This window comes from Brumimicrobium glaciale (assembly GCF_004152935.1).
GTDB classification, from domain to species: Bacteria; Bacteroidota; Bacteroidia; order Flavobacteriales_D; family Crocinitomicaceae; genus Brumimicrobium; species Brumimicrobium glaciale.
Map to the genome: position 1 here is coordinate 288,358 of NZ_SETE01000006.1, position 57,671 is coordinate 346,028.

Annotated in this window: 49 protein-coding genes (2 of these 49 only partly in view); 26 read left to right on the top strand and 23 right to left on the bottom strand. The window is 34.0% G+C overall.

Annotated features, from left to right (window positions below; translation table 11 throughout):
- From ERX46_RS14725 to ERX46_RS14755, 7 genes are all read left to right on the top strand, one after another.
- On the top strand, positions 1 to 1,283 hold the 3' portion of the coding sequence (locus ERX46_RS14725; RefSeq protein WP_130094626.1) for a T9SS type A sorting domain-containing protein. The gene continues 574 nt to the left of window position 1, outside the view; 1,283 of the gene's 1,857 nt are visible here — the last part of the coding sequence; the start codon falls outside the window, past its left edge; it ends in the stop codon at positions 1,281 to 1,283.
- A 93-nt stretch (positions 1,284 to 1,376) separates the two neighbouring features.
- Positions 1,377 to 1,568, top strand: a complete 192-nt coding sequence (locus ERX46_RS14730) for an FUSC family protein (RefSeq protein WP_130094627.1) — start codon at positions 1,377 to 1,379, stop codon at positions 1,566 to 1,568.
- A 5-nt stretch (positions 1,569 to 1,573) separates the two neighbouring features.
- The gene (locus ERX46_RS14735; protein WP_130094628.1) at positions 1,574 to 2,665 is read left to right on the top strand and encodes a hypothetical protein; all 1,092 of its coding nucleotides are present in this window, start codon (positions 1,574 to 1,576) and stop codon (positions 2,663 to 2,665) included.
- 109 nt (positions 2,666 to 2,774) lie between these two features.
- On the top strand, positions 2,775 to 3,002 hold the full coding sequence (locus ERX46_RS14740) for a hypothetical protein (RefSeq protein ID WP_130094629.1): 228 nt from the start codon (positions 2,775 to 2,777) through the stop codon (positions 3,000 to 3,002).
- A 176-nt stretch (positions 3,003 to 3,178) separates the two neighbouring features.
- Positions 3,179 to 3,556 carry a hypothetical protein gene (locus ERX46_RS14745; RefSeq protein ID WP_130094630.1) on the top strand — a complete coding sequence of 126 codons (378 nt, stop codon included), beginning with the start codon at positions 3,179 to 3,181 and terminating at the stop codon, positions 3,554 to 3,556.
- 216 nt (positions 3,557 to 3,772) lie between these two features.
- Positions 3,773 to 4,576, top strand: a complete 804-nt coding sequence (locus ERX46_RS14750) for a FixH family protein (protein WP_130094631.1) — start codon at positions 3,773 to 3,775, stop codon at positions 4,574 to 4,576.
- A gap of 67 nt (positions 4,577 to 4,643) precedes the next feature.
- Positions 4,644 to 6,650, top strand: coding sequence for a TonB-dependent receptor plug domain-containing protein (locus ERX46_RS14755; protein ID WP_165366246.1), 2,007 nt, complete (start codon positions 4,644 to 4,646; stop codon positions 6,648 to 6,650).
- A 185-nt stretch (positions 6,651 to 6,835) separates the two neighbouring features.
- Here the strand turns inward: ERX46_RS14755 and ERX46_RS14760 are convergent, their stop codons facing one another.
- From ERX46_RS14760 to ERX46_RS14785, 6 genes are all read right to left on the bottom strand, one after another.
- Positions 6,836 to 7,483: a superoxide dismutase family protein gene (locus ERX46_RS14760; RefSeq protein WP_130094633.1), complete on the bottom strand. Its 648-nt coding sequence runs from the start codon at positions 7,481 to 7,483 to the stop codon at positions 6,836 to 6,838.
- Positions 7,484 to 7,593: 110 nt separating this feature from the next.
- Positions 7,594 to 8,703 (bottom strand): serine hydrolase domain-containing protein, encoded by a 1,110-nt coding sequence (locus ERX46_RS14765; protein WP_130094634.1) that lies wholly within the window; start codon positions 8,701 to 8,703, stop codon positions 7,594 to 7,596.
- Positions 8,704 to 9,439: 736 nt separating this feature from the next.
- Complete coding sequence (locus ERX46_RS14770) at positions 9,440 to 10,516, bottom strand: hypothetical protein (RefSeq protein ID WP_130094635.1); 1,077 nt, start codon at positions 10,514 to 10,516, stop codon at positions 9,440 to 9,442.
- 293 nt (positions 10,517 to 10,809) lie between these two features.
- Entirely contained in the window at positions 10,810 to 11,766 is a 957-nt protein-coding gene (locus ERX46_RS14775; protein ID WP_130094636.1) for a PorP/SprF family type IX secretion system membrane protein, read from the bottom strand.
- A gap of 15 nt (positions 11,767 to 11,781) precedes the next feature.
- A complete protein-coding gene (locus ERX46_RS14780; protein ID WP_130094637.1) occupies positions 11,782 to 13,563 on the bottom strand; it encodes a type IX secretion system membrane protein PorP/SprF in 1,782 nt (593 codons plus the stop codon).
- Entirely contained in the window at positions 13,560 to 14,042 is a 483-nt protein-coding gene (locus tag ERX46_RS14785) for an RNA polymerase sigma factor (protein ID WP_165366247.1), read from the bottom strand. Before ERX46_RS14785 ends, ERX46_RS14780 begins: the two co-directional genes overlap by 4 nt.
- 207 nt (positions 14,043 to 14,249) lie before the next feature.
- Here ERX46_RS14785 and ERX46_RS14790 point away from each other — a divergent pair, with 207 nt between their 5' ends.
- The gene (locus tag ERX46_RS14790; RefSeq protein ID WP_130094639.1) at positions 14,250 to 16,013 is read left to right on the top strand and encodes an AMP-dependent synthetase/ligase; all 1,764 of its coding nucleotides are present in this window, start codon (positions 14,250 to 14,252) and stop codon (positions 16,011 to 16,013) included.
- A 397-nt stretch (positions 16,014 to 16,410) separates the two neighbouring features.
- On the opposite strand, the gene ERX46_RS14795 is transcribed toward ERX46_RS14790, so the two are convergent.
- Genes ERX46_RS14795 through ERX46_RS14805 form a run of 3 tightly spaced genes read right to left on the bottom strand, consistent with a single transcriptional unit; the run spans position 16,411 to position 20,186 of the window.
- Positions 16,411 to 16,752 (bottom strand): hypothetical protein, encoded by a 342-nt coding sequence (locus ERX46_RS14795; protein WP_130094640.1) that lies wholly within the window; start codon positions 16,750 to 16,752, stop codon positions 16,411 to 16,413.
- Between the two features lie 9 nt (positions 16,753 to 16,761).
- Positions 16,762 to 18,861, bottom strand: coding sequence for an ATP-dependent DNA helicase RecG (gene recG, locus ERX46_RS14800; protein WP_130094641.1), 2,100 nt, complete (start codon positions 18,859 to 18,861; stop codon positions 16,762 to 16,764).
- Between the two features lie 20 nt (positions 18,862 to 18,881).
- Positions 18,882 to 20,186, bottom strand: coding sequence for a Kelch repeat-containing protein (locus tag ERX46_RS14805; protein ID WP_130094642.1), 1,305 nt, complete (start codon positions 20,184 to 20,186; stop codon positions 18,882 to 18,884).
- A 161-nt stretch (positions 20,187 to 20,347) separates the two neighbouring features.
- On the opposite strand from ERX46_RS14805, the gene gap reads away from it, so the two are divergent.
- The 3 genes from gap to ERX46_RS14820 all read left to right on the top strand — a co-directional run bounded on the left by gap (position 20,348) and on the right by ERX46_RS14820 (position 23,560).
- Positions 20,348 to 21,340, top strand: coding sequence for a type I glyceraldehyde-3-phosphate dehydrogenase (gene gap / locus ERX46_RS14810; protein WP_130094643.1), 993 nt, complete (start codon positions 20,348 to 20,350; stop codon positions 21,338 to 21,340).
- Position 21,341: 1 nt separating this feature from the next.
- The gene (locus ERX46_RS14815; RefSeq protein ID WP_130094644.1) at positions 21,342 to 21,788 is read left to right on the top strand and encodes a CYTH domain-containing protein; all 447 of its coding nucleotides are present in this window, start codon (positions 21,342 to 21,344) and stop codon (positions 21,786 to 21,788) included.
- A 212-nt stretch (positions 21,789 to 22,000) separates the two neighbouring features.
- Positions 22,001 to 23,560 carry an FMN-binding glutamate synthase family protein gene (locus ERX46_RS14820; RefSeq protein ID WP_130094645.1) on the top strand — a complete coding sequence of 520 codons (1,560 nt, stop codon included), beginning with the start codon at positions 22,001 to 22,003 and terminating at the stop codon, positions 23,558 to 23,560.
- A gap of 341 nt (positions 23,561 to 23,901) precedes the next feature.
- Here the strand turns inward: ERX46_RS14820 and ERX46_RS14825 are convergent, their stop codons facing one another.
- The 7 genes from ERX46_RS14825 to ERX46_RS14855 all read right to left on the bottom strand — a co-directional run bounded on the left by ERX46_RS14825 (position 23,902) and on the right by ERX46_RS14855 (position 29,809).
- Entirely contained in the window at positions 23,902 to 24,291 is a 390-nt protein-coding gene (locus tag ERX46_RS14825) for an acyl-CoA thioesterase (RefSeq protein ID WP_130094646.1), read from the bottom strand.
- A gap of 18 nt (positions 24,292 to 24,309) precedes the next feature.
- Positions 24,310 to 24,675 (bottom strand): DUF4296 domain-containing protein, encoded by a 366-nt coding sequence (locus ERX46_RS14830; protein WP_130094647.1) that lies wholly within the window; start codon positions 24,673 to 24,675, stop codon positions 24,310 to 24,312.
- Positions 24,675 to 26,012, bottom strand: a complete 1,338-nt coding sequence (locus tag ERX46_RS14835; protein WP_130094648.1) for a dihydroorotase — start codon at positions 26,010 to 26,012, stop codon at positions 24,675 to 24,677. The genes ERX46_RS14830 and ERX46_RS14835 overlap by 1 nt, the downstream gene beginning before the upstream one ends.
- Positions 26,009 to 26,722: a polyprenol monophosphomannose synthase gene (locus tag ERX46_RS14840; protein WP_165366248.1), complete on the bottom strand. Its 714-nt coding sequence runs from the start codon at positions 26,720 to 26,722 to the stop codon at positions 26,009 to 26,011. Before ERX46_RS14840 ends, ERX46_RS14835 begins: the two co-directional genes overlap by 4 nt.
- Before the next feature lie 394 nt (positions 26,723 to 27,116).
- Positions 27,117 to 27,599 (bottom strand): regulatory protein RecX, encoded by a 483-nt coding sequence (locus ERX46_RS14845; RefSeq protein ID WP_130094649.1) that lies wholly within the window; start codon positions 27,597 to 27,599, stop codon positions 27,117 to 27,119.
- Between the two features lie 2 nt (positions 27,600 to 27,601).
- Positions 27,602 to 29,149, bottom strand: a complete 1,548-nt coding sequence (locus ERX46_RS14850) for an Rne/Rng family ribonuclease (protein ID WP_130094650.1) — start codon at positions 29,147 to 29,149, stop codon at positions 27,602 to 27,604.
- A 369-nt stretch (positions 29,150 to 29,518) separates the two neighbouring features.
- Positions 29,519 to 29,809 carry an HU family DNA-binding protein gene (locus ERX46_RS14855; RefSeq protein ID WP_109359030.1) on the bottom strand — a complete coding sequence of 97 codons (291 nt, stop codon included), beginning with the start codon at positions 29,807 to 29,809 and terminating at the stop codon, positions 29,519 to 29,521.
- A 110-nt stretch (positions 29,810 to 29,919) separates the two neighbouring features.
- On the opposite strand from ERX46_RS14855, the gene mutY reads away from it, so the two are divergent.
- From mutY to gldD, 6 genes are all read left to right on the top strand, one after another.
- Complete coding sequence (gene mutY / locus ERX46_RS14860; RefSeq protein WP_130094651.1) at positions 29,920 to 30,957, top strand: A/G-specific adenine glycosylase; 1,038 nt, start codon at positions 29,920 to 29,922, stop codon at positions 30,955 to 30,957.
- Between the two features lie 439 nt (positions 30,958 to 31,396).
- Positions 31,397 to 32,608 (top strand): tetratricopeptide repeat protein, encoded by a 1,212-nt coding sequence (locus tag ERX46_RS14865; protein ID WP_130094652.1) that lies wholly within the window; start codon positions 31,397 to 31,399, stop codon positions 32,606 to 32,608.
- 246 nt (positions 32,609 to 32,854) lie between these two features.
- Entirely contained in the window at positions 32,855 to 33,436 is a 582-nt protein-coding gene (locus ERX46_RS14870; RefSeq protein WP_130094653.1) for a hypothetical protein, read from the top strand.
- Between the two features lie 844 nt (positions 33,437 to 34,280).
- Complete coding sequence (locus ERX46_RS14875; RefSeq protein ID WP_130094654.1) at positions 34,281 to 34,733, top strand: single-stranded DNA-binding protein; 453 nt, start codon at positions 34,281 to 34,283, stop codon at positions 34,731 to 34,733.
- A 12-nt stretch (positions 34,734 to 34,745) separates the two neighbouring features.
- Positions 34,746 to 36,077 carry a gliding motility-associated protein GldE gene (gene gldE, locus ERX46_RS14880; RefSeq protein ID WP_130094655.1) on the top strand — a complete coding sequence of 444 codons (1,332 nt, stop codon included), beginning with the start codon at positions 34,746 to 34,748 and terminating at the stop codon, positions 36,075 to 36,077.
- 7 nt (positions 36,078 to 36,084) lie between these two features.
- Complete coding sequence (gene gldD / locus ERX46_RS14885) at positions 36,085 to 36,651, top strand: gliding motility lipoprotein GldD (protein WP_130094656.1); 567 nt, start codon at positions 36,085 to 36,087, stop codon at positions 36,649 to 36,651.
- A 694-nt stretch (positions 36,652 to 37,345) separates the two neighbouring features.
- On the opposite strand, the gene ERX46_RS14890 is transcribed toward gldD, so the two are convergent.
- Positions 37,346 to 39,673, bottom strand: coding sequence for an LTA synthase family protein (locus ERX46_RS14890; RefSeq protein ID WP_130094657.1), 2,328 nt, complete (start codon positions 39,671 to 39,673; stop codon positions 37,346 to 37,348).
- Between the two features lie 192 nt (positions 39,674 to 39,865).
- A complete protein-coding gene (gene sppA / locus ERX46_RS14895) occupies positions 39,866 to 41,641 on the bottom strand; it encodes a signal peptide peptidase SppA (protein WP_130094658.1) in 1,776 nt (591 codons plus the stop codon).
- 160 nt (positions 41,642 to 41,801) lie between these two features.
- On the opposite strand from sppA, the gene folK reads away from it, so the two are divergent.
- The 3 genes from folK to ERX46_RS14910 all read left to right on the top strand — a co-directional run bounded on the left by folK (position 41,802) and on the right by ERX46_RS14910 (position 45,481).
- A complete protein-coding gene (gene folK, locus ERX46_RS14900; protein WP_130094659.1) occupies positions 41,802 to 42,305 on the top strand; it encodes a 2-amino-4-hydroxy-6-hydroxymethyldihydropteridine diphosphokinase in 504 nt (167 codons plus the stop codon).
- 97 nt (positions 42,306 to 42,402) lie between these two features.
- Complete coding sequence (locus ERX46_RS14905) at positions 42,403 to 44,106, top strand: tetratricopeptide repeat protein (RefSeq protein ID WP_130094660.1); 1,704 nt, start codon at positions 42,403 to 42,405, stop codon at positions 44,104 to 44,106.
- 139 nt (positions 44,107 to 44,245) lie between these two features.
- Positions 44,246 to 45,481 (top strand): sensor histidine kinase, encoded by a 1,236-nt coding sequence (locus ERX46_RS14910; RefSeq protein WP_130094661.1) that lies wholly within the window; start codon positions 44,246 to 44,248, stop codon positions 45,479 to 45,481.
- Here the strand turns inward: ERX46_RS14910 and crtD are convergent.
- The 5 genes from crtD to ERX46_RS14935 form a co-directional block, all read right to left on the bottom strand.
- A complete protein-coding gene (gene crtD / locus ERX46_RS14915) occupies positions 45,476 to 46,960 on the bottom strand; it encodes a 1-hydroxycarotenoid 3,4-desaturase CrtD (protein WP_130094662.1) in 1,485 nt (494 codons plus the stop codon). The two genes, ERX46_RS14910 and crtD, sit on opposite strands and share 6 nt — an antisense overlap.
- An 11-nt stretch (positions 46,961 to 46,971) precedes the next feature.
- Positions 46,972 to 50,337 (bottom strand): preprotein translocase subunit SecA, encoded by a 3,366-nt coding sequence (secA, locus tag ERX46_RS14920; RefSeq protein ID WP_130094663.1) that lies wholly within the window; start codon positions 50,335 to 50,337, stop codon positions 46,972 to 46,974.
- A 177-nt stretch (positions 50,338 to 50,514) separates the two neighbouring features.
- Positions 50,515 to 50,736: a DUF2795 domain-containing protein gene (locus ERX46_RS14925; RefSeq protein ID WP_101335370.1), complete on the bottom strand. Its 222-nt coding sequence runs from the start codon at positions 50,734 to 50,736 to the stop codon at positions 50,515 to 50,517.
- A 132-nt stretch (positions 50,737 to 50,868) separates the two neighbouring features.
- Positions 50,869 to 51,420 (bottom strand): cob(I)yrinic acid a,c-diamide adenosyltransferase, encoded by a 552-nt coding sequence (locus ERX46_RS14930; RefSeq protein WP_130094664.1) that lies wholly within the window; start codon positions 51,418 to 51,420, stop codon positions 50,869 to 50,871.
- Positions 51,421 to 51,722: 302 nt separating this feature from the next.
- Positions 51,723 to 52,865, bottom strand: coding sequence for an acyl-CoA dehydrogenase (locus ERX46_RS14935; protein WP_130094665.1), 1,143 nt, complete (start codon positions 52,863 to 52,865; stop codon positions 51,723 to 51,725).
- A 152-nt stretch (positions 52,866 to 53,017) separates the two neighbouring features.
- Here ERX46_RS14935 and ERX46_RS14940 point away from each other — a divergent pair, with 152 nt between their 5' ends.
- The 6 genes from ERX46_RS14940 to ERX46_RS14965 form a co-directional block, all read left to right on the top strand.
- Positions 53,018 to 54,088 (top strand): anhydro-N-acetylmuramic acid kinase, encoded by a 1,071-nt coding sequence (locus ERX46_RS14940; protein ID WP_130094666.1) that lies wholly within the window; start codon positions 53,018 to 53,020, stop codon positions 54,086 to 54,088.
- Between the two features lie 281 nt (positions 54,089 to 54,369).
- Positions 54,370 to 55,749, top strand: a complete 1,380-nt coding sequence (gene nhaD / locus ERX46_RS14945) for a sodium:proton antiporter NhaD (protein ID WP_130094667.1) — start codon at positions 54,370 to 54,372, stop codon at positions 55,747 to 55,749.
- A 30-nt stretch (positions 55,750 to 55,779) separates the two neighbouring features.
- A complete protein-coding gene (locus ERX46_RS14950; protein WP_130094668.1) occupies positions 55,780 to 56,484 on the top strand; it encodes a MotA/TolQ/ExbB proton channel family protein in 705 nt (234 codons plus the stop codon).
- A gap of 11 nt (positions 56,485 to 56,495) precedes the next feature.
- The gene (locus ERX46_RS14955; RefSeq protein WP_130094669.1) at positions 56,496 to 56,930 is read left to right on the top strand and encodes an ExbD/TolR family protein; all 435 of its coding nucleotides are present in this window, start codon (positions 56,496 to 56,498) and stop codon (positions 56,928 to 56,930) included.
- A gap of 16 nt (positions 56,931 to 56,946) precedes the next feature.
- A complete protein-coding gene (locus tag ERX46_RS14960) occupies positions 56,947 to 57,666 on the top strand; it encodes a hypothetical protein (protein WP_130094670.1) in 720 nt (239 codons plus the stop codon).
- 2 nt (positions 57,667 to 57,668) lie between these two features.
- Positions 57,669 to 57,671: the 5' portion of a bifunctional folylpolyglutamate synthase/dihydrofolate synthase gene (locus tag ERX46_RS14965; RefSeq protein WP_130094671.1), read on the top strand. Its footprint extends 1,200 nt past the window's final position; the window shows 3 of its 1,203 coding nt (coding positions 1-3); its start codon is at positions 57,669 to 57,671; its stop codon lies off the right edge, out of view.

Consider the following 57,671-nt stretch of genomic DNA (forward strand, 5'->3'; position numbering starts at 1 on the left):
AAACTATGGATCAAGTTTTAGATGGAACTAATGGGAAGGTAAATAAAATTCTACGTCATTACTCTGGTGAAAAGTTAACTATTGCTGGTGAGTTCACGGAATTGGATGGTTCACCATGTTTAAATATTGGTTTTTATGAGAACAATCAGCTTTCATGTTATGGAAATGGACTTGATGGGAAAATTAATGACATTCTACATTTAATTGATGGTATATATGCTTTTGGTGAATTTACTCACAGTGGTGAGGTTTTTCCGATTGCTAAGTTTGATGGTACAAATTGGAATTATATTGGAATCCCGAATAGAATCGGCGCAACAGCATCTGTGGCAAATTTTGGAGGATCGGGTTATAACTATGAAGTTGCTATTGCACATAGTTCAATTCCTAATCATCAAGAAATATGGCATTTTATGAATAATAATACGTGGGAAAGGCAAGCCAAAGTGAATGGAATCATTAATGATATTCTTGCGAGTGGATATGGTCGTGTACATGTAGGGAATTTTGATTCAGTTATTGTTTATAATTCTAATGCAACAATCGACACATCTTTGTCTGTAAATAATGTAGTTATCAGTAAATATTATGAAGATGTTTGGCATGGAATATCGGGAGAAATAAGTGAGACTATTAATATAGTTAAGGAGATAGGTGGAGCTTTAATTTTTGGTGGAACATGTGTTGGTTCAGCGTGGGGTAATGATGTTTGTATTAGCAGATATTTTAATTCAGTTTTACAACCTTTGTATCTTAATGATCATCAATTTCTTCAATATTCAGTAAATACTATTGCTTATAATTATGGTGACAAATTCACATTTGGAGGAGATTTCGAGATAGATCCAGGCATAGGTACTTATGGAATAAACCTCGCAAACTTTAACTTAATTAGTAATAGTATAGAGCCTCTTGCTGATCTTGATCAACCTGTAAATAGTTTAATATATTTTGGAGAAGATTTATACATTGGAGGAGATTTTCAGAACAACTTGGGAAGTCCAATCAATTATTTAGGAAAAATGTCTTCAACTGTCGGACTGAATGAAAATACAGCTGAAATAAACCTCAACGTTTATCCAAATCCTTTTAATTCAATAATTAATTTAGAAGGAATTGAAGAAGGAGCAAAATACTCAATTCTTTATATCGATGGACGAGTTGCTAAGAGTGGAACTGTAATGAATGAAAAAATAAATGATTTAGATTTCTTACCAAAAGGCAGTTATTTATTGCAATTAGAATCGATGAAAGGGAATATCGTTAGGAAGATTTTCAAGTAGCCTTTGCATGAAAACCTTAAATACTGCGTTATACTTGTTTGAAAGCATTACATTTAGTAGATTGAAGAAATTTATAATGAACTAAAATTAACAATGAAACAAGAAGAAATAATAGATTTAAAAGTAGAGAAAAAACGAAAGTCAACTTCCATTATTAACGCTGTCTTTATTGGAGCAATGATTGGAATTGTAATCTTCAGTATTTTTAAAAGCAGTATCAGTATTGTCTCACTAATCCCTTTGTACTTTATTTATAGAGCGTTTAATAAATCTAATAATAAGTAAAAACTATGCGCTGCTACTTTCTGATAATATTTCTCTTACTATTAAGTGGAATAAAGGCCCAAATTGTCGTTGTCGACATTAAAAACAAGCCAATTCCTTATGTTGAAGTCTTATCAAACAATAAATATTTCTACACGCAGACCAATTTGAAAGGGGAGTTGAATTGGAATGAGGTTTTGAAACTAAATCCTACGGATACATTGTTTTTTCAGCTTATCACTTATGAGAGCGTTTATTTTATCAAAAGTGAATTAACTTCAAACGATACTATCAGGTTAGCGGATCAAATCCAGGATCGAATACAAGAATTCCAAGAGTTTTCAGTCGTTTCAAATAACAAAAAGAACAAGTATCAAATCATAGATGTCTGCTTTAGAAGTTACCAAGTAAATGATGATTCTGTTGCCTACTATTTGGATGGAAAAGGACAATGGATTTCGAAAATCAATAAAAGTAGATTTGATTTATTATTAAAAGAGAATAGATCTTTAGCAAATAAAGTCATTGAAAAAGAGGACGATAATCCAGATCGAACAGTTAATTTTGGATTCTCACCTTCTGTTCCTCGGCCGCCATTTTATTACCTACCTTTTCAGTATCACAAAGATTTAACCTATCGTTTCAAGGACAGTTCTAATATTGAACTGTTTATTAAAGACAGCATTTATGTTGGGAATATAGAAACGACCAAAGACCATGTATTCTATACCATTTCTGATTATGATTTTGTGGGAACGAATAAACTGTTAAAAAATGAGATCAATAGAATTCAAAAGCAAATAACATTGATTTTCAGAAACTACGAAGGATTTAATGTCAAAACGATACAAAACTACGATGACTTGTTGTATTATAAATCATATACCGAATTGTCAGCAAAACACAATGAAGAGAAAGACTACAAAAGATTTACACAAGTTACAGAGTTGTTCTTTGAGAACGTTGCTTATGCTCAGTCAATTAATAAAAAGGAGATCAAAGATTCTACTAAAAATTGGAGGGAAAGTAATTACACTTCTGAATTTTGGAAAACTTGCGATTGCGAACTTTATGAACCACCAATTAGACAATTGTTAAGTAATTTATATGAACGATGAGGTTGAAAGCACATTTTTTCTCTAAAGTGAAAAGCAAAATTGATAGATATATGAGTAATAGATTATTTAAAAATATTAGCTTATCTTTGAATTATTAAAAGCTGGAATTATGAATATTGAAGCTACAAGGTTAGAATTAATGCATCTTTTGCTACAAACCCAAAAAGAGAGTCTTTTAAAGAAAATCAAAGATGTTTTTGAAGAAGAGCAAATTGATTGGTATGTGGATATGTCCAAAGAGGAGCAGGAAGAAATCAAAATTGGTTTGGCTCAAGCAGACAAAGGAGAGCTAATTGATCATGATATTGTAATGAAACGTTTTGATAAATGGCATTAATAATAGTTTGGACTCCTCAAGCTGAACAAGCTTTAACATGAGTTTTTAAATTCTTGAATCTTTGAATCTTTGAATGATTCATTTCAAATCTCCACAAATTCCTTCCCAAAAAGTGACGAAAGTCATACAATACATTAGCGGATAAAATTGACTTTAATGCTATCTTTGTATTATAAATGAAAAAACTAATATCCATATCGCTTCTTTCTATCATGTTGAGCTACTCGTTCAATCAGATTGGCATTTTTGCGGAATATGTAATGGATATTGAGCAGTTCACGGAATTGTATTGTGAAAACAAAGACAAGCCTGAATTAAAATGTAACGGAAAATGTCACTTGGCAGATCAGCTTGCAGATAATCAAGAAGAGAAAGAAAGTAAAGACATTCAAGTTTCCCCTGAGATTCTTATGTTTATAGCAGAAGCTAATTTTGAAATCGAAGAACACCTTGATTTTTATGTTGAAGAAAATATTTCTTATTACTTCAACACCGATTTAACAGAAGGAATTGGGAATGTTATATTCCAGCCACCTCAACAAAAAACTGTCTAACTATTTATGCTGTTAATTCTATTTGCGAAGTTTTAAAAGTTTCGTTCTAATGGAGAACAAATATTAAAAGTTCAGACTTCCCCCAATTTTAAAAGCGTTCTAAAGAAATAGTTTCTATTTCTCAATTGCTTTGCCCCAAGAATTATTTATTAAAAATTCATCGACTCAAAAAAAAAGAGATTGATTGAATCTACACATTATTTTAAAATTAAAAAGATGAAAAAGATATTTTTATTATCGTTAATGAGTGCGTTCCTATTTGTTTCATGTAAAAAAGATAAAGACGAAACAGTTGATCCAATGACGGGTGGAACAACGGCAGCTGCTCAGTATAAATTAATTGACAAAGACACAACTGACAATGATTTGATTGTTGAATTATATGCTAATACTGAAACCATAGAAATGGGATATACTCCTTTATATGTTAAAATTAAAGACCTAGGTGGAAACGCTGTTGAAAACGCTATGGTTTCATTTATGCCAATGATGGACATGGGAACAATGCAACACAGTAGTCCTTTAGAGCAACCTGTATTTAATTCTACTTCAAAATATTATGAAGGTATGGTTGTGTTTACAATGGCTTCTAGTGCAGGAAGTTGGGAGTTAGATGTAATGGCTAACGGAGAAAGCGCAACTTTTGACATCAATGTTATGATGAATCCTACAAATACTAAATACGTTGGCTCATACAATGGAACAGACGGAGAAAAATACATCGTTACCTTGGTTAGACCTTTTAAATGGTCGGTTGGAATGAATGATGTTTCATTTATGGTGCATAAAAAAGAATCAATGATGTCTTTCCCAACTGTGAGTGATTTCACAATTGCAATGGATCCACAGATGACTTCAATGGGACATGGTTCGCCAAACAATGTTTCTCCAGTAAGTAAAGGAAACGGTTATTACAAAGGAAAAGTGAATTACACAATGACAGGAGACTGGAGATTGAATCTTGATTTAATTAAAGCAGGAGATACAATTGTTAATGCATACATAGATGTATTGTTTTAGACAAAAAAATCATTCAAAACTTTCCTTCTATTCTTTATTAGAAGGAAAGTTTAAAAAAAAAGATGAGATGAAAAAGTTTATAGTATTGAGTTTTACCTTACTTCTGGGTGGATTTGTTTTTTCGCAAAACGACGACACTTTAAGACCGTCACAGAACTATAAAGAAATTATAATTCAAGGTCAGAAGAAAGACAGCAAAGAAAAAGCATCGGCTCAATTACAAGAGTCAACGGATAAATTATTAAGCACAACTCCAGGAATTACATTAATTAAACGAGGGAATTTCGCTTTAGAACCTACAATTAGAGGTTTAAATGCTGGACAAATCAACACGACAATTGATGGAATGCAAATGTTTGGAGCTTGTACAGACAGAATGGATCCTATCAGTTCTTACATTGAACCAACAAACCTGGAGAAAATTCAGTTGAGTACAACTCCAAATGGAGAACAAACTGGAAGTGCAATCGGAGGTGGAATTAATTTCGCTTTAATGAAAGCAGAATTAGGGGCAGCTAAGAAGTTTAGCGGAAAAGTAGGAGCAGGATATCAAACCAATGCCAACAACATTCAAACTTTGGGTACTTTTCAATACAGTACAAAACGTTGGGCGTTATTGGTGAATGGGATTTACAGAAAAGCCGATAACTACCAAGCTGCAAATCGCCAAGAGATTTTGTTTTCGCAATTTGAGAAATGGAATGCTGGAGCGAATTTAGTGGTTGCATTAAACGATAAAAATAGAATTTCACTAGATTACATTCAAGACGAAGGTTACGATATTGGTTATCCAGCATTAACAATGGATGTTGCGTTTGCAAAAGCTTATATTTCTGCTGTAACGCATACTTATGAAAATCGATCACGAAAATTGAGAAGTATAGAATCTAAATTCTATTTCAACTTTATCGATCATGCAATGGATGATACAAAACGTCCAGCCGAAATGGTGCCGATGCACATGGATATGCCGGGAACTTCGCGCACTTTTGGAATGTTTAGTAAAGCGAAATATGTTTTGAATCCAAAGCACATTCTGACTTTCCAATTGAATGCATTTCAAAATGATTTGCATGCTGAAATGACGATGTATCCAGATATTGGTTCTGAAATGTTTATGTTGACAGTTCCAGATGGACAGCGCAGAACAGCTGGATTAAATGTCGCTGACACTTGGTTGGTCAACGAAAAACTAAAGATTTCTTACGGAGGTAGAGGGGAAGTAAACCTTTCTGATATTACGACTAAAATTGGTCGACAAACATTAACAAGTTTCTATGATGGAGAAGCTGCGCAAACAAGAGTTTCAGGAAATGTATTTGCACAAGCCAATTATAAATTCACCAAGAAAATCGGATTTTATGGAGGCTTAAGTTATGGACAAAGACCACCTTCTCTTCAGGAAATTTATGGATTCTATTTATTCAATAGAGTAGATAACCATGATTATTTAGGAAATCCTGATATCTTAAATGAAGAATCAATCAGTGGAAACATTGGAGTGAATTTGAAATATGAAAAACTAGCTATTTCTCTAGAAGGATTCGCTAATTCATTTACAAATTACATCACAGGTTTAGTTCTTCCAGAATTCAGTAACATGACAATTGGAGCGGATGGTGTTAAGCAATTTGATAATATTTCAGATGCTTTACTAACAGGTGGTGAATTAACTGTGAAATGGAATCCAATTAAAGTTTTAACTGTTCAATCGGTGAATAGTTATACTTATGGAATAGATGAAACGGGAGGTTTTTTACCTTACATTCCTCCGTTTAAATCTATTAACTCGTTGAAATATCACCACAAAGGATGGAATGTAAAATTGGAACATGTTGGTGCTTTTGCTCAAAATAATGTAAGTACAGCAAGATATGGAGAAGGAACAACACCTGCTTTTAATCTACTCAATTTTGCAGTTCAAAAACACATCGACTTAAAAAAGGATAGAGCATTGCATACAGAGTTTGGGGTTGAAAATATTTTCGACACTCCATATTACGAACACCTTGATGTCTTGAAAATTCAACGTCAAGGAGTGAATTTTGTGATTCGTACTACGTTTGTTTTTTAAATTACACAAGTTGAAATAAAAACAGTCCAGAATTAAGTTTCTGGACTGTTTTTACTTTTTAAAGTATTTTTCGTCTTTATTCTGAAGACCTTTTTCATCAATTTAAGCTTAAGATATAAGAGTTTTGTCATCTCTGACACCTCTTGTCTAATCTCTAAAATCTAGTGTCTAAAGCCTAAAAAAAACTATTTCTCTTGATACTCTGAAATCTCCGCACAACCAACTCTTTTTCCAGCATCTCCAGAAGGTTGAGAAATGAAATCATCTCCACCTTGGTGAATAATTACTGAACGACCGACGATGTTTTTATTCTCATCATCACATCCAATACACCATTCTGCTGTTTCGAATCTTACCGTTGCAATTCCATCATCACCAACTTCAAAGTTTCCGATATCTCCTTTATGGTATCCTTCAGCGTCTCCCCATTTTCCATGACGTTCTCCAGTCGGATTCCAATGTCCACCAGCCGATTTACCATCACTAGAAGAACAGTTTGCTGTTTCATGCAAGTGAATCGCATGTGTTCCTTTGTTTAATCCTTTGAATTTTGCTTCCATTACAACTTGTCCAGCTCTTTCTTCAAATGTAATGTCACCTGTTGCTTTACTTTCGCTTTTTGCATTCAAGGTGGTTCGTATCATTTTTGTTTTAATATTTTCGGGATCGGCTATTTTTAATGCTTCACTTTTTTCTGAATCGTGATCATTTTCAAAAGAAGTTGTATCTGTTTGATTTCCTCCATCTTCATCTGCTTGAATAGCATTTTCACAGCTAAATGCTAACATTCCTACTGCAATCATTGAAAATATGTATATGTTTAAATTTTTCATGGTATTATAAATTTAGTTTCTATTTATTTACAGTAAATTACTTAATTAGAAAGGGGTATTTAAAATTCCTGTGATAATAATTGTTAAACACCATGAAATAAAAACAGAGCTTAATTTATAACTTTATTAATCTTCTCCCACATTTGATTATGAAATACGGTTGGCACTGGAGAAGCATCTGGCGAGTCTCCCATTCTAATAACCACCATTTCTCTACTTGGAATGATATTTAGATATTGACCGTTTTTTCTTATTCCAGCAAATAAATCTGCTGGTGCATGATCAGAAAGTGGTTGATTAAATGAATTCGGAAATCCAGGTAAAATAATTGACGACTTTCCATTCAACCAAAATAAATATCCATAGGAAGGATTAAGCGTTTGTGATGAATTGGTCATTTCATCAAAATAATTCAAATCACTCATTATAGAATTGGCTGACCATTTTCCCCGATTAAGTAAAAGCGAACCAAATCGTGCAGCATCTCTAGCAGAGCTTAAATAAACGTTTGTACTACCAATTGACATCCATTTTCCCTTCATTCCGATGGTAGATTCTAATTTTTGATCCGTAAAATCATTAAATGTTTTGTTTGTGGCATTTTCTACCACTGACTTAATTAGTGTGTAAGGAGCATTGTGATAATACCATTGATTTCCTGCGTCAGTTTTATATTGGAGACAATTTGGAGCTGTGCAATCTTGGTCGTTCACATCATAATCCAATCCAGTAGTCATTGATAATTGATGTTTTATTGTAATTAAATCTTCTTTCTGAATGGGTAAACTGGTCCAATTCTGTCCTAAATAATCAGAAGTTTTATCATTGATATTTAATAATCCGTCTTCTTGTGCTAATCCAACAAGAAATGCCGAAATAGTTTTTCCAGCAGAAGCCCAATACCATTGAGAATTTTCGTCAAATGGAGCGTTGTCTAAAATGTTATTTCCCCAGTATTTTTCTACTGCAATCTTTCCTTTGTGTAAAATTATAAAAGCACGTGTTCCATTTTGCGATAAAAAGTCGAATAATTCTGTCGTGTCCGAAAGATTCCAGTTAAGAGCCTGTAAATTTTCTTTACTCCAATTATTAGAACTTGTCGGAGGGAAGTAATATTCTACACTAGGATTTGGATTTGATGGATTTTCTGGGATTGTGGGTTGTTCTTTCTTACAAGCGAAAAGTATTATTAACGCTAAGAATAAGAGTAGACGTTTCATAATTTATCGTTTTATAACCATGAATAAATTCCATACCACACTCAAAAATAAACAAATTATAAATAATGATGAATTATGAATTTTCTCAACTACCAAAAAAATGAGGCTCAATATGAAATACTGTAAGTAATCAATTTTAATCCTTTGAAAAATTAATAGTTCTACTACGAATTTAACTGTAACCTACATGAGTTGTATTTTAAAGTAATTATCCATTTACCCAAATCATCATTTCATTCTTACAGCCAAGCATATATCGGTCTGTATTTCAGTTGGTTATTCCCGTAGGGACGGCATATTAATAGCCAAGGACGTAAGTCCTTGGTTTAAAACAAATAGATATAATACAAAACCCCACAAAATCGACCTAATTGCATGCAATTAGGTCGATTTTGTGGGGTTTTGTTTCGGTTTGTATCGTTTGGCGGATGGACTTACGTCCATCCCTATTAACATGCCGTCCCTCGGGGACTTCGAATAATAAATACTTAAATAACAGGAACTTATCAAATTAAGCGAATTAGGTTTTTAATAGAAAGTTTCCATTTAAAAAAAAAGTAGAACCAAATTAACAATCGTTTAGCTTCAATTAAAACCATAGATTTTAAAACTACCCACACAAAATCATATAGAACCAAAATTGACAATCTACTAACCATTAAGAATTAAATATGAATATTCATAACTCACAATTAGCCAAAGCGTTAGCCATTAATAATTAACCATTAATTAATAATTAAAGAACCTCTTCTTTCCCTTTAAAATTAGCCTTTCCTGGAAACTTTTTCGGTTTAGGTTTCCCTAGCATCAAAGCCAAGTGAGATTTAAGAATTCTTCCCATGTGCTTATATTTTGAAAAGCGTTTGGTATCGTGATAAATATTTAAATCTGCTGCCAAAGAAGCAATTTTTTCTGGTGTCGAAAGCTCTTGATAAAGCATAGAATCCAATAAACGGTTCAATCTTGCCAAGGCCAATTTATAACGTCTTTTCATTAACGTTCTTTCCTCATAGCGATATTGCTCAACTGTTTCTGGAGTCAATAACTGAATGCAAAAATCAATTATCTTGTTGTTTTCCTTGTAATATTGAGGTTTATAATGATTTTTTCTTCCTTCATAAGCCGTTTGATCAAAATCTATTGGACGCACTCGGTATTGTTCCTTATCGAAATCTGGAGTAATCGCCACAACGTAATTGTAAGAACGCATGTCTCCAAGTAGCATTACAAAACAACGCTCATTAAATTTCACAAACTCCTTCGCCATTCCTGTTGGATAAAAGTTTGGCGAATCCATATAGTTGTCCATAAATTGATCACCTGGAATTCCTGCAATATGCGCTTCAACTAAAGTATTTCCATCTACCATATAGTCCATTCTATTTGGCGAAAGAATATGCTCTAATTCTAAACCATAAACCCTAGAAGCATCCGCTCTTTTAATATAGAAATAATCGTGGTGGTCATTTAGTTTATTGACAATCTTAATCCTGAATGGATTAGAGTTGGCAAATAAACAATAATCAATTGCTCCAATCGTTAAGTGACTTATTATTTCTGTATCACCGTCCGTTTTCAGTTCTGCATAAATTTCTTTTAATCCATTCAAGATTTCCTCTTGCGTTCCCATGTCATAAATAACACTTTCCCAAAATGTATTTTCACCATTCGCATCATAAACAGGAGAACTGTCATTCCAACGCAGCATGTCTTCATAAGCAAGTGCGATGGAATCTTCACGTCCATATTTACGTAAATACTTTCTTAATCCTTGATTAATTGGGAAGGGTGGCTTCTTTTTTGAAATATCCATAAGGGGAAAATATTTTGATTATACGTTTTCTGTTCTCTTCAAATATACGAAGAATTTTAAAGATTAACAGGAAAACCAGTGACGCATAGCTGCGCAGGATTATTAATAGTATGATAAGAGTAGAATAGGGATATCAGTTTAAGAATTTATTGATGCCTGCATGAAACCTTCATGTCGTTATGCGTTTGCTATTCTCTTACAAATACATGAAATAGCAAAGGGACTTCAATTGAATGAAATCCCTTTACATTTAAACAAACAAAGTAGTTGTTAAACCTTAAGAAACTACTACTTTAAAAAGATGGACAAGAAATCGTTCTAAAACTCGGTTTCTTTGTTTTACAGTTTAGGTCAAATCCTAAAGAAATTTCATGAGATCCTCCAGTAACGCCGTTGTTTAGTTTTGATACCGTAACATCATAACTATAACCAACTTTTATTGTTCCTGTGTTTACTCCAGCTGATAAGATAAATGCATCTCTAGATCGGAACCAAACTCCAGCGGTAAGTGCTCCATATTGAACATACGTACCGAGTAATAATTCCATAAAGCCTTGTTGATATTGATAAATCATATTTGGCATAATTGAGATATCAGTGTTGTATTGAGACTTTCCTCCCAAAGCAAGTTTTGCTCCCGCATGTCCTGTTAAACGAATAGGCATTGGGCTATTTCCAACAATTACAGATTCATCTGGCATGTTTAAATGATGTGCGGAAACCCCGAAGAAAAACTTCTCAGTAAAACCAACCATTCCAGCAGAAACATCAAAGAAACCACGTGAACCTCCTCTTGGAACATCACCTGTTGCATAAATAAATCCTCTTCTTGGATCAATCATATCGCCAAATGTTAGTCTGTCCCAATCCAAGAATTTCTGATTCCAAGTTGCTTTTCCAGCAAACATCATTGTGAATTTACGGTTAACCTTTAAATGGTAATTGTAAATTAAACTCAAGGTGGTATGGTTAATTGTTCCTTTTCCTTGTTGGTCATGTGTCATTATAACACCAATTCCACCATTGATTCCTTTGAAATACTGGTCATAAGACGCAGAATAAGTTACAAAAGAACCTGAAAGCGCTGGCCATTGATTTCTGTAATTCACAGCAAACCTTGGACAACCATGACTACCTGCAAATGCAGGATTCAAGTAAATAGGATTCGCATAAAACTGCGAAAACTGTGGGTCTTGTGCATAGACCTCACCCAGAAGGAAGAACATGAATATGATGAGTATTTTTTTCATAATGAATTGGTTTTCTTATAGTTTTAAAAATTTAGCAACATATCTGCTAGGTTTCAGTAAAATTTTCATTGTTACCTGATGCGACAATATCTGCTTGTCAAGTAATCTGCTTTTAGTATAGTCAACGTTATAATGGAAGCTAAATTTCTTAAACACTGTTCCAAATGATCCTGCAACATTTAAATCAGAACTTGCAGCAACACCAATTTGCATCCATTTGTATTGGAAATTAGTCCCCATCCATAGTTCATCTAGTTCCCCATAATTCTGGTACAAACCGTAACCACTTATTCTGGTCTCTTTAGTTTTAGAAACATATTCTGTTCCTAAAACAGCAGTGTAATGGATGTTGGATTTATACTCTTTGTTCAAATCTCCAGAGTAAAAATTGTTGTTGTGTCGTCCAATGTTATCTGCATCAAATCCAGCATAGAACCATTCCGTATTTATCATAAATCCAAGTCCAACATCACGGTACCACAACTGTTGACCATTCGCCTGTTGTTCTTCTTTAAACAGTGGAATAATATTCTCTCTGTCTAATTCGATTGTATTTCCTATACTGTTTGAATTTTGATCTAAATTAATAACCCCCATTTTAAAACGAATTGCTGGTTCAAAAGAAACCTTCTTCGAGATTGAAAATTTAGGTGAATAAGTTATTGCAGCTGAATAATTATTGAGTTCGTTGTTTTGATAGTTATCGTAATTCACATCAATTCCGAAACCTCCACGAATAGCGTAAATATATCCATCCCAAGAAAGTGAATTCATTAATTGACTATTGGATTCATTTAACCATTGCATGCGAGATGTTGCTTGTATTCTGTTTCCTGGCGCCGATCCTACCATAGCAATATTTGCTTTGTAACCTGTCATCATAGGAACATGAAAATGTGGATTTTTAGTGTTTTGTAAACCAATAGGATAATCAGCCATACGTCTTATCTTCCTAAACGTACTTTTTAATGATTTAGCTAATGTCGATTTTGAAGCACTTGAACTACTTGATGAATTTTTTCTTTGAACAGCAAGATCTTTCTCGCTCGAGAATTGAGTGTTCACCTCATCTTTATGATTCAAGTAATTTGATATACTTTCTAAATCTTTAGATTGAATAGATTGAATAGATTGATGCGCTAAATTATAAGCGTAATCTTCTTCTGTCTCTAATTCTGCTTGATCTTCCCAATTTCTGTTTTCAATTGATTCAGAAATTTCTGTTTTTTCAGTTGTGTAAACTTGATTGTTTAATTGAATATCTGAATTTCTAGTTGATTTAGTCTGCGCAATATATTTAGCACTAGAAAAATCATTTGTAGTGGAAGTTTGATTTTCTACAAAAGCAATTTCATTTAAGTTATTTTCATGATTGTTGTTCTTCTCAGAAATATTTTGCTTTTCATTAAGCGACATAGCTAAAAGTTGATCAATAAATACATCATCTTCCTCAACCTCTGTTTTAATAATTTCTGTATCAATTTCTGCTTGCACATATAAAGGAGGAGTCGGAATTATTTCAATTCCAAACCAAGTCAATAATATGGCTAGAAATGAAATGCTTACCAAAGCAAATGGACGCAATAAAAACGGTGTTGCTTTAATTAAATGCTGAGTTGCAAAAGGTTCTTGAATTGGAGCCTTTACTTTTGCACTTTTCCAAGCTTTTAGTTCAGGCATTAACTCTGGATGGAGTTCCAAAAAGTCCAATAAATACGATTCTTGATCCGCAGAAAGGTTTCCCTCTGTGAACTCATAAAGCCATCGGTCTATATTTTCGAAATTTGGTCTACTCATTGAATTAACGTTAAATCGCCTAACTGTTTTTTAATTTTTTTTCGCGCTCTGTACAAATAAACCTTCACTTGACTATCGGATATTTCCAATATTTCGGATATTTCTTCGTACGTATAACCTTCTAAATCTCGGAGAAGAACAATACTTTTTTGAAGTGGTGGAAGAAGTGATAAAGCTAAATCAATAATTTCTTGGGTCTCGAAACGATTGTCAACATTTATCTGTTCTGGAATCATGTCTGTGTTATAAACAGTACGTTGTTTCCTTTTTGCGAAGTTGATTAATGTATTATGGCCTGTTCTAAACATCCACGCTTTACATTTTTCAACTTCTACTTTCTTCTTGTTTTTCCACAATTTTTCAAAAACATCTTGTACAATATCTTGACTGTCCTCGCTGTTACGGAGGAAGCTAAAAACATACCCATATAAATTGGATGCATGTTTCTCTACAGCAATATTGTATTCTCTTCGGTTCAAAAAGTGCGCATTTAACAGTAAAACAATCTAACGGGTGTAAAAGTTACACCTCCGTTCAATTATTTTCTAAATTAAGTTATTTTTAGTTAACACGTTGATAATAATTACTATTTCTTATTGCTCTTTAATTTTAAAATAATTAAGACCAACAAAAAAGGGGCGATATCTATATTTTTTAGTAGATTTAAGCATGTAAAAGCTAAAGCTATGGAAAAACAAAAACGATTATTTGATATACCTTATTACCAACTTGAGAAATTTCCTCAAGAAACAATGTTTTCCACTAAGAGAGATGGGAAATGGGATGCTGTAAGTACGAAAGAATTTTTAGAGAAAGCGAACTTAATTTCCCGAGGTCTAATTGCACTTGGTGTTCAACCAGGAGATAAAATAGGATTGGTTTCTGGAAATAGAGTGGAATGGAATATCATGGATATTGGAATTCAACAAACAGGTGCTATTGGTGTACCTATTTATCCCAATATCTCAACGAAAGATTATAAATATATTTTTGGTGACGCAGATATAAAAATGTGTTGTACCGGAGATAAAGAGTTATATGATAAAATCATTGGAATAAAAAGTGAATTACCTACTTTACAAAAAGTTTATTCCTTTGATAAAGTGGAGGGTGCAAGTCATTGGACGGAAATTATTGATCAAGCGGATCAAGTAGATATTTCGGAAGTTGAAAAAAGAAAAGCTGTCATCAAAAATGAAGATTTGGCAACAATGATTTATACTTCTGGAACAACAGGAAACCCTAAAGGTGTAATGTTGTCTCATAACAATATTCTTTCTAATGTTTATGGAAGTTATCCACGCATTCCAGGTGATTCCAACAGTAGATCATTGACTTTCTTACCGGTTTGTCACGTATATGAGAGAATGTTGCATTACTTATATATGCGTGCAGGATTCTCTATTCACTTTGCTGAAAGTTTAGAAACGATTGGAGAGAATATTAAGGAAGTTAAACCGCATGTCTTTACTGCTGTTCCTCGATTAATTGAGAAAGTGTATGAGAAAATTATTTCTAAAGGTGATGAACTTACCGGAATCAAAAAAGCACTTTTCTTTTGGGCAGTATCTGTTGGAGAAGAATTTGAACAAGAAGGGAAATCTGGTTGGTATAAGTTAAAATTGAAAATTGCACGTAAACTTATCTTCTCTAAATGGCAAGAAGCCCTTGGGGGAGAAGTTTTAGCGATTGCTTCTGGAGCTGCTGCATTGCAACCACGTTTAGCAAGAATATTTTTAGCTGCCGAAATTCCAATTCTGGAAGGGTATGGTTTAACAGAAACATCACCTGTTATTTCTGTAAACTGTATGAAGAATGGAATAATGTTCGGAACAGTTGGAACCCTTTTGGACAATGTTGAAGTGAAATTTGCTGAAGACGGTGAGATTATCGTACGTGGTCCTAACGTAATGATGGGGTACTATAATCAACCTGAAAAAACAGCTGAGGTTTTAACTGAAGATGGATGGTTCCATACTGGTGATATCGGAGAAATGATTGATGGTAAATTCTTGAAAATTACCGACCGTAAGAAAGAAATCTTTAAAACTTCAGGAGGGAAATATATTATTCCACAAATGATGGAGAATAAATTTAAAGAATCTCGTTTCATCGAACAATTTATGGTCATCGGAGAAGGGCAAAAACACCCAGCTGCTTTAGTGATTCCATCTTATGACTTCCTTAGAGAATGGGCAGTAAGAAAAGGAATTAAAGTTGGAACTACCAATAAAGAATTGGTTGAACATCCAGCAGTTATCGATAGAATTAACCAAGAAATTGAAGAATACAATAAACTATTCGGAAGCTTCGAAAGAATCAAAAAGTTTGAATTATTACCTGAAGAATTTTCAGTTGAAAAAGGTGAAATCACACCAACTTTAAAATTCAAACGTAAGAAAATCATGGAAATTCATAAAGATAAAGTAGATAAAATCTACGGTGTTTAAGGATTGAAGAATTTAAAAATTCAATGATTCAAAAATTCAATAATTAAAAGGGACCAACTTTGTGAGTTGAGTCCCTTTTTTTGACGAATGGGTTTTTGTTTAAATTGGATTATTAAAATCGCCAAAAGAGATATATTTTTGAATAATTCGGCAAGGAATGTTTAAATTTTCACGAATTGCATTTTCGAATGGTACGGACGATTTGCAAATCGTCCCTACATTATGCCTTCGAATAATGTTTAACCATTTGAATTCTTGAATCTTTGAATCAAATATTGCTTTGATAATGGAAAGAACGATTTCAATCTTTGAATTCTTGAATCTTTAAATCAAATATTGCTTTGATAAGGGATAGGAAGATTTTCGAATAGTAGGGACGATTTGCAAATCGTCCCTACTAATTCGCCCTCACCATCGTAATCACAACTATCCCCTGATGAAACTTTGGAAACCATGTGCCCGGTTCAAACTTAAATTGCGAAACATGATTTAAAGCTTTGATTTTTGCTGGAGTACTTTTAATCGTTGACTCACCATCCAAAACTTTACTTGAAGAAATTTCTCCTAAAGCATCAACACTAATTTGTATAGTGATTTTTCCTGTAATATGTCCTTCAATAACATAAGGTAAATCTGTAGTAAGTTTTCTATTGTCTTTAATTATATCTCCACTTAATTGGGAATAAGCCGTTGATGTTAAAAACAGCATAAGAAATAATATAGCGTTTAATTTTTTCATAATGTCAAGTTAAGATATTTTACTCCAATTGGGTTTCGATTTTAATTGTCTTTTTAATTCTATTCGCAATCCACGGTTTTTTCCAAGTAATATTTTTGGATCTTCCTTTAAGATTTCTCTGGCTGTTTCTCTTGCCGCACCAACAAGTTGACCATCTGTGGCAAGATTTGCTAAATTCAAATTCATGATTCCACTTTGTTGTGTTCCCATAATATCTCCAGGCCCTCGTATTTCTAAATCGACCTCTGCAATTTTGAATCCATCATTTGTGGAAACCATCGTCTGTATTCTTTTCTTACCTTCTTGAGATAATTTTTCTCCTGTCATTAAAATACAATAAGACTTTTCTGCTCCTCGACCCACACGGCCGCGTAACTGATGCAATTGAGAAAGTCCAAATCGTTCAGAACTTTCAATAATCATTACAGAAGCGTTAGGAACGTTTACCCCAACTTCAATAACTGTTGTGGCAACCATAATATGCGTGTTTCCCTCTACAAATTGATCCATTTCAAAAGCCTTGTCTTCCGCTTTCATTTGTCCGTGGACAATACTAATTTGAAATTCTGGTCTTGGAAAAGTCCTTGAAATAGCCTCGTATCCTTCCAGCAGATTCTTATAATCCATCGTTTCAGATTCTTGAATTAACGGATAAACAACGTAAATTTGTCGGCCCAAAGCTATTTCTTCTTTCATTAATTGAAAAACTTTCAATCGACTCTTTTCAAAGAAATGCATCGTGTTGATTGGTTTTCTTCCTGGCGGAAGTTCATCAATTACGGAAACATCCAAATCCCCATAGAACGTCATTGCTAAAGTTCTAGGAATTGGAGTGGCTGTCATAATTAAAATGTGCGGTGGCTTAGTATTTTTCCTCCATAATCTTGCCCTTTGCGCAACTCCAAATCGGTGTTGTTCATCGATAACGACTAATCCTAAATTTTTGAATTTTACCGTAGGTTCTAAAAGTGCATGTGTTCCTATGAGAATATGAATCTCTCCTTCTTCTAAAGCTTTAAACAATCCAACACGCGCTTTTTTCTTCACTGAACCAGTCAATAAGGCCACTTTTATATCCAATGGAGCCAATAACTCTTCAATCGTTTTGTAATGCTGTTGGGCTAATATTTCGGTAGGCGCCATCAATGCAGACTGATATCCGTTTCCAATTCCAAACAGCATGCTGAGTAATGCAACCAAAGTTTTTCCACTTCCAACATCTCCTTGCAAAAGACGATTCATTTGTGTTCCGTCTCTTAAATCTTTTCTAATTTCTTTGACAACTCGCTTTTGTGCATTTGTAAGCTCAAACGGAATATAGTTTTTATAAAATTCATCAAAATATTCTCCTGTTTTTCCAAATGCAAAACCAGCGGACTTTTCGATATTCGCGTTTTTCCGCAAGAGCAATTCCAATTGAAGAAATAGAAGCTCCTCAAATTTTATTCTCATTTGTGCTTTTTCAACATCTTCAAAATTACGTGGAATATGAATTAATTGATAAGCCTCTTCTCTAGGAATTAACTTGTATTGATCAATTATTTCTTGGGGTAAAATCTCTGGAATTTTCCCAAGAATATTTGAAGCCAATTGATAAGTTAGTTTTTCAATTCCATTAGAATGAAGTCCTTTTTTTGTTAATTTATCTGTGCTGTTATAAATGGCTTGTAATCCTTTTTCATGAGCTACTTGCTCAAAAGGTGTGATTTCTGGATGGGCAATATTCCAATTGGATCCAAATCTAGTTGGTTTACCATAAACTCTAAAAAGTACGCCGGGAACCAATTTGTTTTTTATCCATTTTGCTCCTTTAAACCAAACCAAATCAATTACACCTGACTGATCTTGAAAGCTTGCCTGTAAACGTTTTGCTCTTCCAGTTCCGATTTCTCTTACGCCAATGATTGTCCCTTTCAATTGAATAGATTGTCCTTCGTAACTGGGTAAGTCAGAAATCTTAACATAGGTAGAGCGATTCACGTACCGAAACGGAAAATAATTGAGTAAATCCCACATTTTATCAATGCCGGCTTCCATTCTCAGAACATTTCCTCTTTCGGCACCAACACCTTTTAGGTATTCAATAGGAGTATTGATGAGGTATTCCATTTACTTATTGAGTTCGGTTTTTAAGGATGTATTTTCTTAATAATAATTGGCAAATTGACTTTGTCATCATAAGCGAAAATGAGTATTCCTTTTTGTAAATTAGATTTGTGTATTTTTAAATCTGCCAATTGTTTTTTAGCGTTATATAATATTCTGCCTTGCGTGTCATAAACACTAATTTCTCCAACATTTTCTGTCACTACTTCGAAATAGTCGCCATTTCCATTCACTTTAAAGAGTGGAGGAATATTAGCATTTCCAATATTTGAGAGCCTTGGATTGTGAAGTAGGTAGGTGTCTTTTGTGGCGTGTTGTAGACTATCAATTCCACCTGCAATCATCCAGTTGCCTCCGCCCAATTTAGCAATTCCACGTAAATCCATTCCTTGTGTTTGAACACTGTAGATGTTACTTTGACTTTTTTGCTGCAGATCAATTTCATAGATCCTCTTGTTCGGTTTTACTGGTTTATTATTGTAGTATTCTAATGCATCAAAATTATAAGCTTCCATTGATCCTCCTACCCAAAAAACTGTTTTGTCATGACCAGAGCATGCCGCTCGATAAAGGGTTTCACCATTGCCCGAATTAATTACCGACCAATCAATTTGAGTAGGGTCATTTTTATCAATTACGCCTTTTCGTAATACGTTTGTAGCTTCAAAAGTAGGGAAGTCTTTAGCGCCACCAAAGTAGAATATTGTGTCTCCTAAAATGTAACCTGATGCACCAAAGCTAGTGTAAAATGAGAAGTTTGGAGTCGGCGTTCCCATCATCCAAGAATTAAGTTCTGGATTGTAAATTTGAACATCTGGAACATTTCCTGAATTACTCCATCCTGTTATCAAAAAAATCAAGCTGTCTCTCCAGACTGCTTGCACATGGTCATCAATAGGCGTAGGAATTGGATTACCTTCTGCTTCAAATAGGTCAGTTGTTGTGTTGTAAATGTGAACTTTGTTTGAACTTGTTTCAACTCCATTAGTTGCCACATGATAACCACCCATGAGATAAATTTTGTCTTTAACACAGCTTGCACCGCTAGCAATTTTCCCTAATGTATCTGGAATAGCACTCTTTTCCGCCCATGAATCCTGACTCACATCATATTTAAACACACGTTGATGAATATCTGATTGGGTTAACGCTCCTGAGATTCCTCCAAAACTATAAACGTATTTTCCTTCTCCTGAAATGCATTCTACCACAGCATTATTCGATGTTGTAATGGGCAGATTACTCAATTTTGTCCATGTCCAATTTCCTTGGGAATACCCAAAAAAGGACACCATAAACAATGTGAAAAATATTAGCATTTGCTTCATGTCACGAATTTAATGAAAATAGCGGACAGAAAGGAATGATCTTTTAAAGAAGTTGGTTGAATACTTTATAAAATTAGCGATTAATGAATTATCATTCCTCCATTTTCTTTTGATTGACTCTGATTATGGTTAATTTTGTTTGTATTTAAATAGTAACTAGTATGAAAAAAGTAGGTGTTAATGGATTTGGTAGAATTGGAAGATATTTTACACGAATGAGTTTAAAACAATCTGAAATATCGGTTGCTGTCGTTAATGATTTGGCTGATATTAAAACATTAGCGCATTTACTGAAATACGATTCTGTTCATAGGCAAATTGATGAAGCTTTTGAAGTTGTTGGCGACGCAATTGTTTTTGAAAATGGGAGTAAAATTATTTTTACTCAGTTTCGTAATCCAGAAGAAATTCCATGGGAAAAATACGAAGTTGAAATCGTTTTAGAATCTACTGGACTTTTTAGAACAGAAGAAGCTGCTTCGTCTCACTTTAAAGGAGGTGCAAAGAAAGTTGTGATAAGTGCTCCCGGACAAGGTGATAATATAAAATCTGTTGTTTTAGGGGTGAATGATGATATTCTTACACCAGATGATAAGTTGATAAGTAATGCTTCATGCACAACAAATTCAGCAGCACCAATGGTGAAATTGATTTCAAAAATGTGTAAAATCAACAGTGCATATATTACTACTGTTCACAGTTATACCTCTGATCAACGTTTGCATGATGCGCCTCACAAGGATTTAAGAAGAGCAAGAGCTGCTGCTGAATCTATTGTTCCAACAACTACTGGAGCAGCAAAAGCATTGGGTAAAATATTTCCAGAATTAGAAGGACACATTGGAGGATGTGGAATTCGTGTTCCAGTTCCAGATGGATCTTTAACTGATTTAACTTTAACAATAGAGGGTAAGGTTCCAACAGTGGACGAAATAAACGCTGAATTTAAAAGAGCAAGTGAAAACGAACTGAAAGGAATTTTGGCATATACTGACGAACCTTTAGTTTCAGCAGATATCATTGGGAACCCTAACAGTTGTGTTTTTGATAGTCAATTGACTTCTGTTGTTGGAAATTTAGTAAAGCTTGTGGGTTGGTATGACAATGAAGCAGGATACTCTAATCGTTTAATTGATCTTATTAAAACACTTTGATTTGGGAGTAGAAATAGAACGAAAATTTCTTGTTGATGCTTCAAAATGGAAAGCTGTCAAACCTAAATTAGGGACAAGAATTTCACAAGGATATATTATGTCAACTCCTGAAACGGTGGTGCGTATAAGAGTAACTGGAGATAAAGGATGGATTACTATTAAAGGGAAGACGAAAGGAATTTCTAGGTTAGAGTATGAGTATTCTATTCCCAAAACGGAAGCAGAAGAAATGCTGAAAGAATTTTGTCCCAAGAAAATAATTAAAACAAGGTACGAACTAAAATTCGATGGATTTGTTTGGGAGGTAGATGAATTTGAGTCACCAAAAACAGGATTGATTCTCGCTGAGATTGAACTTACAAATGAAAACGAAGTTTTTTCACTCCCAGAGTGGATAGGTAAAGAAGTTTCCAATCAGCCAGAGTACTTTAATGTTAATATGATTTAAAGGGTCTAAAGTTTTGAATTTTGAAATAACGCGCTAGGTTTTTGGTGTTTCTCGTAAAAAATGCATAGTGATTGTTAGGTTTACAACATACCTTAGATATTGTTGTGTAATCTCTAATGCGGAATGAGATATTTCATTTAACTTTGCGGATTATTTTAAAGTAGTTAACACATTAAAAGTTCAGGGTATAACATCATTAATTGTATAATGTCATGAAGCCAAGAGGTATATTTGTTTTATTGTCAATAATAGTAGTAGGGGTAGTAGTAGCTGTTTTTCCATTTTGGAATAATGTAATTTGGTTTATGGTCTTGTTTGGACCTTTAATCGTAATTGGTTATTTCGATATGATTCAGAAGGGACACAGTATTCGAAGAAACTTCCCAGTAATTGGAAATATTAGGTATTTATTAGAGTCTATTCGTCCAGAAATCATGCAGTATTTCGTGGAAAATGACACAGATGGTAGACCTATCAATCGTTTGGATCGTTCGTTGATTTATCAGCGTGCCAAAAAAGTGAATGATACAGCACCTTTTGGAACTCAATTAAATGTTTATGATATCGGTTATGAGTGGATGGATCATTCTATCTATGCGAAAAACCGTAAAGAAATTGATCATGACCCTAGAGTTATGATTGGTGGTCCAGATTGTAAGCAACCTTATGCTGCAAGTTTAATGAATATTTCAGCGATGAGTTTTGGATCGTTGAGTATGAACGCTGTTTTAGCAATGAATAAAGGTGCTAAAATTGGTGGATTTGCGCAAAATACCGGAGAGGGAGGAATTAGTCCTTACCACTTACAGTATGGTGGAGATTTAATTTGGCAAGTGGGTACAGGATATTTCGGTTGCCGTGATAAAAAAGGAAACTTTAATCCAGTAACATATAAGGAAAACGCAAATATCCCCAATGTTAAAATGATTGAGTTGAAGATTTCTCAAGGTGCTAAGCCTGGACACGGAGGTCTTTTGCCGGCTTCAAAGAATACTGAAGAAATTGCAGCTATTCGTCACATAGATCCACACACAACTGTTCATTCTCCTAATACTCATTCGGCTTTTACTAATGCAACTGAGTTGTTGTATTTTATTAAAGAATTGAGAGATCTTTCAAACGGAAAACCAGTTGGTTTTAAAATGTGTATTGGAAAACAAATCGAATTCACAGATATTTGTGAAGCGATGATAGAAACAGGTATTAAACCAGACTTTATTACCATCGATGGTGGTGAAGGAGGAACGGGTGCTGCACCTGTTGAATTCTCAAACTCAATCGGTATTCCGCTGCGTGATGGTTTAGCTTATGCAGTAAACACTTTACGTGGTTATGATTTGAAGAAAGATATCAGCGTTGTCGCTTCAGGAAAAGTATTCAGTAGTTTTGATATCGCAAGATTAATCGCTATTGGAGCAGATACTGTTTCGTGTGCACGTGCTATGATGCTTGCTACAGGTTGTATTCAAGCCTTGCTTTGTCACAAAAACACATGCCCAGTTGGTGTTGCAACTCAAGATAAGAGTTTAATGCGTGGACTAGATGTAGAAGATAAATCACAACGTGTGGCTAACTTCCATTCTCAAACTGTATATAGTTTTATCGAACTTATGGCAGCGAGTGGTGTAACAACTCCGCAAGGATTGAGACGTGTTCACATCAATCGCCGTGTGGAAATGGATAAGATCAAGAAATACAGTGAAATTTATCCTTTGACAGAAGTCGGAGCACTTTTGAAAAAAGAAGAAATATTAGAACCAATTCATTCTTAATTTAGAATGTTAGAGTAATATTAAGGGATGTCTTTCGAGATGTCCCTTTTTTAGTTTTAAAAACGCTGTTAACGAATAAAACTTCGTTGTATTTGTAATATTGCATTTGCTTTATTTGTTAACGACTTTATCTAGTCGTTTTATCAAAATGGGCATTGCAAGAAAATTCCAAGTACTGCGTTATGCTTACTTCGGCAGGTTCTGCATAACGCAGCACGTCGCAAGGCATCGCATTTATAAAGATAAACTTCTGACAATTAAAAACTTTAAAAGCCTTGCCTTTGAAGTTTTCTTATCAAAGACTTAAAAAAAAATAGTTTTCTTACGGACACGAAATACGCTTATTCATCTAGCCTATCTTTAACGTATTCTATTTTCGTTTTCCCATGTGGTTTTGCTTTTCCATCATCATCAAGACTCACCATCACGATTCGATCAACAGTGATGATTGTTTTGCGGGTCATTTTGTTTCGAACTTCACATTTAAGCGTTAACGAAGCACTGCCAAATTTAATAACTTCAATACCAATTTCTATAATATCACCTTGATGAGCAGAATTCTGGAAATCAATTTCACTTATGAATTTTGTGACCGTTTTTTGATTTTCTAATTGTATAATCGAATAAAGCGCTGCTTCTTCATCAATCCATTCTAATAATCGGCCTCCAAATAAAGTCCCATTCGGATTTAAATCTTCGGGTTTTACCCATTTTCTTGTGTGAAATCTCATCGTTCTTGTTTTAATCTACTACTGCGAAATTGTATCTCGAGATAGCGTATTCAAAGTCAAACTATCCTGTATCTGACTATAAACCTCAATAAACTTCTCTTGTCTTGTAGAATAATATGTCATAGAGTTAGAATACCTTGTACTGTCGATATTGTACTTTTCAAAAATTGGATTTATCGCTTTTGGCAAAGTCCTAGAAAAATCGTTTACATTACTTTGCTGATGTTTAAAATAAGATTCAACAATCATAACCTCTTGCAAAACCATTGTGAAAGTATCCTTTGGAATCAAGTCGTCCGGTGCATCTTTTTTATCAAATCGATAAGAACACGCTCCTAGAAACAAAAATATTGAACCCAAAGAAAGAAACAGTAGTTTTTTCATTAGTCAAATCTATTGAATTCAAGTCTTTTTCCAATGCTTTGGTCAACAACTTTGTAATTATCATAAACTAAGTTCCCGTTGACAAAAGTTTTTTCAATCTGGTGACTGAATGTATACCCTTCAAACGGCGACCAGCCACAATTGTATAAAATGTTGTCTTTTGTAACTGTAGTTGTTTTATTAGGATCAATGATTACTAAATCAGCAAAATATCCTTCACGGATATAACCTCTTTTTTCAATTCCAAATAAAACGGATGGAGCATGAGCGGTTTTCTCAATTACTCTTTCTTTAGAAATCACTCCTTCTTTAGCTTTTTCAAAAAGTGCTAGTAAAGCATGTTGAACTAAAGGTCCACCTGATGGAGCATTGAAATAAGTATTGTCTTTCTCTTGTACTGTATGCGGAGCATGATCTGTTGCTATAACATCAATTCTGTTGTCTAAAACAGCTTGCCAAATAGCGTCACGATCGCTTTTCTTTTTTACCGCAGGATTCCATTTGATCAATGTTCCTTTTGTATCATAATCTTCTTCTGAAAACCATAAATGGTGAACACATGCTTCCGCCGTAATTCTCTTTTCAGCTAATGGAGTTTTGTTTTCAAATAGAGACAATTCCTTTTCAGTTGAAATATGTAAAACATGTAATCTAGCATTGTGTTTTTTCGCTAAAGAAACAGCTAATGATGAAGAAAGATAACAAGCTTCAGCACTTCTGATTTCAGGATGATATTTCATTGGAACATCTTCACCGTATTTTGCACGGTAAATTTCCATGTTTTTTCTCACAGTTTCCTCATCTTCACAATGTGTGGCGATTAACATAGGGACTTCGCTAAAAATTTTGTTTAAAGTTGATGGTTCATCAACTAACATGTTTCCAGTACTAGAACCCATAAAAACTTTTACTCCACAAACATTTTTAGGATTGGTTTTTAGAACTTCTTCAATATTGTCGTTTGAAGCTCCCATGAAAAAACTGTAATTCGCTAAACTTGAATGGGCAGCAATTTTATATTTGTCTTCTAATAATTCTTGTGTAAGTGCATTGGGAACTGTATTTGGCATTTCCATGAAAGAAGTAATTCCTCCGGCTACTGCAGCACGACTTTCTGAACGAATATTTCCTTTGTGCGTTAGTCCTGGTTCTCTAAAATGAACTTGATCATCTATACTTCCAGGGACAAGGTATTTTCCTTCACAGTTAATTTCCGTTGCAGAAGCATCAGTAATAGAAGGTGCAATTTTTTCAATGATATCATTATGAATTAAAACATCTCCTATCGTTGATGTTCCTTCGTTGATAATCGTAGCCTGTTTTAATAAATATTTCATAGTTTCATTTTTCTCATTTTCCAAACACCGAAAAATGCTTCTTTAAATATGCCTGAACTCATTTTAGAAGTTCCGCGTTGTCTATCAATAAATGTAATGGGTACTTCTACAATTCCTAACTTATGTTTACGGACTCCGTATTTCATGCAAATTTGGAATGCATATCCTTTAAATGGAATGATGTCGTAATTTACTTTCTCTAATGCTTCACGGGTGTAACATTTGAATCCGGCTGTTGTGTCCTTAATTCCGATCCACAATATCATTCTAACATAGATGGAAGCGAAATAAGACATGAGCACCCTCATTACTGGCCAGTTTTTTATTTTTCCTCCTTTACAGTAGCGAGAACCTATAGAAAGATGAACTCCTTCTTTGGCACAAGCTTCATATAGTCGAATTAAATCATCTGGATTGTGAGAGAAATCTGCATCCATTTCAAAAATGTAGTTATAAGTTGCTTCCAAGCACCAGTCGAATCCTGCTTTGTAGGCTGTTCCTAATCCATTTTTTTCTGGACGTTCTAATATGAAAAGACGAGTTGGGAATTCTTTTTGAAGATCCTTTACTTTTTGAGCTGTTCCATCGGGAGAGTTGTCGTCAACAATAAGTAAATGAAATTCTTTTTCATAGCTGAAAACTTGACGAATCATTCGTTCAATGTTCTCAATTTCATTGTATGTTGGAATAATTATTATGCTATCAGACACTTCTCAATTTCTTATAATTCGCTAATATAATTGAAAATTTTTTGACCGCTGTTTTTAATTAGTGAATTCTTGAAATAATTATTAAAATGTCCTAATGTTGCTGTTAAAAAAGGTTGGATTTATTTGATTTACTTTAACACTGCCAAGATTCCAATGATAAACTGTTTTTGCGAGATAAAATCTTGCAATAACAGTTTACAAAAGGAGGAGAATTCAAAAAAGAGGGAGAAAAATGATGACGCAAAAGCGCCATTATTTTTCTCCCTCTTTTTTGAACATACAAACCACAAAATTCAGTTACCGCGAGATTTGTCTTGCGGTCTGATTTTTCTAAATGGAGTATTTGTAATGGTAAATGGAGTATTTGTAATCTTACTCAAACAATATAGAGGAACTATTCTTTTAATTCAATTTCTACATCTTCGAGGGCGTTGTAGATGAGGTCAAATTCATATCCTTTGCTCGCTAAATAACGTTGAACTTTTACTTTGATTTCAAAATCAGTTCCACTCTTAGATTTCCATTTTTGAAGTGCTAGAGAATGAAGCATATCGACATATTCTTGCTCATCAATCTCTTTTAAAGCATCTTTAATGATTCGGGCAGTTATTCTTTTTTGTTTTAAATGAGCAACGATTTTATTTCGTCCCCATTTTTTGATTCGGTGTTTTCCCGAAACAAAGCTATCAGCAAATCGCTGTTCGTCTAGGAATTTATATTCTATGAGGTGTGAAAGTAAAGCGTTGGTGTCCTCATCATCTATTCCGTAATCTCTAAGTTTGTTATAAACCTCGTGATGACAGCGATCGCGATAAGCACACCAAGCTTCAATTTTGTGTTTGGCTTCTAAAAAGGAATATTTATCCTCTTTATTCATACCTAAATCTTTACAATTTTACCTTCTTTGTCTTTAAAAGCATATTGTAATAAATGGAAATTCGTTACTCCTGTAACTCTGATCCACTTTTTGTATTTTAAGAACCATTTTACCTGTTTAGAGAGTAAACCAATCTTAAAATGGGATTCAATATAGGGATGAACCTCTAATGAAATGTCTTTAATTTTTCTGTCTTCAATTAAGTAAGTCAGATTGTTTTCAACTTCATCAGCAAATAAAATACTTGCTGTAATTTCTCCTGTTCCATCACAAACAGGACACTTTTCAGATGTTTCAATGTCTGTTTCTGGTCGAACTCGCTGACGTGTTATTTCAATTACACCAAAACGAGAAGGAGGTAAGATATTGTGCTTAGCACGGTCAGGTTTCATAAACTCTTTCATTTTCTCAAAGAGCATTTTATTATTTTCCTTCTCGTGCATGTCGATAAAGTCGACTGCAACAATACCACCCATATCTCTCAATTGGAGTACACGTGCTAATTCTTCAGCAGCTTCTAAATTGGTCGCTAGAGCATTACTTTCTTGCCCTTTTGGATCCTTTCTATTTCCACTGTTTACATCCACCACATGCATGGCTTCTGTATGTTCGATAATTAAATATCCGCCACTTTGCAAAGGAACTTTCTTCCCGAATAGCGTCTTGATCTGTTTGTTAATTCCAAACTTTTCAAAGATGTCTAATTTACCATTGTATCGCTTTAATATGTTCTCCTTATCTGGAGCAATTGAAGCGACATAGAGTTTCATTTTGTCGAATAAATCATCGTCATTTACATGTATGTTTGTAAAGTCAGCATTCAATAAATCTCTTAATAATGAAGAGGCTTTATTGATTTCACCTAATATTCTTCTTGGCGGTTTAGAGTTAATTAAATTACCATGTAATTTAGTCCATTTCGCTATAAGATCTTTAAGGTCTTGATCGATTTGCTCGATTTTTTTGTTTTTCGCTACAGTACGAATAATCACCCCAAAATTCTTTGGTTTGATGTTCTTCATAATGTCGCGCAGACGTTCACGTTCCTCAGGGTCTTTCAATTTCTGTGAAATAGAGACCTTGTTTGAAAACGGAACGAGTACTAGGTACCGACCGGCTAATGTTATTTCAGCACTTAATCGAGGTCCTTTGCTCGAAATTGGTTCTTTTGCAACTTGAACCATTATGTGTTGAGAGGAGGAAACCACATCAGTGATCTTTCCATCCTTAGCAATATCTTCTTCAGTTTTGAAGTACAAGAGGTCGGCTACGTTTTGTTTTCCTTGCAACGTATGTTGGGTAAACTTATTGAGCGACAGATACTGTGGACCTAAATCCAAGTAATGCAAAAATGCATCTTTTTCATATCCTACATCGACAAAACACGCGTTAAGACTGGGTACAACTTTTCTAACCTTACCATGGTATACATCACCAACAGCAAAGTCCGTTTGTTCACTTTCTTCGTGTAATTCAATAAGCTTTCCGTCTTTTAGTAGTGCAAGCCAAACACTCCCTTTGCGGGAGTCAACCACTAATTCGTAATTCACGGAAGCCGTATTTAAGTTTATATAATACAAATAACTTAGCAAACATTTGCCAAGTTATTTGTTGAATTGTCATAATAGCTCTGGTCGTAAACAGTTTAATTATAAAATGTTTCCGACCAGAAACTGTGAAAAATAGAAATCTATTTTTTCTTCTTGTGACGGTTCTTTCTTAAACGCTTCTTTCTCTTGTGCGTTGACATTTTATGTCTCTTTTTCTTTTTACCACTTGGCATAACTATATGATTTTAAGTATTAATATTCTGTATTCTAAGTGTCTTTTTAACAAAAACACTCCTGCCTTTCAAGAAAAACAGGAGTGCAAAGATATAAATAACTTTTATAAGTCCCAATAAGCGGACAATTTTTCAATTATTTAACCTTAACATTTGATTTTACGTCTTCTACAAATGTCTTAGCAGGCTTAAATGATGGAATATTGTGCGCAGGAATAATAATAGTCGTATTTTTTGAAATGTTTCGACCAGTTTTTTCTGCTCTTTCTTTTACGATGAAACTACCAAAACCTCTTAAATAAACATTCTCTCCATTTGTAAGAGATTTCTTTACTGTGTTCATGAATGATTCAACAGTTTTTTGAACTTCGTTTTTCTCTAGTCCAATTTCTTCAGCAATTTCAGCTACAATATCAGCTTTTGTCATAATCTAATTTTTTTTAACTTTTAACAACTTAATGATTTCCAGCCACAAAGGTACTTAGCTTATTCCTGTTATCTTTGTCTTTTTCAAAATAATTTTAAAAAATATCCTAAATGTCTCATTTTGCTCTATCAATACAGGTTTGGTATCGACAAAACCACAGGAATCTTCCATGGAGAGATACCAAAAACCCATATAAAATTTGGCTATCGGAAGTTATAATGCAACAAACGAGAGTTGATCAAGGAAAATCGTACTATTATAAGTTTATAGAAAATTATCCTGATGTTTTTAGTTTAGCTTCTGCTGATGAACAAGAGGTTCTGAGATTGTGGCAAGGGTTGGGTTATTATAGTAGAGCGAGAAACTTACATTCCGCAGCTCAACAAGTCGTAAATGATTTTGATGGAGTTTTCCCGAATACCTATAAAGACATAAAAAGCTTGAAAGGTGTTGGAGATTATACTGCTTCTGCCATTGCTTCTTTTGCTTATGATTTACCATATGCCGTTCTGGATGGAAACGCTTTTCGTGTGCTTTCTCGCTATTTCAATGACAATACGCCTATAGATACAGGTCAAGGTGCGAAGCTTTTTAAAACTTATGCCGAAGAAGTGTTGAACAGAGAAGACCCAGCTGAATTCAATCAAGCAATTATGGAAATAGGAGCGATGGTGTGTAAACCAAAGAATCCTGATTGCGAAAATTGTCCTTTGGCAGATACTTGCTTGGCCTTTAATGAAGGTGATCCTTTACAGTTACCCGTGAAATCCAAAAAAGTAAAAGTAACCACAAGGCATTTTCATTACTTAATTTATCCTTCTCAAGATATTCAATTGATTAAAAGAGAAGGAAAAGGCATTTGGCAAAATATGTATGAGTTTCCTGTGCTTGAATTAGAAGACAAGAAACTAAAAAAAGAAGTAAGTGCTATTGTGAAGGATAAATATGGTGTCAATATAATTAAAAGAATTTTTGATGAACGGCATATTTTAACCCACCAACATATTAACGCAACATTTTGGGAAGTTGATGAAATGTTGAAAGGAGATACTATTATAGTAACGGATTTGAATTTAATTAATGATTTACCATTGCCAAGATTGATTGAACGGTTTTTGGAGAATAATGTAGGGTTGTTTGATTTGTGATGTTGTAAGAATGATTAAATTTGGTGATAATAATCCTACCAAAAGGTGCACAAAGCTAACAAATGGTTGGTGGGTTTGTAGGCTGGTGGTGGGGTTATAAGTGAGTTAGCATACATTATGAAAAGATTGAAACTTATAATTAGTATCTTATTAATACTCCCAATTTCGGTATTTTCCCAGATTAAGAAATTGAAAATTAGAATGCATAATAAGGCTTATCATGAAGTGTTTGCATATTCTTGAGAATAATGTTAGCGTAAACGTAACTCAATTTGAGCCAGGGGTCGAATTACAAGATTTAAAGGTAAGTCATGATAGTAAATACTTTTTTTACAGATACAAGAGAGAAAGCATATACGTTAGCTGTTTTTGAACTTAAATCGTTTAAAAAGGAGCTATAACTGACACATTATTTAGACTCTTTATTTAATTTAACCTCATGAAATTTATCTTCGGTTTTAAATGTTTTTCTAAACTTTTCTTACTCATCATATCGCTTATAGATTTTTCTTTGGTTAGTCAAATATCTATTGAAGATTCGACCGATTATTTTGCTAAAGGGTTAAAAGCACATGAGGCTGGAGACTATGAAAAAGCATTAAAACTCTATAACAAACAACTTAGTTATTTCCCTAGAGATTATCGTGCTTACAACAATCGAGGGAACGTATTTGTGGAAATGGGTGAAGAAGAGAAAGGAATGCAAGATTATGAAAAGGCTCTATCTATTGACTCTTCCATGCGACTTGTTAGATACAATATTGGAAGCCTAAAATTTGACGAAGGACTGTTTGGGGCATCTATTGATTGTTTTAAAGAGGAAATTAATGTCAACCCCAGTTACAGCGACGCATATAACAATATGGGTTATTCATACTTTATGCTTGAAGAGTTCGATTTAGCAATTAACTCATTTGAAAAAGCAATTAAATTAGACTCAAATAGTAATACTGCTAAAATCAATTTAGAAAAAGCTTTAGAACAAAAAGCAATTAATGAAAAGTGGAAAGATAAGTTAGCGGTGTATAAGAAGATTGTCTATGATTCTTCATTCACTATACTTAAAGAGTTAGGTTTTCCCTCCGCATATAATAAGAAGTTTCTTTTCTCTAGTCATTACATTTATGACAACTGGAATGCTTATAGTGGTACTGCTTTAAAATTTTATGAGAGCAATAATAAACTCACCCATGTTATAAGCTTAAAAAAGGGAGTAGAAAATGGGTACTCACTAAGTTTTGACTTCTTCAAACTGTTGAACGAATTAACATATACCTGCCAAGATGAAAACTATAAAATTGAAATACTTTATAGTTATGATAAACAATACAAATTAGTCCCTTATTGGATAAGAATTAAAAAGAACACAACTAGTGGTTATCATTCTATTTCTATAAAGTATAAAAAACGTAAAATAAAAGTCACTGAAAAATATGATTTTTCAAGGCTCTCACTTTTCAGTAAGCGAATGAAAAACACAAACGAGTTGTCAGAGTTTTTAAAATCAAAATACTATCTTTCCGAGGAGATTATAGAACAGTGTGTTATTATGGGGATTTTCTCAAGAATTGGGTTAAGCCAGGAAGAGATTATAGAGCAAGTTGGCTTTAAGGCTCGGCTTCTTAAACTATTGGAGCCTTTTAGATTTTAATTAAATCAATTCATATATTCTAAGTTGTATAATTTCTGTGATAATTATTTTGTTAACAGGCTCGATTGCTTTCAATAGTAACAATTAGAGAAGTAACATATGCTAACACAGCCTTTGACGATCAGCCCGTAAAAACCTTCGATTTTTACATTTATGTAAATTTAAAAGTTTGTATCTTCGATAAAACATTTAGCAAACAGGCCGCCGCAAAGCCTCAAACGTTAGCATTCATAAAAAAAAACTATAATGATTAGAAATAATAAATTAATACTACTTTCCTTTATTGCATTTTTGTGCATTTCCTTCACAACTCTTAATTCTCCAAAGGACTTTTTAGGAGTAGGTAAAAAAATAAATTTTGATAAAAAAGAGTACTCATTAGTTTGGAGTTCTAACCCTTCCGATAATTACTATAAACAAGAATATTTGCCAGAAGGAGCAACACTGAAGGAATATAATGATATGATAATTATTGAATCCATAATTGGAGACTTAACTGTTGAAGATGCAGCTAAATTTAAAATATCTGAATTAGAACTATTAAAAAAGACCAATCCTGTTGTGAATTATAATATCTATGACAATGGAAATGAAAAAATAATTGATTTCGTCATTAGCGATGGAGCATATATTTTCGAATGGAATCTATACAGATATAAGAATGAAAAATCAAAAAATAAAGCATTAGTATTATACGCCTATACATATAGAGATAGTATAGTAGATAATGAAGTACTAAAACCATTTTTCGGAAGGATAGCAGATAATCGAAATGATATTATTAAGCAATTAGGAGAACTAAAACTTCCAAAAGTAAAGATAAAATAAACGAAGGTGAACATAGCCTTTGACCCTCAGCCTGTAAAAACCTTCGATTTTTACATTCATGTAAATCTAAAAGTTTGAATCTTCGATAAAACATATTGAAAATAGGCTTAGCGAAAAACCTTAAATATTGATAAAAAGGGTTCTATATGATTTTGTGTGGGTAGTTTTAAAATCTATGGTTTTAATTGAAGCTAAACGATTGTTAATTTGGTTCTACTTTTATTTAAATGGAAACTTTCTATTAAAAATCTAATTCGCTTAATTTTATAAGCTCCTGTTATTTAGGTATTTATTATTCGAAGTCCCAGAGGGACGGCATGTTAATAGGGATGGACGTAAGTCCATTCGCCAAACGATACAAACCGAAACAAAACCCCACAAAATCGACTTAATTGCATGCAATTAGGTCGATTTTGTGGGGTTTTGTATTATATCTATTTTTTTTAAACCAAGGACTTACGTCCTTGGCTATTAATATGCCGTCCCGCCGGGAATAATCAATTGAAATACAGACCACCATGTGCTTGCTTGTAAAAATGAAATGATAATTTTGATAAATACTTTAAAATACAACTCGTTTAGGTTACAGTTCAATTCGTAGTAGAACCATTAATTTTTCGAAGGATTAAAATTGATTACCCACAGTATTTCACATAGAGCCATAAAAAGGAATTAGACAAAATTTATATAAATGTAATAACCACTAAACTCCACCCAAAATTTCTTCGTAAACATCATTCTAAATTGCAACCCCATAAACCAAAACAACCCTAATTTATAGATTATTAATTTTTTACAAATATTGTATGTATATTTAAGTGAATTATTTTTTACTTTTGCAATTATGGCAGGAAGCGTTAACAAAGTTATATTAATTGGTAATTTAGGAAAGGATCCAGAGATTCGGGTTTTAGAAAATGGGACAAAATTGGCTCGTTTTTCTATTGCTACGTCTGAAAACTATACTGATAAGACAACTGGAGAACGCAGGGATATTACAGATTGGCATAACATTGTAGTGTGGAGAGGCCTTGCAGATGTGGTGGAGAAATATCTTACGAAAGGACAAAAAGTCTATATCGAAGGTAAATTGAAAACACGTTCATGGCAAGATGAAGCTGGAGCTACAAAATACAGCACAGAAGTTGTTGCTGATAACATGACAATGTTGTCTAGTAAAAGCGAAAACACAAATAGTTCTAAACAGCCTGATTTCAATACTGGAAATACTCCAGAAAAACCTAAGCCGATGAGCGGAGGATTGTCTGAAGATGATGATGACGATTTACCATTTTAAAGCATTAGTTTAATGGACGATACAGACCCCCTTAGTTCTATTTTATTATCGATTCCCCCGGATTTCGGTATGAGTTTTTGGATTTCAATTTTAGTACTTATATTGCTTCTTGTTACCTCAGCATTGGTTTCAGGTTCCGAAGTGGCATTTTTCTCGCTTACTCCAGAAGACAAAGAAGAAATTAGAGACTCTGCAGATCCTGCAGCAGAAACATCCTTGCGACTTTTGAATAATCCGAAAGGTTTACTCGCTACTATTTTAATCGCGAATAATTTCGTGAATGTTGCAATAGTAATTTTATCTAGTTACATATTTAGTCAGATATATCCAGTTAATCCTAATTTTATTGGTGTTGATTATTTAAGAACAACAATTGAAATTGGAGGAATTACTTTCGTGCTTTTATTGATTGGCGAAGTAATACCTAAAGTCTATGCCAATAGAAATAGTTTGAAGTTGGTGAGATTAATGACCACACCTTTAAATGTAGTGGGTAAAATACCACCGTTTTCTTGGTTGAGAATGTTTCTTGTTAACGGAACGGATATCATTTTAAAATATGCTAGAAAACGTCAAATTGATGTTTCTACCGATGATTTGGAGAATGCAATTGCCCTTACACGTGAGGAGCATACTACAGCTGATGAACAAAGAATACTTGAAGGAATTGTAAATTTTGGAAATACAGATGTGCGCCAAGTGATGCGATCAAGAGTAGATACAATTGCCATCAATGAAGAGTTGTCTTACGAAGAGGTTATGAAGCTTATTTTGAATTCAGGATACTCAAGAATACCTGTTTTTAAAGATACTTTTGATAATGTAACAGGAATTCTTTTCGTTAAAGATTTATTAGCACACCTTAATGCACCAGCAGATTTCGAATGGAATGCTATTATTCGTCAACCGTTTTTTGTTCCTGAAAACAAGAAAATTGATGATCTACTAAAGGAGTTTCAAGAGAAGAAAATGCACATGGCCGTTGTTGTAGATGAATACGGCGGTTCTTCTGGTGTAGTGACCTTGGAGGATGTACTTGAAGAAATTATTGGTGAAATCACGGATGAGTTTGACGATGAAGATATCGTTTACACAAAATTAGATGATTCAACATATCTTTTTGAAGGAAAAACATCTTTGGTTGATATGTATAAAGTTTTAGAAATTGACGGTAAGGCTTTCGAAGAAGTTAAAGGAGAATCTGATTCAATCGGAGGATTTTTAATTGAACAATCTGGAAGGATTTTGCGTAACAATGAAATTTATATTTTCGAAAACTTTAAGTTTGTTGTAGAATCTTCTGACAAGAAAAGAGTGAAGACGATTAAGATCATTAAACAGTAAATAAGTTATGTTGAAAAATGTAGGGTTGGCTTTATTGGGATTATTTTTAATCGCTTCATGTAATAATGATAAAAACTTTGTTCCTAAACCTTCCACATTTTTAGAACTTAATTTTCCAGAACGTACTTACGAAATATTTACTGACAGTTGTGGATATTCATTCAATAAGCCAAGCTATTTTAATGTCCAAAATGTTGAAGGTTCTACATGCAATAGAGATGTTAAGTTGACTAAATTGAATGGAACGCTCCACCTGAGTAGAATTGAAATGGATACTTCATTAGCGGTTTACGTTAATTATGCCATCGATAAAGTAGGAGAACACAAAGTGAAAGCGACTGCCATTCTCGATACTTCATTTATTAGAAATGATGCACGCGTTTTTGGAACCCTTTTCGAATTACAAGGCAACGTAGCTTCTCCATTCCAGTTTTATTTAACCGATAGCACCAGCCGATTTATAAGTGGTGTGGTTTATTTCAATACGCTGCCAAATTATGATTCCATTAAACCAACACTGGATTTCGTGAAGAGTGATCTTTATGAGTTTATGAATACTTTGGAGTGGAGGTAGTTTGATCTTTTAAAGATTCAAGAATTCAAGAATTTAAGAATTCAAAAATTCAATGATTCAATGATTCAAAGATTGAAAAATTCAATGATTCAATGATTCGGGGATTGAAAGATTTAAAGATTCAAAAAATCAAAGATTCGGGGATTAAAAGAATGACACTATGTTCTTTTTGTTATTAAAACTTAAATGTTTTTGATTCTCAAACAATCTCATTATTCGTCAATTCACTGTCAAATCATCGGTATTCATTCTGTATTTATCACATTTATGCAGTTCTCGAAGCATTAACCCAAGCCCCGACGGATACGGAAATCTTACAGCACTTGATGACATGGCGCATGTAAAAGTATAGCGACCTTGGAAGCTCATACTTCTGCATTTAGCGACATAGTTATTAAGCATGTAAATTGGAGGAGTAGGCGGAAAAGGCTCCCAAAAGAATATCTAAATTTAAGTCCTTCTATCGGTCTCAGAAATAGTTAAAACTATGCACCTTAGCTCCTAAAAAAAAATAAATCGAACAATAGATTGTACACAAAAGACAAAAATTGACAAACATCTAAAATCTAACGCCTATAATCTAACATCTAAAGTCTAACATCTAACATCTAAAGTCTAACATCTAACATCTAATGTCTAAAATCTAAATACTCCATTCTCATTTAAACCTATATTCCTTTCAGTCCAAAGTGGTTCATTTCTCTTTTGCTTTTACAATTATTGGCAGCAATAAAGCTTCGTATTTGGTTTTAGACATGTTTTTATTCCAAAAATATAGTGAAACTTTGTCGCCTGGTAATAAATCGAAGTCCATATTACTTTTAACCAAATAGTTTAATTGTCTATCTTTTTCAATTGGCATATCGGCTAATTTGAGATCCAGTTTATCCCAGAAAATACTTTCTTCGCCTCTTTTGATAGAGCAAACTAATATAGGATGATTTTCATCTTCCTCGTCTTGAGTCCAGCCTTTGACTAGTTTTAAATTGATGTCAAAAATAATTTCCTTGTAAGGTTTTACTAAAATGGTGCTGTATATACTGCTGTATTCTACTTTATCATCAATCTCAAGTTTCTTGTTAATCGTTTCTAGGACCTCTAAATCCGATTTATATGGAATAAGTATGTTGTTGCTCACAACTTCATCATGCACAATCGTTGAGGCAGCCAATAAATTAGCAAGTAGTTTCTCGTTTTCATCATTTTTTATTTCTGTAATACTTAATCGATCACCAAGTTTGTATAGTTTGCCTTTGGAATAATAGTGATTATTGTGAAGTATGTTTTCTGTTCTTCTGTCATTCAGCATAAATAAAATATCGCGATTCGATTGAAAGACGCTTGAGGTATCAAAAGCTTTTCCTAACCAACTTACAGAATCCAATTCGGGATATTTATATTTTTCTTGTAATAAGTTATAAAAAGATGGCGCTATGTCTAAATGTGAATTTACTCCTTTAAAGTGTGTTGCCTTTTTTAATAACGGTGAATAGATCATTAAAACAGAACGGTATTTTTCAATGTGACTCCCTTGCGGAATTTCGCCCATCATGTGATCTCCTAATATAATGTATATCGTATTCTCGTGCGCTTTCAGCTTTTTCTGTTCATGGAAATAAGCGTTTAGGGCGTCATCTGTGTAAAGGAAAGTAGCAAATTCCGCAACATATTTAAGGTGCTTCTTTTTTGTGTTTTCACCGGCTTCAGATGCGGCAATTACTTTCCTTACTTTTTCGTAATAAGCATTGTGATCTTCAATCATATAAGGATAGTGCATGGAAAGCGTCAAATACACATCCATAAATGGAGCATTCGATTTTCTTTCTTTTGTTTTCTCAATCACACTTTGAAGAAATTGCTTATCAGGAATTCCAAATGGTATTGAATCGATACTTGTTTGTAAACCAGTGCCTTCGTAATTGTATTCTTTTCTATCGTAAATATTTTTGAATCCTTGATTATTCATGAATAAATCCATGTAATCGAATCGTGCGTATCCTCCAAAATGAAAATCTCCTTGATAACCATTACTAAATAACCAAGTTGCCAAAGTTTCGTTGTTTGGATATCCGGCTTTGTTGTTTGTGAATCCTGCTTTTCCGTGGGGTAAACTACCGAGCATACTAGGCAAAACGGCAAACGATCGTTCTGAAGTTGCTAAGGAATTATCAAAATACAAGCTAAATTCCGATAAAGAATCTAAGAAAGGTGTATAGCTAATTTCATCTGCTTCTGGACCACTAAATGAAGAAGACAAGCTTTCTACTACTAAAAAGACAATGTTTGGCGGAGTTTCTTTTAAATCGAAAAATGGCTTCAGCGTGTTTTCTTGATCTGTGGAATGATAAAGCGGATAATCTTGACTTTGGAGTTTTGGATTTGTAGTTTTCTGATAAAATGCTACATCTTCTGAAAACACACTATTTCGCTCTGCTTTTTGATTGAACAAAACAGAATGAACAAAGAAAATGGCTTTATTTTTTGAAACTTCTGAAAAGCTGCCATTTTCTCTTTCGATTTGTAATCCCATAAGTAAAGAAGGAATTCCGGCGGCCAATAAAAGATAGAAAACCAAACGGTCTTTTTTGAAATTGATGAAGCGAATAAAAAGAAAGTAAAGCAGAACAGGGAAAGGTAAAAGAAGATAATACCATTTAAAAATGAAATAATTTTCTAAAATTATGGAGGCTTGATCCCAACTGAATTGGAAAATTGTGCTTCCCAATAATTCGAGGGTCATGGTAAAGTAGAATAGAGAAATCAATTCTAAAAGAAGAACAGTGCTAAAAAGTATATGGATTAAGATCCGAGTGATTTTAAATTTCCGACCTAAATAGTACAAAGGAAAAAGAATCAATGTAAATAGTCCAGTAGCAAGAACAGCGTTGATGATTCCATAAATCCAAGTAATCCACGGACCTTCCATGTAGTGCTTGTTCGTGATAACAATAAGTCCAATACTCCATGTAATAATTAAAGAAAGAAAGAGCGCAATTGAATACTTAGTGATCTGTTTTATCATGATTTACTTTATTAAAAGTACTCGGTAAAATTACAATTGCTTTTTCGATTTTTGAGCATTACTATTCCCTAAAATTATTTCTAAGATCTAAAATAGCTTTGTTTTGTTGACTTTTGGGTGTTTCATGATTTGTAAAACAAAAAAAGAGGAAGGTTTCCCTTCCTCTTAATATAATAAGTTTTTAGCAAACGCTTACCAAATTAGCTCATAAGGCAATCGCGCTTGAATTCCTGACATTTGTTCAACTTGCTTGATGCGTTTGTACATTTCTGTCAATTCTGCTGGAATAACATTTCCTTTTACCGTATTTTCTTCCTCTTCGAAAGATTCAATAAGTTCTACCCAAGCTTCTTTCTCAACTTTTGGATAATAACGAACGATAGGATTTTTAATTCCGGCGTCTTTTACAGCATAAGCAATTGCATCTTGAATTCCACCAAGTGTATCTATCAATCCAACGCGAAGTGCATCAATTCCTGTCCAAACACGTCCTCTAGCAATAGCGTTCACTTGTTCTACTGTCATTCCTCTTCCCTCAGCAACAACTTTCAAAAATGAAGCGTAAATGTGATCTACTTCTTCTTGAACCATGCTGAATTCTTTTTCACTAAGTTTTTGATTTGTACTTAAAACAGCATGTTGATTTGTACTTACTCTATCGAAAGACAATCCCAATTTGTTTTCAAGCATTTTTCCAGTGTAAGGAATTACTCCAAATACTCCAATAGATCCTGTAATTGTAGTTTCTTCGGCGAATATCTTACTTGCAGGTGCTGCAATATAATAACCACCTGACGCGGCAACATCTCCCATTGAAACAATTACTTTTTTCTTTTCATTGGCCAACTTAACTTCTCTCCAAATTTCGTCACTTGCCAATGCACTTCCTCCAGGAGAGTTAATTCGGAAAACGATTGTTTTGATGTCATCATCTTTTCTGGCATCACGCAAAAGTTTAGTAATGTTTTTACTAGCTAATCCTTCACCTTCTACGATCACGTTACCTTCAGCAACAATTACTGCAACGTTTGCTTTTTTAACATGCGCTATTTTTTGTTGTGCTTCAAATTTCTTTTGTGCATATTTTTCAAAGCCTTTGAAGTTTAAGTCATCTGTGTTTTTAATATCAATTTTATCTGCCAAAAGTTGAATGACTTCATCTCTGTATTTTACACCATCGATTAGTTTGTATTCTACAGCTTGTCCAATTCTTCTTACCAAACCACTGTCTGCAATATGATCTAGTTGCGCAATAGAAATACCTCTGTCCGCACTGATGTTTGTTTTTACAGCTGTCCAGATATTGTCTAAGTAAGTTTGTAATTGCAATCTGCTTGAATCACTCATTTCAGTTAAGAAATATGGTTCAACAGCACTTTTAAAATCGTTATTTGAACCACGAATTACTTGCATTTCAAGATCTAGCTTGTCAAACATACCTTTGTAGAACATTAATTCTGTTCCAAGTCCAAGGAATTCAAACATCGTAGAGTGGAAGCCGTAATTTTCACTAGCAGCTGAAGCAATATAATATTGTTTTAAACTCACCACTTCTCCGCTGTGGTAAGCAACAACAAATTTCCCTGATTCTTTTTCGAAGTTTTTAATAGCATTCCTGATTTCGGTAGCAGTGCTGTATCCACATCTAGCACCATTAAGTTCAATAAATACGCCTTTGATTTGATCATCTTTCGCTGCTTTTTCAAAACCGTACAATAAATCTGCTAGTCCTGTTCGGTTAATCATCCCGAAACTATTTAAGCTGATTTCGTTTTTACTGATTTCTCCAATCTGGCCTTTCAACTGCAGGTGAAGAATAGTTTTATCTTTTACAGAGTAAACTGGTGTGCTGCTCAGAAGTGAACCTATTGCACCAGCGAAAAGCACGATTATTATTGTTATAATAACAACACCAGCAATTAAACTTGGCCAGAATACTCTCCAAAAGGAAACTTTTTTGTTTGTCATAATTTAGTTTATTTGTAATAATTAGTTCATTATTGGTGCAATTTAGTGATTTGCACTCATAAAATGAACAAGTATAAAATTAGTATTTATATTTCCGTTTTGATTCTAGGATTTTATAAAAGGATAAGTAGTTATTTAATTGGTTGATAAATCACATAGAATGAAAAAAAAGCATGACGTCGTAATAGGTTTAGGAAGCAATATTGGGAATAGATTAGAATATTTAGAACTGGCTATTTCGGAAGTTGAAAATCTTCTTGATTCCAAGGCAATTTGTTCTGAAATTTATCAAAGTAAAGCATGGGGATTTCAATCAGAAGATGAGTTTTTGAATTGTTGCATTTCTCTAAAAACAGATTTGAGTCCAGAAGAGGTTTTAAAAGGGACAAAGACGATTGAGAAAAACCTTGGAAGAGTTAAAAAAAGCAAAAAAAACATTTATCAATCGAGGGTAATTGACATTGATATATTGTATTTTGATGATGTCGTTTTGTCCCACGAAAACCTCACTATTCCACATCCTTTAATTCAGGACAGAATGTTTGTTGTCAGGCCTCTTGCGGACATTATACCCACATTTATTGACCCTGTAAAAAAGGAGTCAATTATGGAATTGTTAGCCCATTGTAACGATGAAAATGAGGTCATATTGTACACGTATTAAATATTGACAATTTAATTATTCTTTTAAACTTCTTTTAAGTCGCAGAAATTATTATTATTATTGCAGTCAATAACACGGAAAGAAAAAAAATATGATAATGAAAAAACAAGGAATCAAAGGTTTAGCATTTGTTGCTGCAGCTGGTTTGATAGCTACAAGTTGTGATCTAATTAAGGATGTGGACTATGTTGTAGTCCCTTCACCTCTTGAAATGCACGGAGATAGTGTAAAAGTAAGGATAGATGTTAATGTTGGAGAAAAAGGTATTAACAAGAAAGCTTACGCTGAGATCGTTCCTATGATTGGTACGCACCCTCTAAAGCCTGTTACAATAGTTGGAGAAAAAGCAACTGCTAATGGTACTGTGATTCCTTATAAGCCAGGTGGAAAAGTGGTTTATGAAGACGTTATTTTATATACTCCTGATTTAGCTGTTACTGAGTTAACGCTAACGGGTGCTGTTTACAAAAAAGGTAAAGAAAAAGGTGTAATCGACAGTCAAAAAATTGCTGATGGTACAATCATTACTCCATTACTTGTAAACAAAGATTTCCGTCCAATTCTTGCAACAGACAAATTTGAAAGAGTTACTCAAGAGAAACAAATCGCTGAGATTAACTACTTAAAAGGAAGTCCAGTTGTTCGTCCAGCTGAGAAAGTTGATGCTGACATGAAGGATTTAGAAAATTTCATGATTGCAGCTCAAAAGAATCCTAAGATTAAAATTAAAGGAATCAATATCGAGGCATATGCTTCTATAGAGGGTGAGGAAAATCGTAACAACACGTTATCTGAAGATCGTTCTCAATCAGCTAAAAAAGCAACAATGGAGTTAGCAGCAAAAAAGAAAGTTGCTAATGAAAAAGGTCAAGATGACGCAAACTACTCTACAGCTGGTAAAGGTGAAGATTACGTTGGTTTCAAAAGAGCTTTAACTGCTTCTGATATGGACAAAGGTGATAAAGACCGTATCCTTAGAATTTTGGATATGCAACAAACGCCTGAAGCTCGTGAGCAAGCTATTCGTGACTTAAGTACTTATTTATACTTAGACAATAATATATTCCCAGCGCAACGTCGTTCTGAAATTTCTGTATCTTATGACTTAGAAGGTTATTCTGATGCTGAATTAACAGCTCTTTCTAAATCAAACATCGATACATTAAATGTTGAAGAGATTCTATTTACTGCATCTTTAACTGATGACTTAAACGAGAAATTACGTTTATACAAAGAAGCTGAGCGTTTGAATCCAGAAGATTACCGTCCATCAAACAACGTTGGTGCTATTTATTACATGCAAAATGACATGGCGCAAGCTAAAGCTCATTTTGATAAAGCAAACGGAATCGAAGAAAACGCAATTTCTAAAAACAACTTAGCTGCAATTGCAGGTGTTAATGGAGAGCGTCAAAAAGCAAAAGATTTATTAGGAGAAGCTGAAGGAGCTGGAGACGAAGTTTCATATAACAAAGGTATCTTGAACATTCAAGATGGTAAATATGAAGAAGCTATCTCTAACTTTGGTAGTGAAGATACTTACAACAAAGCTTTAGCACAATTGTTAAACAAAGATGATAGTGGAGCAAAATCAACTATTGATGCTTCTGCAGATGCTAAAACAGCAAGAGGTTATTACCTTAAAGCTATTGTAGCATCTCGTCAAGACAATATCGGTGAAGTAGTAAGTAACTTGGAGAAATCTTTCGCGAAAGATCCATCACTTAAAGCTTATGCTGCAGATGACCGTGAGTTCATCATGTATGCTGAAAACCCAGCGTTTATTGCTTTGAAGAAATAATTAGATAACATATTTTTTAAAAAAGAGCTCATCTAACGATGAGCTCTTTTTTTTGCTCTACTATTTTCTGAACTAATAGAGTTATTGTCTTAGATTTGTATAGGTTTACCTTATTTCAATTATATAATAAAATAAAGATTTGGACAAGATTATTAATAATAAAGCTGCTGAAAATCTGTTTTTCGTGTCTTTAATATCTGCACCTTTCTGGATAATTTGGATTTCATTTGATTACTTTTTTGCAGGTGATTATTTTTATGATTTTATACCATGGCGTTTAGGTGGAGGGATATCTTCATTATTGATTGTTTATCTACTCAAGAAAACAAAGGTTAACTTCATTCTTCTTCAGAGCTTCTTATTTCTTTACTTTAATGTAGCTAAAGCCTATATGTTAATCGTCCTTGATAAAGATTCAATTGATATTTATTTTCAAGCTTATACTATTGACTTATTGTTTATGTTTTTCATACTTATTTTAAGGCCAGTTGAATTGTTTGCTTACTCGGCAATGTCAGTACTTGCAGTTTTATCAATTATAATATTTAGCCCTTTCGATTCTTTATATATACTAGGACATGGCGGATATGTATTCTTAGCTGTGTTGATTGTGATGGTAGTAATTGGGATTTTAAGGTATAAAGGTGTCTTAAGAGAAGCCTTTCTTACTAATAAGATTGGAGAAGCCACTGAAATTGAAAAACTGAATGTTTCATTAGCAGGATCTTTAAAAGAAAAAGAAACCTTGTTACAAGAAATTCACCACAGAGTGAAAAATAATTTACAAATTATATCCAGTATCCTAAGTCTTCAGAATAACTATGTGAAAGATGATAGTACAAAAGTTATCTTAAGAGAAAGTATCAATAGAATTCGCAGTATGTCTGTTATTCATGAAACACTTTATAAATCTAAGAATTTTGCCTCGATTAATTTTTCAGATTATTTATTGGGTTTAACAAATGATATTATAAGCATTTATAAGAGTAATCCTGATCTTAAAATAACAATCGTAAAAGACCTTTCTGATTTAAGGTTCGATTTACAACAAGCAATTCCTTGTGGATTAATCGTAAATGAAATTGTAACCAATGCGGTTAAATATGCTTTCCAAGATAGAAGTGAAGGTGAAATAAACCTAAGTGTGAGATATGATAACGATAATGTTCATATTGAAATTGGGGACAACGGTTGTGGTTTGCATGAAGGATTTAAAATAGAAGAAACAGATTCTTTAGGTCTGCAGTTAGTTCAAGCGCTTGTTGAACAAATCGATGGGACTTTAGAAATTGAATCTTCAAATGGAACGCAATTCAAAATTGTTTTTCCATTAGATAAAGCCGAAAAGAATAGAATCGTTTCTAAAGGTTTATAGTTTGCCCTTTTTTATATCCTCCTCATAACATTCAAAGGCAATTTTAGCGCTGTTGATGGCCAAAGGTATTCCACCGCCAGGATGAACAGTAACTCCTGTGAAATATAGCCCGCTTAAGGTTTTGCTGAAGTTTGGATGTCTATAAAATGCAGCGTATTTATTGTTAGATGCATTTCCATAAATTGAACCTTTCGCTCCAGAATATGTTTTTTCAATAAATATTGGGTCCATCACGAACTCTTCCTCAATTAATGGTGCTAATGAAGTATTCAAATGTTTTCCTAACTTTTTAAGCATGTTGGTTTTAGTTTGCTGAACTAGCGCTTCCCAATCTTGTCCTTCATTTATTGGTGCGTTAATCATTACAAACCAATTTTCCTTGCCATTTGGCGCATCTTCTTTCTTTTCCTTTGAAGTAATGTGAACATAAATCGAAGGATCATTGGTCAGGGTCTTACTTTCAAAAATTTGTTTGAATTCATCTTTGTAATCTGATGAAAAGAACATGTTGTGAACATCCAATTCAGGAAATGATCCATTAATTCCCCAATAGAAAACTATGGCTGATGAAGAACGCTCTTGATTTAAAGTCTTTTTTGGTTTTTCAATTGATTCTGAAAGTAACTTTTCGTAAGTAAAGGCTACATCCATATTTGAAATTACAACATCAAAATCTTCTGAACGCTGATCAGTTGTTATTCCGGTAACTTTATTGTTCTTCGTATCTATCGAAGTGACTTTTTCATTGAAGTAGAATTTTGCTCCTTGATCGAGTGCCAATTTGTATAATGATTTGGCAATTTGTACCATTCCATTTTCGGGGAGAAATACGCCTTCGTTTAATTCTAAATGCTGAATCATATTCAACATTGCAGGAGACTTGAACGGGCTTGATCCGTTATAGGTAGCATAACGATTAAATAATTGAATCGTCTTCTCATTTTTGAACATGGATGCATTTTCCTCGTTCATTGTTGAGTTTAACTTGTATTTGGGGAGTCTTGCTAGTGCTTTGAATAAATCACCTGTAAACAAATGTCTAAATCGATGTAGTGATTTCTCAATAAATAGGGGAGCGATACTGTTGTAATTCTTTCCTGCTTTTATTAAGTATTCCTTAACAACCGATCTGTCTTCTCCAAGTTCGTTTTCAAAAACATCCAGCATTGCATTTGGTTCTGCTGGGAGAGAAAAACGCGTTCCATCATTAAAGAAATAATTGAAGGTGTTTTCTAGTCTTTTGTATTTGAATTCTGAAAAGTCCTTACCACAAAGTTTGTATAAATCTTCGATGTACTTCGGAGCCGTAAAAACAGAGGGTCCCATATCCCAGCGAAACTCTCCCAAGGAAAGATTATTTATCTTTCCTCCAGGATGTGAGTTTGCTTCAAATATACTTACTTGATGTCCGGCATTTGCAAATCGAATAGCGCTTGCTAATCCACCTACTCCTGCTCCAATAATTGCAACCTTTGCCAAATGATTAGGTTTTACTTACCGTGACATTGCTTGTATTTCTTTCCACTTCCACAAGGACATGGTTCATTTCTACCCACAGTTTTCTCTGCTACAACAGGTTGTTGTTTCGGAGCACTTTGTTGTTGAGAATTTGCCATTGCTTGATCGTAACCTTGGCTACCTTCAAACTTTTTCGCGCTATTGCTTGATTGTGCTTGTGTGTTCTCTGCTACTTGTGCTTGCGCGTAATTGTCATTTTGTTTAGTTGCATTGTTTTGAACTGATGCAGTTTCTTGTTGAATAGGTATTTCACCTTTCACCAAGAACTCAACTGTATCTTGATTCAAACGGTCAATCATATCTCTGAAAAGATTAAATGACTCTAGCTTATAAACCAATAATGGATCTTTTTGCTCATGACGTGCTTGTTGAACGGATTGCTTCAAATCATCCATTTCACGTAAATGCTCTTTCCACTCATTGTCAATTAATCCTAAAACAATTGCTTTTTCAAATTGACGAATGATTGATGTTCCATTTGTGTCATGAGCCGCTGCAATAGTTGTTGAAACTTCGATTCCTCTATTTCCATCTGTAATGGGAACACGAATATGACGCGACCAATTTTCTTCATTCTCATAATGTGGTTTCACATTCTCGAATACAAGATTAGCGATTTTCTTATTTTTTGTATCATAACGATCTAATGAAGCGTTATAAACCGCATTAATTGTATCAATTTGAGGCTGATTATTAAACTGATCCGCTGTAATTGGAGATTGAATTCCCACTACTCTCAATAATTCTAATTCGAAATCTTTGAAATCGTCTTTTCCATTGTATTTACCAACTATGAACTCAATAGTGTCATAGTACATGTTTGCAATATCTAAATCTAAACGATCTCCATAAAGTGCATTTTTACGTTTTCTGTACACTGCTTTACGCTGTGCATTCATCACGTCATCATACTCTAATAAGTGTTTACGATTACCAAAGTTGTTTTCCTCTACTTTTTTCTGGGCACGCTCGATAGATTTTGAAATCATTCTGTGTTGAATAACTTCTCCTTCTTTTAATCCCATTCTGTCCATTAATTTGGCAATACGCTCAGAACCGAACTTACGCATCAAATCATCTTCCAGTGAAACAAAGAATTGAGAAGATCCTGGATCACCTTGACGACCAGCACGACCACGTAACTGTCTGTCAACTCGACGAGAGTCGTGACGTTCTGTACCAACAATCGCTAAACCTCCAGCTTCCTTAACTCCTTCACGCAACTTAATATCTGTACCACGACCAGCCATGTTAGTAGCAATCGTAACAGTTCCTTTAGTTCCTGCTTCAGCTACAATTTCTGACTCTTTCTGGTGTTGTTTTGCATTTAAGACATTGTGTTTAATGCCTTTCATCTGCAACATACGACTCAATAACTCAGAGATTTCAACTGTAGTTGTACCTACTAATACTGGTCTGTCTTCGCTAACTAATCTTTCTACTTCGTTAATAACTGCGTGGTATTTTTCACGTCCAGTTTTATAAACCATGTCTTCAAGATCTTTACGTGCCATTGGTCTATTCGTTGGAATAACCACAACATCTAACTCGTAAATATCCCAGAATTCCTTTGCTTCAGTTTCTGCTGTACCTGTCATTCCAGACAATTTGTGGTACATTCTAAAGTAATTCTGTAAAGAAACACTTGCATAAGTTTGCGTTGCCGCCTCAACTTTTACATTTTCTTTTGCTTCAATAGCTTGGTGTAGTCCATCAGAATAACGACGACCTTCCATGATACGTCCTGTAGATTCATCAACAATTTTCACTTTGTCGTCTGCAATAACGTATTCTACTTCTTTTTCAAATAGAGTGTAAGCTTTTAACAGTTGATTAATACTGTGAATGCGCTCAGATTTAACTGAGTAATCACGAATCAATTCATTTTTCTTATCTGCTAAAACCTCTTCTTCTAATCCTTCATTTTCAAGTTTAGCCAATTCTAATCCGATATCTGGCATGATATAGAAGTTAGGATCATTTTGTCCTGACATCAAATCAATACCTTTATCTGTTAGATCGATTGTATTGTTTTTTTCATCAATTACGAAAAATAATTCGTTATCAATAAATGGCATTTGCTTGTTCTGCTCAGCCATATAAAAGTTCTCCGTCTTTTGCAAGTGTGCTTTAATACCTGGTTCAGATAAAAACTTAATTAATGCTTTGTTTTTTGGAAGACCACGGAATGCACGAAGTAGTTTGTGACCACCTTCATCCATTAATCTTCTTTGTTCTTTCTTGTCTTCGTTTGGTTGATTAATTGCAACTAAATCTTTCTTCGCCTCAGCAAGAACTTTATTAATGTAGGCTTTTTGAGCGCTCACTACTTTTTCAATCAGTGGCTTTAAAGCAACATATTCTTGTTGGTCTCCTTTTGGTGTTGGTCCAGAGATAATTAATGGTGTTCTCGCATCATCAATTAATACTGAATCGACTTCATCAATAATTGCATAGTGATGTTTTCTTTGAACAAGACTCTCTATGTCACTTGACATGTTGTCACGTAAATAGTCAAAACCAAATTCATTATTTGTTCCGAAAGTAATGTTCGCCTGATAAGCTTCTCTACGTGATTCAGAATTCGGTTTGTGTTTGTCAATACAATCAACAGATAAACCATGGAATTGATAAAGTGGTCCCATCCATTCACTATCACGACGAGAAAGGTAGTCATTCACAGTTACCAAGTGAACTCCTTTTCCAGCCAATGCATTCAAATATACAGGAAGAGTTGCAACCAAAGTTTTACCTTCACCCGTTTGCATCTCCGCAATATTTCCACCATGAAGTACAGCTCCACCCATTATTTGAACATCATAATGAACCATGTTCCATTCAACATCAGTTCCTGCAGCTGTCCATTTGTTTTTCCAAATTGCTTTATCACCTTCAATGACTAAACCATCGTGGGTTTTTGCCATTTCATGATCATAATCTGTAGCTGTAACAACGATTTGTTTGTTTTCTGCCCAACGACGTGATGTTTCTTTTATTGTTGCAAAAGCATCTGGCATCAATTCCTCCAGAATAACTTCTATTTTTTCATCAACATCTGCTGTAAGCTTATCGATTTTTTCAAAGATGTTTTCCTTGTCTAAAACAACAGTGTCAGGATGATTTGCTTGTTCTTCAAGCGCCTGAATTTCTTTTTCAATATCAGCTGTTCCTTCTTTTATCTTGTCTTGAAACATCTTCGTTCGTGCCCTCAATTCATCATCGCTGATGTTTTTGATTGTTGCATGAATTTCATTGACTTTATCTATAACTGGCTGAAATGTTTTTCGGTCCTTTACCGATTTATCGCCAAGTATCTTTTTTAATAGTCCTCCTATCATTTTGTGTTCTGTTATTTAGTCCTCAAAAATAAGCTAATTACTTTAAATGTGGACGATGTATTTTTAATATATTGGAGTTAGCACAAATTATTCCACTAGTGAATAACTGACATTGTGACGTAATTATGTACAAAAAAGCCCCGACATTTTCGTCGGGGCTTTGATATTCAATTTTGTCTAATATTCATCTTCATTAAAGAAGAAATCTTCCTTTGAAGGATAATCAGGCCAAATGTCTTCGATGTTTTCATAGATTTCACCTTCGTCTTCAATATCTTGTAGATTTTCAACCACTTCTAATGGTGCTCCAGTACGAATTGCAAAATCGATTAATTCGTCTTTAGCCGCTGGCCAAGGTGCATCTTCTAAATAAGAAGCTAATTCTAATGTCCAATACATAATATGTTTATTTTTATCTTGTTAATCTAAATCTGTGGGAATCACTATGTGAATCAGAGCGCAAAAGTAATTTTATTTTTTGATATTCCAAATCGAAATTTGAAATTCAATTTTTAAATGCTTAGAAAGTATCTAAACTCTTGGTTTCCATTGAATTTCTTCAATCTTTAAATCTCTCGCTATTTTTCTTGAAAGTACAAACAAATAATCACTCAATCTGTTCAAATATTTCATCGCAATTTTGTATTGTTCGCTTTCATCATGAAGTCCTACAGCTAGTCTCTCTGCTCTTCTGCAAACACATCTAGCAATATGGCAATGTGAAAGAATTTGTTTTCCTCCAGGCAATACAAAGTGTCTCATTGGTGGAAGACTTTCATTCATTTCATCAATCGATTTCTCGATAAATTCAATATCACTTTCATGAAGTAAAGGTAATTTCATTTTTGTTCCATCTGGCTGTGTTGCCAATAAGGAACCAATAGTGAAAAGCCTGTCCTGAATTTCAATTAACTGATCAAATTGATCCTTTGCGATTTCTTCGTGATCTCTAACTAAACCAATCCATGAATTTAATTCATCTACTGTGCCGTAACTGTCAATTCGTAAGTCATCTTTAGAAACACGTTTTCCCCCAATTAATGATGTTTCTCCTGCGTCTCCTGTTTTAGTATATACTTTCATATCTTGATAATTTGTCTTTTTTGTTATTGGCAATTGAATATAATTAAATTCTTATTCAATTGCCAATTGTAATAGCATAAATAAAGCGAAAATGTTTTGGGGAAGGATGAAATAATAAATTAATGCAAAAGGATTTCAATGGAATGTAGGGACGGTTTGCAAACCGTCCGTACTACAATCCATTTCATGAACAAACCGTCCCTACAATCCATTTCATAAAATCCCCAAAAAGAAATGTCCCAACAAATTCGCTGAGACATTTCTTATAATATTTGATGTTATTCTTGCAAAAAAAATATCAATTATGCACCAAGGATTCCTCTGGAAATAACAATTTTCTGAATTTCAGAAGTTCCTTCATAAATCTGAGTGATTTTTGCATCACGCATCAATCTTTCAACATGGTATTCTTTTACGAAACCATAACCACCATGGATCTGAACAGCTTCAACTGTTTGTTCCATTGCAACTGTTGACGCATAAAGTTTAGCCATTGCACCAGACTGGTCATAGTTAAGACCATTGTCTTTTTCCCATGCCGCTTTGTGTACCATTAATCTTGCAGTTTCTACAGCTGTTGCCATATCTGCAATTTTGAATGCAATTGCTTGGTGCTTGTAAATTTCCTTACCGAATGCTTTACGTTCTTTCGAGTAAGCAATCGCTAAGTCCATTCCTCCAGCAGCAATTCCTAATGCTTGAGCAGCAATTCCAATTCTTCCACCAGAAAGTGTTTTCATAGCGAATTTAAATCCGAAACCATCTTCTCCAATTCTGTTTTCCTTAGGTATTTTTACGTCTGTGAACAATAAAGTATGTGTATCGCTTCCACGAATTCCTAATTTGTCTTCTTTTGCTCCAACTTCGAAACCTTCCATTCCTCTTTCGATAATGAATGCATTAATTCCTTTGTGACCTTTGTCAGCGTCAGTTTGTGCAATTACGATATACGTAGAAGCTGAAGAACCATTAGTAATCCAGTTTTTAGTACCATTTAAAAGATAATGATCCCCTTTGTCAATCGCAGTTGTACGTTGTGAAGTTGCATCAGAACCTGCTTCTGGCTCAGAAAGACAAAATGCACCAATTTTCTCACCTGTAGCAAGAGGAATTAGGTATTTTTGTTTTTGTTCTTCGTTTCCGTAAGTTTCAAGTCCCCAACAAACAAGTGAATTGTTAACACTCATACAAACTGATACTGAAGCATCAATTTTAGAAATTTCTTCCATAGCCAATACATAAGAAATGGTATCCATTCCACCACCTCCGTATTTCGGATCAACCATCATTCCCATGAAACCTAATTCACCAAGTTGCTTAATTTCATCTTTTGGGAATCTTTGCTCGTTGTCACGTGCGATAACTCCTTCTTTCAGTACGTTCTGTGCAAAGTCTCTTGCTGCATCACGCACTGCTACTTGTTCTTCTGATAATTCGAAATTCATACCTATTTATTTTTTATTTTATGATATAAATGCTTAGAATATTTTAAATATATTGCTCTATTTATATCAATGATATCTAAATTTATTTACTTATTATTGAAGCCGTAAAATTAGCGTAATTATTCAAATTACACACTATAAGTACAATAGAAATGAAAAGTTTTCGTGTTGTAGGGTTGATGTCGGGTACTTCTTTGGATGGTCTAGATGTTGCAGATGTGACTTTTAATTTAAGTGATTCTGATCAATGGAGCTTTACATTGAACAATGCAACACTTTTTCCTTTTGAGCAAAACCTGCTAACTCTTTTAAAGAAAGCATTTCAATTACCCGCTCATGAATTGATTGATTTAAGCTCTTCTTTAGGTAGATTCTATGCTGAAAGAGTAAATACTTTCCTTTCTGAAATAGCTATTGCTCCATCTCAAATTGATTTTATTGCCAGTCACGGACAAACTGTTTTTCATCAACCTTTAAAAGGATATACCTTGCAAATTGGAAATGGTCCAGAATTAGCCGTCAATACGAATATTCCGACAATAGTAGATTTCAGAACTAAAGATGTTGCACTAGGTGGGAATGGAGCTCCGTTAATTCCTGTTGCAGATCATTTACTTTTTGCTAATTATGCCGATACATTTCTCAACCTTGGTGGTTTCAGTAACTTCTCATTTAAGAAAGATGAAAAAGTATTGTCTTATGATATTTGTCCTGTGAATATTGTTATTAATGAATTGATGCGTGAAACAGGAAAGGAATATGATGAGAATGGTGATTTTGGTAAACACGGAGCAATTAATCAGGATTTATTAAATCAATTGAATTCACTTCAGTTTTATGAAGAAGAAGGGCCAAAGTCTTTAGGATGGGAATGGGTGGAGGAGCAAATTTATCCAATGCTAATCCCTGAAATACCGATTCGAGATAAAATCAGAACATTCTACGAGCATGTTGCATTTCAAATTGGAAATGCTCTAAATAAAACGAATTCAAAAACAACTTTAGTCACAGGAGGAGGGGCAAAAAACCATTTTTTAATAAAAAGAATACAATTTTATTCGGAGGGTGAAATAGTTGTACCAGAGGAAAATATAGTTGATTTTAAAGAAGCAATAGGTTTTGCTTTTTTAGGAGTGCTTAAATGGCAAGAAAAAATCAACGTATGGTCGTCTGTAACTGGTTCAAAAAGAGACTCTTCTTCAGGAATTATAATTCGACCATGAATAAAGTAATAAGGAGTGAAGTTTTGAATGAAATTGTTTTATACTTTTGTGCGAAAATTTTACTGTAATGATCAGTGAAGAATTTATATAAAATTCAGAAATCTTAATATGGCTTCCTTGGAAGTTTCTTTAAGTGGCTAGGGTTTAGATATTACAAAATACTTTTGACCTAGCTTTAGTGAGCAGTCATGAAATTATTTATAACACAACTAAAATTGAAGAGAAAACCTTGAGAATCATATTGGATTAACTATTTGATATTGGGGTAAACACTATTTATTATGGAATTATTTATTGTTTTTGTTTTCATACTCGGGTATTTAGGAATTACTCTTGAGCACAGTCTAAAAGTAGATAAACTTGTACCATCTCTGTTAATGATGGCTTTTGCATGGGCAGGAGTTTCTATTGGTTTAGATGATTTTACAATGTGGTTTGATTCAGCTGGACACCAGCTAATGGATATTACAGGGATGAGTAGCGTAGAAAGAAGTCATTTGATGGATGAAACTTTACTGCATCATTTTGGAAAGACCTGTGAAATATTGATTTTCTTGATAGGAGCAATGACCATTGTAGAAATAATTGATCATTTTCACGGATTCTCAGCCATTAAAGGCTTTATTAAAACGAATAAAAAACGCACACTTTTATGGGTGATTGCGTTTTTAGCTTTTGTGCTTTCTGCAATTATCGACAATCTTACAGCAACGATAGTTTTAATTACAATTCTGCGTAAATTATTGAGTAAGCCAGAAGATCGTATTTGGTTCGCTGGTATAATTGTTATTTGTGCAAATGCTGGTGGTGCCTGGTCACCAATTGGGGATGTAACAACTACAATGTTGTGGATGGGGAATAAAGTAACTGCTATAAAATTGATGGAATATTTACTTATTCCTTCATTGATTTGTATGATTATCCCAACGCTGATAGCAAGTTTCATGAAACCTTTTAAAGGAAATTTTGAATTGCCAGAGGAGAATGGAGTGATAAATTCAAAAGCGTCATTAATGCTTTATTTAGGTTTAGCAATGATTGTTTTTGTACCGATTTTTAAAACTATATTTCACTTACCGCCATACATTGGAATGATGCTGTCACTTGGTATTGTTGCTTTGTTTGCAGAGACAATTAGTGTAAGACAGTTTAAATTAGCTTATGTTGGAGTTGTTAAAAAAGATGAAAATAAGGAATATGTTCAAGAAAAACCAGTTGAACATCACGAAAGTCCTACCTTTAGAGCGTTAACTAAAATAGAGATGCCGTCTATACTCTTCTTTTTGGGGATTTTAATGACGGTAGCAGCTTTGGAATCGTTAGGTTTAGTTTTTAATTTTGGACAATCGGTACAAGGAAGTATGCATGATGATGTATTTGTAATGTTACTAGGTGCTGGATCAGCTGTTATTGATAATGTGCCGCTTGTTGCTGCAAGTATGGGAATGTTTAACGCTCCACTTGATGATCATATTTGGCAATTTATTGCTTATTCAGCAGGAACAGGAGGTTCAATGTTAATTATTGGTTCCGCTGCTGGTGTTGTTGCTATGGGAATGGAAAGAATTTCGTTCTTTTGGTACTTGAAAAACATCTCTTGGTTAGCATTACTTGGTTATCTTGGTGGTGCAGGATTTTATTTATTAGAAAGAGCGTTGTAACAAAATTTAATTTAATTCGTTATTGAAACTATGAAAGGTTCATTTTTACTACAAGTTGTTCAAGATTCTACAGGAGTAGGAGTTGAAGAAGGTTACAAAGAAGTGGCTATTTGGGAAGCTGTATCAGATGCTGCAAGCAGTGCAATGGGTTTAATTATCCTTGTATCACTTGCTTTAATGTCAATTTACGCGGTTTACGTATTTGTTGAACGTTTATTGGCGTTGAAAAGAGCTTCAAAGAAAAATCCAAACTTCTTGTCTGAAGTGAAAAGGTATCTTTCTGAAGGGAAAATTGATGAAGCAAAGAATTTATGTGCCCGCACGGATTCTCCATCTGCAAGAATGTTAGAAAAAGGAATTTCTCGTTTAGGGAAACCTGTTGACATCGTAGCTTCAACAATTGACAATACAGGTAAACTGGAAATCTCAAGATTAGAGCAACGTTTAAGTTTCTTGGCAACTGCCGCTGGAGCTGCTCCAATGATCGGATTCCTTGGAACAACTATTGGAATGGTTCAAGTTTTTAATGATATGAAAAATCTTGATTCTTTAGATTTAGGAACAATTGCACCTGGAATTATGACAGCAATGATTACTACAGTTGCTGGATTGATCGTGGGTATTATCGCGTTTATGGGCTACAACTATTTAGTAACGCAAATATCCAAAGTTGTTTACCGAATGGAAAATGATGCAATGGAGTTTATGGATATTCTCCACACACCTTCAAAGTAATTAATTGAATTATGGGATTTGGTACACAAAATAAAATAAAAATTGAGGGCGGAATGGCTTCCATGACCGACTTGGTATTCTTATTGCTTGTATTCTTCATTATAATGAGTACAATGTCAGAAAAGAACACACCTGTCGAGTTGCCGCAGCCTACTGAGAAATTAGATACCTCTATGGAAAATACCACAACTACGGTGGTAATAACAGAAGATGATCTATATCAAATTATGTTGAGTGACGCCAGTGAAACTGATAATCCATTCGGTGTGAAAACGGATGGGGTTAGTTATGACGAAATACGTGATTTTCTAATTTTAGAAGTTGAAAAAACACCAGAAATGAAGGTTAAAATTGCTGGATCTAGAAAAGCAAGTTACGAAGCAGTTTTCCAAATTTTGGCATTGTCTAAAACAAAAGGTTGGAAACCAGTATTGGCTTACGATTAAAATTGATTGAAAACAAATGGCACAAGTACCTGTAGTTAGAGTAGAGGACAATCGTAAAGGAATTATCGCTGCAATTGCGTTCCTATTGATTACCTTTTTCCTACTTTTCTTTATTAAGTACAGTGAACCAGATCCTCCAAAAGTTACAATTCCAATTCCTATTGCTATGGAAGACAGTGGGATTTCAAATTTTGAAATTAACAATGGTGGAGGAGGTTCCCCAAGTCCAACTGTTAATCCAAATCCAGCAACAGAAAATCCAAAGGAACAACCAACACAAGAAAAGTCGGAGGTACAAACAGTGACTGGAACTGGAAGCTCGAATAGCAATACAACACCATCTGAACCTGCTGAAGCAGCAAATCCATTCTCTGGAAACGGAACGGGAGGTTCGGGAACTAGTGGTTCTGGAACTGGTTTTGGTTCAGATACTGGACCAGGAAGTGGTTCTGGTGAAGCCGGAACTGGTGCTGCTGGAGATAGAGTGAGGATTTCAAATATTCGTTCGAAACCGAAAACTCCGAATGACGAAGTTTGTCGAATCTCACTTAAGTTAACTGTAAACTCACAAGGAACTGTTTTAAGAGCCGATGTGATTAGAAATCAAACTACAGCTACTAATCAACGTTTGATTGACGAGGTAATTGGTTTTGCAAAAAAGGAAGTACGTTACAAAGAGAAGCCAGGTGCAAGAGATGAAATAACGTACTATACTGTTACAGTTCAACCAGGATAATAATG

Coding starts and splice junctions, on each gene's coding strand:
- ERX46_RS14730 (WP_130094627.1), top strand. CDS start 1,377: ATGAAACAAGAAGAAATAATAGATTTAAAAGTAGAGAAAAAACGAAAG.
- ERX46_RS14735 (WP_130094628.1), top strand. CDS start 1,574: ATGCGCTGCTACTTTCTGATAATATTTCTCTTACTATTAAGTGGAATA.
- ERX46_RS14740 (WP_130094629.1), top strand. CDS start 2,775: ATGAATATTGAAGCTACAAGGTTAGAATTAATGCATCTTTTGCTACAA.
- ERX46_RS14745 (WP_130094630.1), top strand. CDS start 3,179: ATGAAAAAACTAATATCCATATCGCTTCTTTCTATCATGTTGAGCTAC.
- ERX46_RS14750 (WP_130094631.1), top strand. CDS start 3,773: ATGAAAAAGATATTTTTATTATCGTTAATGAGTGCGTTCCTATTTGTT.
- ERX46_RS14755 (WP_165366246.1), top strand. CDS start 4,644: ATGAAAAAGTTTATAGTATTGAGTTTTACCTTACTTCTGGGTGGATTT.
- ERX46_RS14760 (WP_130094633.1), bottom strand. CDS start 7,483: ATGAAAAATTTAAACATATACATATTTTCAATGATTGCAGTAGGAATG.
- ERX46_RS14765 (WP_130094634.1), bottom strand. CDS start 8,703: ATGAAACGTCTACTCTTATTCTTAGCGTTAATAATACTTTTCGCTTGT.
- ERX46_RS14770 (WP_130094635.1), bottom strand. CDS start 10,516: ATGGATATTTCAAAAAAGAAGCCACCCTTCCCAATTAATCAAGGATTA.
- ERX46_RS14775 (WP_130094636.1), bottom strand. CDS start 11,766: ATGAAAAAAATACTCATCATATTCATGTTCTTCCTTCTGGGTGAGGTC.
- ERX46_RS14780 (WP_130094637.1), bottom strand. CDS start 13,563: ATGAGTAGACCAAATTTCGAAAATATAGACCGATGGCTTTATGAGTTC.
- ERX46_RS14790 (WP_130094639.1), top strand. CDS start 14,250: ATGGAAAAACAAAAACGATTATTTGATATACCTTATTACCAACTTGAG.
- ERX46_RS14795 (WP_130094640.1), bottom strand. CDS start 16,752: ATGAAAAAATTAAACGCTATATTATTTCTTATGCTGTTTTTAACATCA.
- recG (WP_130094641.1), bottom strand. CDS start 18,861: ATGGAATACCTCATCAATACTCCTATTGAATACCTAAAAGGTGTTGGT.
- ERX46_RS14805 (WP_130094642.1), bottom strand. CDS start 20,186: ATGAAGCAAATGCTAATATTTTTCACATTGTTTATGGTGTCCTTTTTT.
- gap (WP_130094643.1), top strand. CDS start 20,348: ATGAAAAAAGTAGGTGTTAATGGATTTGGTAGAATTGGAAGATATTTT.
- ERX46_RS14820 (WP_130094645.1), top strand. CDS start 22,001: ATGAAGCCAAGAGGTATATTTGTTTTATTGTCAATAATAGTAGTAGGG.
- ERX46_RS14825 (WP_130094646.1), bottom strand. CDS start 24,291: ATGAGATTTCACACAAGAAAATGGGTAAAACCCGAAGATTTAAATCCG.
- ERX46_RS14830 (WP_130094647.1), bottom strand. CDS start 24,675: ATGAAAAAACTACTGTTTCTTTCTTTGGGTTCAATATTTTTGTTTCTA.
- ERX46_RS14835 (WP_130094648.1), bottom strand. CDS start 26,012: ATGAAATATTTATTAAAACAGGCTACGATTATCAACGAAGGAACATCA.
- ERX46_RS14845 (WP_130094649.1), bottom strand. CDS start 27,599: ATGAATAAAGAGGATAAATATTCCTTTTTAGAAGCCAAACACAAAATT.
- ERX46_RS14855 (WP_109359030.1), bottom strand. CDS start 29,809: ATGACAAAAGCTGATATTGTAGCTGAAATTGCTGAAGAAATTGGACTA.
- mutY (WP_130094651.1), top strand. CDS start 29,920: ATGTCTCATTTTGCTCTATCAATACAGGTTTGGTATCGACAAAACCAC.
- ERX46_RS14865 (WP_130094652.1), top strand. CDS start 31,397: ATGAAATTTATCTTCGGTTTTAAATGTTTTTCTAAACTTTTCTTACTC.
- ERX46_RS14870 (WP_130094653.1), top strand. CDS start 32,855: ATGATTAGAAATAATAAATTAATACTACTTTCCTTTATTGCATTTTTG.
- ERX46_RS14875 (WP_130094654.1), top strand. CDS start 34,281: ATGGCAGGAAGCGTTAACAAAGTTATATTAATTGGTAATTTAGGAAAG.
- gldE (WP_130094655.1), top strand. CDS start 34,746: ATGGACGATACAGACCCCCTTAGTTCTATTTTATTATCGATTCCCCCG.
- gldD (WP_130094656.1), top strand. CDS start 36,085: ATGTTGAAAAATGTAGGGTTGGCTTTATTGGGATTATTTTTAATCGCT.
- ERX46_RS14890 (WP_130094657.1), bottom strand. CDS start 39,673: ATGATAAAACAGATCACTAAGTATTCAATTGCGCTCTTTCTTTCTTTA.
- sppA (WP_130094658.1), bottom strand. CDS start 41,641: ATGACAAACAAAAAAGTTTCCTTTTGGAGAGTATTCTGGCCAAGTTTA.
- folK (WP_130094659.1), top strand. CDS start 41,802: ATGAAAAAAAAGCATGACGTCGTAATAGGTTTAGGAAGCAATATTGGG.
- ERX46_RS14905 (WP_130094660.1), top strand. CDS start 42,403: ATGAAAAAACAAGGAATCAAAGGTTTAGCATTTGTTGCTGCAGCTGGT.
- secA (WP_130094663.1), bottom strand. CDS start 50,337: ATGATAGGAGGACTATTAAAAAAGATACTTGGCGATAAATCGGTAAAG.
- ERX46_RS14925 (WP_101335370.1), bottom strand. CDS start 50,736: ATGTATTGGACATTAGAATTAGCTTCTTATTTAGAAGATGCACCTTGG.
- ERX46_RS14930 (WP_130094664.1), bottom strand. CDS start 51,420: ATGAAAGTATATACTAAAACAGGAGACGCAGGAGAAACATCATTAATT.
- ERX46_RS14935 (WP_130094665.1), bottom strand. CDS start 52,865: ATGAATTTCGAATTATCAGAAGAACAAGTAGCAGTGCGTGATGCAGCA.
- ERX46_RS14940 (WP_130094666.1), top strand. CDS start 53,018: ATGAAAAGTTTTCGTGTTGTAGGGTTGATGTCGGGTACTTCTTTGGAT.
- nhaD (WP_130094667.1), top strand. CDS start 54,370: ATGGAATTATTTATTGTTTTTGTTTTCATACTCGGGTATTTAGGAATT.
- ERX46_RS14950 (WP_130094668.1), top strand. CDS start 55,780: ATGAAAGGTTCATTTTTACTACAAGTTGTTCAAGATTCTACAGGAGTA.
- ERX46_RS14955 (WP_130094669.1), top strand. CDS start 56,496: ATGGGATTTGGTACACAAAATAAAATAAAAATTGAGGGCGGAATGGCT.
- ERX46_RS14960 (WP_130094670.1), top strand. CDS start 56,947: ATGGCACAAGTACCTGTAGTTAGAGTAGAGGACAATCGTAAAGGAATT.